Origin of the sequence: Allocatenococcus thiocycli (assembly GCF_921292965.1) — a bacterium.
Lineage (GTDB): Bacteria > Pseudomonadota > Gammaproteobacteria > Enterobacterales > Vibrionaceae > Vibrio > Vibrio natriegens.
In genome coordinates this window covers 1-57,671 of the sequence record NZ_CAKLCK010000023.1, presented here as the reverse complement: position 1 = coordinate 57,671, position 57,671 = coordinate 1, and the positions used below count along the sequence as shown (strand labels likewise).

Here is a 57,671-nt window from a genome sequence, read left to right as displayed (position 1 = left end):
GTTGTCGTAGACTACGACGTTGATAGGCAGGGTGTGTAAGCGTTGTGAGGCGTTGAGCTAACCTGTACTAATTGCCCGTGAGACTTAACCATACAACACCCAAGGGGTTTTGATGGACTCAATGAAAGAACATTGAATGTGTAACAACGAGAATTAACAACAGCTTTCCAAGTTTTCTCTAGAAATAGAGAGTAAGAATTTGCTTGGCGACCATAGCGTTTTGGACCCACCTGATTCCATTCCGAACTCAGAAGTGAAACGAAATAGCGCCGATGGTAGTGTGGGGTTTCCCCATGTGAGAGTAGGACATCGCCAGGCTTTAAATATCGTTACCTGTGGAAACATGTAACAACATCATCAGTGTACTAATCTGAAGATGACAATTTGTGGAGAGATGGCTGAGTGGTTGAAAGCACCGGTCTTGAAAACCGGCATACGTTAATAGCGTATCTAGGGTTCAAATCCCTATCTCTCCGCCATTTTTCTTACGCATTAAGCCCTTGATTTTCAAGGGCTTTTTCGTATCTACAGTACTGCAAATCACTTTCATGACAATGAGGTGAGACAATGTACTTACAAAAAGCGCCCAACGGCGTATATCAAACCCGCATTTGCATCCCTAAACTACTACGTGAGTTTGGTTATCCTTTCGATATCAAAGTTAGTCTTTTAACTAAAGAGCGCTCAGATGCAATAGAGCGCAATTTTAAAACAGCTTCTTGTATTAAAGGAACCCTGAGTCTGATCGACCATAATCAACCTCCTCTTTTTTCAGCGTTTAAAGCAACGCTTGATAAGAGAATTGAAGCTCTACGTTTCTCATTTACGTCGACTGCTGGTCAATCTTATTCAAAGATATTTGAAGCGCCGCCAGAGCTTATGGAGCACTTCCAAAATGACATATATACTAACTTACCAAGTGAAGTTGACTTAACAAATCTTGAAGAAACTGATCCTGCGATTAAAAGCGTTCCGACTAAAGTGATTCCTTTTTCGAAATTGCTTGAGCGATTTCTAGAAAGTAAAAAGAAGCGCAATGTGCGTCAACTAACAGTTCATCAGCTCAATCAACGTATTTCTCACTGTATCAACTTTCTTGAAACACAAAATGTGAATCGCAATACAGTCTGTATTTCTGACTTAGAAGACTATATTGATCTACTCTATTCGGAATCACGGTCATCAAAAACTAATAAAGATTACTTTTCGGCTGTAAAACAGTTTTTCAAATGGCTGAAATCAAAGAAGTATATTCTAGAAAACCCAACGGAAGATCTCAATCCGAAGTTCAAAAGCCAAAAACACGTTAGTGAACAGCGTGATCGTTGGACTGATGAAGAACTCTCTCAACTAATTCAAAGCCCTGAATTCGTTCAAGCATCATTAGATTTTCAATGGATAAGCAAGCTACAGCTCTTTCATGGACTGCGAACGGGAGAAGCATGCCAGCTCTATATACAAGATATCGTTCTTAACACAAAAATTCCGCACATTAAAATAACGGATCAGTCAAAAGATCAACACTTAAAAAACGAGCATGCTGTTCGTTCTGTTCCACTACATCCCGCTATCCATGAAGACTTCGTACTTTTCTATAAAAGTCGCCTTCATAAAGGTAATGTCCCTTTATTCAATTATCCTCCGCTTGGAAAGGATAAAGATTGGACAAAAACATATCGCACCCAGTTTGGAAAGCTTCAAACCAAGCTAGGTATGCCTGCGGGCAAGCGTCCAACAGCGTATGGATTGCGACACACATTTATCGATGAACTTAAAGAGCAAGATGTAGCAGAACATAGCGTTGCCGAGGTTGTTGGTCATACCAACCCGAATATGACCTTCGGTCGGTATGGGAAGAAACATAAATTAGAGAAATTGCTTGAAATCGTTAGCACGTTCCAAATGGAACTAGAGGGGTAATTATGCAAGAACTCAGTCAATCGCTACGAAAAACTATTGTTCTAGCACTCGAAGAGGGAGCTTCATACCGCGATCAACTCGATCTATCTCGCTTTCTAGCAATGGGGGTTGCGATGGAGCAGATTCACCTTATTGATACAGCGATATCTCTGCTACAGATCCATCCCTATTTGAACCAACACGACTTTGAATCAAAGTACGGTGTACAAAAGGTTCAGCTTACGATTGGCAGCGTGAGTAGCTTTAAGAACCTTCTCAGTCTAGAGGAATATACTTATCGCGACTGGTTAAAAATCAATAAGCTGACTGAAGATGAACCTCTTTGCTTACCATATTTGGTGTATCAATATTTCTCAGACGAAATTCGTCGCGATTTTATGAACGGTGCTTATCTTGTGGATAATCTACAAATCCAACTCGGCTCCAAGCAGTTAAATAGCTTCAAGTTTAAGTGTGGAACTACTGTTGGTATCCCGACAGATGTATTTGACATCATGATCTTTATTTTGATTTCGCGTTTTGGTAGGTACACAGGCTTTAAAATGAACTTAACTGACTCGGTACTGCATCTTTTCTCGCATACAGATAGCGTTGATATAGAAGTCCGTACCTATGCAACCGAGTTTTCGCATCGTACACAACATTCTGTATGCCTTATAGATGATCTCAACGAATCCAGTCCAATGCGCAAAGTGCGAAAGATTATCAAACTGGAGGAGTTTTCCATTTTTCACAAATGTAACTCAAATCGTGAGTTACTAGACTTGTTAGATTTTAGCTGAGTGACGAAATGATGACTAACCAAAACGACTCGCCAAAGGTCACATTAGATATAATGCAGCGAAGTTATTAACGCTCGTTTCTTCAGCGTTCTAATCCCACAACTTTGTATTTCTAAAACCCAGAAGGCGTAGTGTAATTATTTGCACCACGTCATTTTTCGTGACATGCATCACATTTATTGAATTTAATGGTAAACGTTGTATCTTGCAAGGGAAGAAACTTACGATAAGTTAGTTAGCACTCACACTTATAAATATCAATAAGTTACGCTATGAAAAATATTCCAGATATATATATTTTTCTTTATTATACATAGACTTACATCAAAGTTAATTGTGCGTAACTATTGTGTAAAAAGAAACGTTGTGGTTTGATAATAAGCAAATAAACCAGACCATTATACATAATAAGGCTCCGCCAGAAGAGCCGCCCTTAATGGCCTATCACTCTATAGGTCTAGAAATGAACCCTACGAAGAAAAATGAAAAATCCCCTCGCCTGAAGTCTCGAATTCAAAAAGCTCGGAAAGGCACCCGCAAGTCTAAAGTCTCCCTTGATAAAAATGATCACAAGCTCAATTCTGTTGCTCGTGCTGTTTGCCATGCGTTAGAAATCAACGAGCCAGTGGTAGCAGAATCTACCTTTAATGGAATGAAAACACATGGCAGACATATCATCAGAAACTTGGGGGAAAAGCTCCTTTCTGAACTCACTATTGAAGATATTGATAATCTAACAACTACCCTCCTTAAACAGGGAAAAAAGGGTAAGGTTATTAACGGTTGTTACACTATCTTGCGAGCTGTTTGCTCTAAAGCCTGCTTGTCTGAACATCAGAAAAACGACTTAATGGAAGGTATCAAAAACCTGAAAGTTGTTAACGATGATCCTTTTCCCTTAACCGAAGACGAAGTTCGTCAATTATTGTTGACTGATACCGACAATGAGATGGCAAAAGACATGGCTTCTTTTGCCATTCTAACGGCATTACGTATCAGCGAACTCATTTGTACTTGCTGGGAAAATATCGAGTTTTATACAGAACAAGGAATTGAAAAATGTCGACTATACGTTGACTTAGCAAAACCTCTAAACAAGTACAAAGTAACTAAAACAGAAGAGTCTGAACGAACAATTGAGCTATCAGCAGAAGCCGCTCAAATACTCCGCAAACTAGAGAGCTTAACTGGTGACAAAGATCCAATCGCTATTGACGTTGTGCAACGAGATAACATCACAGTTAAACGAGAAAAACGCAGGTTTGTTTTTTTTAATGAGCAAACGGGTCATCCATGGCTGAACCCTAAACAGTTTGCGAAGCAGTTCTTTACTGGTTTCTTGAAAGAGGCAGGTGTTCCTCATAGAGGCCCAAACCAATTGCGACATACGGGAGCGTCGATACCTTTTAATCGTGGAGTCAGTGTAGCTTGGATCGCGGAATTACTCGGGCATCGAGACGTCAGCATTGTAGAAAAGCATTATGCGAAACGTAATAAGGTAAGTTTGAAGAAAGAGCAAGTCAAAGCAGATAGGACAATAGCAGAACTATTTAAAACGGGTGATTCAAACAGCATTTTCGTACCCAATGACATTGTTGAAACTAAGCAAGCAGCGCAGTCCATCGCCAGTGATGATAAAGCATTTATACAAAACTTACTCGAACTAGCACGGGTTGCAAAGAGTGATAAACACAGAGAGCAAATCTACAAAATTATCGATGATACGCTTAAAGTTGGACAGTAATTATGAATACTACTTTGTCTTCCTCTCTTCCTGCCTTCCTCGGTCAGGAAGAAAGTCTTGTATTGCTCCGTGAAAGATTTTCCGCTGAACTGGAAAAACAAGGCTATTCAACAGAAAAAGGTAAAACCATTGACGAGTATGCCTCAGCATTTAGCGATTTAAACACAGCACCCACTTCAGCAAAAGCGCTTCAAAAGCGTGTTGGTGGTGATTTTAGGCGAGTAGCGATCGCTTTCAAAATACTTAGGAAAGCTACAAAACCAACTACTGTCGTTCGTAATAAAGCGCTGTGGTTTGTTGACTCTGAGCAGCGACTGACTTCTGCGCTTCAAGCCGAAATGTCTATCGTTTGGAAGGCTTTCGATGGTGAGGTTCAACAGCTCGTTAGCGCCCATACCCAAGAATCTCTTAAGCAAATTGATGAATTAGAAAAAGAAAACAAAGAGCTTGTTGAGTTCATTGACGAATTGCAAAAGCAGATACGGCAAACTGATTCACAGAGTCAAAAGTACAATGAGCTAGAAAACAAACTTGCTCAATCAGAGCAAGTTGTTTCGGACTACCGCGCTAGAGTTGACCAACAACAGCAAAAGCTCGATACGTTACTTTTGGTAAGTCAGGAGCTTTTTGTTGAACGCGCTCGTGCGAAAATGTTAGACGAGCATATCGCTTCATTAACTCGCGATAAAGAACGCCTACAAGAACACAACACAAAACTCATTGAAAGTCTCACGAGCGCTCATCCAGATTGGTATTTCGGCGATTTGAGTGATGCAGATTCCAGCTTATCCGAAGAACTCCATGTCGACGACAGTGTGGAAAATTGATGTAAAAGCCAAAGAGCAAGGTTACCCCAACCCCGTATGAAGCTTCATCGGGTTGGGAATCTAAGCGGCTGCTTAGGAACGCTTGGGCTGCGCCCAAACCCCTGAAAAAACTGGCCAACAAACAGAATTAGACCTATCAAAGTAGGCGCATCTATGATTAAAAAATACAAGAAAAAACAGATAGAAGAGCACTATCTTAACAACCCGAAGCTCACCAAAATATTTGAAGAAAAGCTTGAGTACTGTGTCGAGCACAACATCAAAATTACCAAAACCCGCATGACGAAAGAGACGAAACTGAAGTCAGCGGAAGTGGATGCTCTTTATCATCATTATTGTGAAGCAAAGAGTACTCGTATAGAAATGAACTGTACGCTCTTAGATAAAAAGATCTGGAAATACAAAGCTGAGCAAGCAGGAAAAACGGTGTCTCAGATTGCTTCTGAATCCCTACATAAAACTCAAATCATAGTGCCTTTTGCAGAACAGACTAGAAAAGAGATGTTAGGCGTAATCCATGAACGTGTACGTTTCAATTCTCTGCTTAATCAGACCGTCAAGTGGTGTAACACTCATAAATCTGGAGCGGAAGCAGTTCAAATCTTGCTAGAGCTTAACCAGCTCAACAAAGCATTTGAGCAGCACGATCTTCGAGTAATGAATATTCTAGCCAATCCACAGGTTGACTATAAATACCGAGTCGCAAAAGTAGATCCATTATCGGTGGAATTATGGCAGTAATATCATTTTTCCAAACTAGTGGAAAAGACCAGACTAACCCACAAGCTGCAACAAACTATCTCTATGGTCCTCTGTGCAGCCTCAGTGACGAGCAAAAAAGAATTTACAGCGATGCTTATCAAATGCGTAAATCTGCCAGAGAAACGAACGACATACAGACAGAGTGGGAATGCGACTACATTCTCCAGCAGCAAAAAGGAAAACGTAGAGAACCGCCACCAGAAGCAATTAATGGTAATCGCAAAGCGGTCGAATATGCGATTGCACATACGCCTCACCAACATAAATATGTTTCTGGTGTGATTGCTCACGCGTTGGAAGATACAGATAAGTTGCAAGCTAATCCAGAAATTGAAGCGGAATGGCGAGAGTTATTCGAAGACTTATGTTTTGCGGGGTTCCCCACCAATGAACGTCTAATTGATTGGGTGCGTCACACGCACCAAGGCAATATTGAAAATCATTTTTTGATACCAAGGATTCACCTGGCAACAGGATTGTCATTCAACCCTGCTCCACCAGGGCATGAACAAGACTTCAATCTACTGCGGGATTACTTAAATCTTAAGCATGATTTAGTGAGTCCTCTCGATTCTCTTCATAAACGACTTACTCAAGACGGTAGCGGCTTTGACAAGCGGCACAAGCTAAAGAAAGCAATCAATGTCTGGATTAAAGACATGATTGCTAATAATCGAGTAAATAACCGCAATGACATTATACAAGCACTAAGTAGCAATAAGTTTAAAGAAATGGTCGGGGTTACCCATGTTAGTGAATCGAGCAACTTCGTCCGTTTGCACTTTAAAGACAAAAAGAACGTGCGTCTTCATGGTTTTGTGTTTACTGATCAGTTTCGTTCTAGAAACTCCTTAACCCAGTCCAGTGAGCCATTACAAAGCAAACAAAGTCGACTAGAGGAGTTAAAAGACCAACTCAATAAAGCGATTATTAAACGAGCTAACTACAACAACAGACGTTATGGATTACACAAAAGTAAGCCCGAGTTCAATGTGAGCAAAGTGCATTACTTACCTTTGAACTCCCGTTGGACAGCTACGCCATCTTTTTACATACCGCAACCTCACGTTAATTTTGCACAAATACCCGAGTTCAACCCATCCCTAAAAGGTTTTGAGATGGTTAAGCAAATTGAAGAAAGAAAGGCACTAACTGAACGAAACGCAAGGTTAGCGTTAGAACAGTATCACGAACAACAACAAAAGTTTATCCAAGAATGGATGAGTTTTTTGCTAGAAGGGAAAATAGAATATGAGCGACATCGAGAAGCAATTAGCTTCACAAATTATGTCATTGACGAAGAATCAGCAGATTTCAAACGAGCATTTACTCGCTATGATCGAGACACAGAACGAGTTTTACTTGAACACGATAAAAGAAATCCAAGAACAGTATCAACGCGAACGCAAAACAATCCTGAACGAAATTATTCAGACACATCAGAACATTCAGCAGGAATACCAAGCCTCAGTCGAAGCGTTACAGGGGCTATCGAAAGCCTCAAACGAAGTATCCGTATCCACGAGACAGCAAATCGAGCAATTGAAACACCGCTTGAACATGCTGGAAAGCTCGCAGAAAGACAGCGGGATAGCTATCTCGAACTTAGTCGAGCTTTTGACGTTATAGCTTCCGAACCGACATTGAAAGATGAGCTGAAATCGCGCTTGGTTAGAAATGAAGCACATAAAACATCACTTGTGAAAAAAGACGGTTTGAGGCGGGTTCTTAAAAAACTAACGAAGCCACAACCGCATGAGCAAGAGAGATTGGAGCGTTAAGTTGAATTGAAATTATGACAACAAAATCTCTTCTAGTAGCCTAGTGCAGATACCACACCCAATAATGTGTTAGTAAGGAGGAGATGTCATCAGCGTCAATTGAAGATCATAGCTTGCTGTGTTTTACCCCCGATAGGGGGTAAACTTCTTTTTACCCCCTATCAGGGGTAAATCTACCCTTAATCGAAGGTAACATGAGAAATTGTTATGTTGATAACATCGTCCAAGCAGTTAATCAAGTGGCACACATGGATACTCGCTCAATGATATTGCAGCGCGACTAGGGGTATCTGGAAAGACGCTTTATAAATGGGTGTCAAAGTTCTCAAAGCCTTCAGCAAAGCGTAAACAAGACGACGATCTCCCAGCGGAGGTAGCACGCTTTAAACGTCAATTAAAACGAGCAGAGCAAGAAAGAAATATATTAAAGGAAGCCGCTCGGTTCTTTGCACATCGAGCCACAATCGTATGAGCAAGAGGGATTAGAGTTATAACTTGAATTGAAATTATGACAACTGAATCTCTTCTAGCAATCTTGTGCAGGTACCACACTCAATTAATGTGTTAGTAAAGAGGAGATGCCATCTTACTTCCTACCGCGAAACTAGATCCATATATAATTCACAGCGTACGCTTCGTGTTTTCTACACCGAAAAACTTTTGCCTCAACGTCAGTTAGATCAGATGGGCAGTTTACTTTTAGCCTTACTCTTGCAAGTTACGTCTGGTTGGTCTATCTGAATGTATAGTAAATAATCACTTCTGTGATAGCATTGTCAGATACATGAAGCTTTGGTGACGTGAAGGCGGTAGCTTGCTGATTTTCCTTAAATTAATCGAGCATCCAGTTCTTTGTAAAACCAACGCTCAACTATCCGTTGTGTTGAGGCTTTGTTGACACCAAAAGGTCGACCTTTTCGCCAACCCAAAAGCCTATGGAGATAGAGTATAGACGAGACCACATGAGTAAGCTGAAGGGAATGTTCACTAACTGGAAATAATACAATAATGCGATCGTTAACCGAGGCACGATGCTATCGTTGATTGGTGCTCTAACACCCCGTAGGAACGCAGAGATAGACAAATTTAACTTAGCCATGATTTAAGAGTCAGGAATGAATAAAGATAATGTAGAAGCAGCTTCGGCTGTGCAATCAGTTGTTGAAGAAAAAATTAGAGGTATGAAAGATAAGGCTAATCACAACAAATTTGAAGCATTGTGGAGTTTTAAAGCTGTAATGTTATCGACACTTCTAAGCCCTTTATTCGTAGCTTTTGGCGATGGATTAGTCTACGGAAAAATCATACCTGCCATTCTTTCTCTTATCGCTGCCGCTTTTACTGCATGGATTCAATTAAGAAAGCCTCAATCTCTTTGGACAAATTACAGAACAGCCCAAAGAAGAATGGAAGTTGAGTTAGATTCCTATAAATTCAAGTTACATGGCTATGATGATGAAGGTTGTAACCCAGAAAAAATACTAATGACAAGAGTCAACGATATTTATTTGGAAACACACTACAAATGGAGCGACTTGGTTCCTACTGCACACGAACTAAACAAAATCAATAATGCTGGAGATGAAAGTGCCAAGAAACAGTAGAAGTAGAAAAGGAAAAAAACAGTCTAATTTGTCAAAGGTTTTAGGTCGAGATCGCAGTAGATACAATGTTGTGGCTTGTTTTCATTTAGAGTTAAGTGCGAGTGAAATTGAAAACGCAGTAAGCTTAATCTCCAAGCGTGGTGATTTTTCCAAGCAAATTAATCTAAGTTTGAATAGTGATTTTAAAGATTATTATGACGTAAACCTTCCATTTTGCGATCTTTCAAAAAATGTTTCCTGGTGTTTAGGTGTATTAATATATCATAAAAACATAGTCAAAATATTCACTATGCTAGAAAGAAAATTACAATATATGATTCTTAACGAGGATTATGTGGAAGCTTTACGTAATCTCGATGAAATAGATCAGTGTTGTGGTATGTCTACTTGGTCGCTTGGAATACGTTCATCAATATTGAAACTAATGGATGATGATAATAATCATACAGAATTAGTCAAAAGCATATTAGAAAACCCTAAATATAATGGTTTTTTTAAAACGATATGTAAATATACCTTTGACCGTTATGACGAAAGCTATATTAACATTAGTACTGCAGAGTCGTTTAGAAAGCAACTAATTAGGACGCTTGATTCAGAAGTTAGTGATTTTTTGATCTATAAGATAACACCTAAAAACTATTTATCTGACTATGATATTGATTTTAATAGCGTTTTAGATAATGAGAAAAGAAGCTCCATTATTGATATTTATAAAGCAATGACGGCTTATATTGAAAGTGAAGTTGCTAAGAACAAGCCACTCTCAAATCAATTGAAAAATACTATATTGAAATTGAGTTCGATTACAGATGAGGCAATAGTAAGGAACTCAAAAAAATTCTTTAATATAGGAAATTCTGATAATAAATTCTTTTTTGATCATAGCCTTATGGACTTGTATACGGAGGGGAAATATACCGATCTGGTATTTTCACATTCCCATGAAAATACTAACTACAACTTCACAACTTTTGAGATAATTGTCAAGGCAATGGCAAGAATTGAAGAAAACTCTTTTTCAGGCATAAAAAAAAGAATTGCTGAAAATATAATTTCAGTTATTCTTAAAAAAGATGACTACTACTCTTCATACTATTCTTTGCTGAACTTATGCTATGCATTTTCTAGTCTCGGATGGTTTCAAGAACTACAGTTGTTTATATCTAAAGAATTTAAATTCATTAATGAAGAGTTAAATAAAAAACTAGAAAGGTTGATTTCTCTAAATTCAGTTGAAGATACACCTCGAAAACTTAAATATTTTAAGGGTAAAAACGCAGATTATTTTAGTGATTTTTTGTCAAACGTTAGTGAAAGATCTATTACAGCAAAGCTATTTAGAGCTTTAAACAACGATAATATAGTCGAAAAGTATGATGAATTAATTCCACCAGACATAGACAATATCAGGGCAAAAAAATATAAAGCGATAACATATATTAATAACGGTAAAAAATCAGAAGCTATTGCTTTATTTGAAAGTGTTATAAACAATAGCCCATTACTAGACTCTTATGATGGCCTAAAATTTCTCGTAAATGCATACATAGATAACGGTGATAAGGATAAAGCAATTGGTATTTTTGTTGACCATGTCTTAGGCAATAAAAATAATATTCTAATCTTTGATGTAGACAAAATTGCAAACTCTGCAAGAGAACTGGTAAATGAAACAAAAAATATTGAAGTGCCAATATGTTTATCGCTTTACTCTAGGTATATAGGAGATAAGTTTGACTCTGCATTAAAAGTCAGTATTGACCAATTCTTAACGATGAATGCTTTAAATACACCATCAGACTTGTTTGATAGAGATATTGGAGTCACTGAAGATAAAGTAGATTACTTTTTAGAGCATGTATGCACAACTAATAATATGAAGTTGTCACTTTTGTTTGATAATAAAGAACAAATTGAACTATGTAGAATTAAAATATGTAATGGACTTATTGAGAAAGGCGTATCCAAAGATAAGCTCGATAAGCTTGTGGAAGAAACCAAGAGTATAACTAAAGAGCAGGTTTTTAAAAAGGCTGCGGCGCAAGTCGATCAAAGCCGAATCTATGTAGATACTAGTTCATTAAAAGACAATCGTTCTAAAAGCTTTAAAGATGTCTTCAACCGATTTTGCGAACTTAAAATGGCAGACTATTCGGGATTCGAAGATGAACAAACTCTTGCTAATATAAGTAAGATATTACCAGGCATTGAAGGTAATATCTTCGATGCAGCAAGCCAATTGCATATTATGAATGTGAACTTTAACGAAAAGAATAGAACTTTTCATAAGTTAATTAGTATGCTTAGAGATGAGTTTACATTTGGTGAAAAAGGGCTAAATAGCTACCTTAGTACTAGAATAAGACATGGAGTTTTACCTACGGCACTGAGGAAACCTGTTCAAAATGAAATGTTGTGGTCTGCAATTGATACTGAAACCCAAGAAGCAAAAAACAATACATATTGGCCAGGAAAATTCGTAAACTTAGATGACAAAGATCGAAAATATCTAATATTTAGCCTTGCAAAATTTACAAAGTCTTTTGAAAAATTTATCGATGAAATAAATGACAGTTGGTTACAGATTGTTTCGCTTGATCAGGATATTAGTAATATCAAGAAAGGTGTGAACAAAAGTAAAGCCTTATTCAATTATTCTATATCAGTAACTGAAACTTATATTCTTCAATCATTAATAAAAAATGATGAGTATGCAAATCTTGTTGAATTTGTTTTGTCTTGGTTATGGCACAGGACCGATACTAATCTTTTGGCGATTCGTCATGAGATAGAAAATAAAGCTTTAGAAAGATTTAAACTGATATTTGATGAGCTTGAGAAAGATATCAACACACTTAATCTAGAAAAAGAACAGGCAGAGCTTATATTAAGTTCCATTAGAAAGGCTAGAGAAGGACTGAGCGGTCAATTAACAGTGATTGCATCATGGTTCAAAAGATCTACAGCAGATAATATAGAAGAGTTTGAACTGAATACAGCAATTGATATCGCTTCACGCTCTACAAATGTAAATGTTGATATTGTTAATTGTCCATCAATATCAATAAAAGGTAGATATCTATCGAGCTTTGTAGATATATTCTATATTATCTTTGAAAATGCCGTAAGTAAAAGTAAGATTTCAGATAACTCGCTAATGGTTAAAGTGGACATTAGCATTAAGGATTCAGAACTTGTTTTAGCATTCGAAAATAATTGCGTTCAAGTTGATGTTGATGCCAAAAATAGCGATCTAGATGAATACCGCAACGTATATGGTGATAAAGAACTGATGGCAGCGGCTTCTCAACATGAAGGTGGAACTGGAATATTTAAAGTTTGTAATACTATAAATAAGGATTTCGGCATTGAGCACACGAATGAGTTTGGATATTCTAACGAATGTTTATTTGAAACTAAAATCGTCCTTAAAAACGCCCTTGAGGTAATTACTTATGAAGATTTTGTTAGTTGAAGATCAGTTGGATAAAAAAGAGAATATACTCAATTTCATTGAAAGTATATTCTCAGATTTTGAAGTTTCAGACTGCAGTTCTTTAAGAGGTGCATTAAGAGAAATTGTATCAAATAATAATTATGACCTAATTTTATTGGATATGAGTATGCCTGCATTTGATCCATCAGAATCGTATATGGATGACTCTCCTGAAAGTTATGCTGGTATGGAATTAATGGAACAGATGAAACTACGTTCAATTAAAATCCCAGTTATAGTCGTGACCCAATTTTCTTCATTTGAAGGTGGTTCTGTAGCTCTGGATGGTCTTTCAAGCAGTTTCGTTAGCAAGTTCCGTGATTTCTATTATGGACATGTTTACTACAACTCAGCAAATGAAAACTGGAAAAGCGAGTTAGAGGCGAGAATTAAAAGTCTTAATGAGAGTAAATAACGATGGCCAAAGCGAAGATATTAGTCGTAGATGATAATTATGAGAAGGTACAAGGAATCGCAGCGTCTCTTAAAGAGTTTAATTTTGAGATTAAGACAGTACTTTCTGCAAGATGCGCTCTTATGGAGCTGAAAAGTACAAAATATGAATTACTCGTATTAGACCTGCAAATACCAGAAGCTTTGGGAGAAGATATTGACCCCGATGGTGGAGTCAAGCTTTTAAGAAATATCGCAGACAATGTTATGATTAAAAAACCTAAGCATATATTGGGTTTCACTTCACATCAAGATTCTTTCCAATCATCAAAAAATGAGTTTGACTCTAGAGGATGGTTGCTGCACTTATTTAATGGTGATTTTGACGTAATTAAGAGCGCTATTTGTTCCCAGCTACAATACTCTGCAACAAACAGTGATTTCTGTGATGTTGTTATTGTTACTGCACTCGAGCATACTGAGTTAGAAACTGTTCTTAAACAACAAGTAGGTTGGGAAAAATTACCCGACAAAAGCGATCCTAGTTCTTACTATAAAGGAACTATTTCTAGCTGCCAAGGCAATGACTTATCGATTGTAGCTGTTTGTTGTCATGGAATGGGAATGGCTAATGCTGCTTCAATTACTATGAAGGCTTGCCTTAAATTTAGTCCACAATACGTTTTGATGACAGGCATAGCAGCAGGTATCGAAGGAAAGGTGAAGCTTGGTGATATACTTATTGCTGAAACATGTTGGGATTGGGGCAATGGTAAACAAACTTTAGTAGATGGTAAGCCTCAGTTTTTAGCCGCACCTAAGCAAGAGATTATTGATGAGTCATTGAGGATAAAGCTTCGAACATTAGCGACTAACAGAGATTACTTAGACGAAATTTACAATAATTGGCCTAGTTCCTTAAGACCTTCTTATGCTCTTTCTGCCCATTTAGGGCCTTTGGCCTCAGGTGCTGTAGTGTTGGAAGACCCCAATGTCGTTGCTGAAATTAAACGAAATAATCGAGAGACAGTCGGAGTTGAAATGGAAGCATACGGTGTAATGTTAGCTTCGAGACTGAGTAGTTCAACGCCTCCAAAGTCTTTGGTTATTAAGTCAGTTTGTGACTTTGCCGATCCATCAAAAGATGACTCGTATCAAGGTTATGCAGCTCATACCAGCACAAGTTTCGCCTTCAAGGTAATCGAAAATATTTTGGATGCGTAAACTACCCACCTTTAGAATAGAATATTATTTTTGCTTTCTATCAGGGCATCTCATTGATTCCCAAATCTTTTTAAAATTAGTTGCGTTTTAAGTCTTTCTTATCTTGTCTGGTAACCCAGAGATGAGTTGAACATCGCTACATTGACTTTTTGTAAACGACCTGTAATATTATGTCTAAGCCAATTGACTTAGACACTTGCAATCGATTTGCGTAACTAGATGTGGAAAACTCTTTTATATACAAGGGTTTGCGAAAGATTTTTAGCAAGCGATAGGGTTCAAATCCCTATCTCTCCGCCACATTTAGAAAGCCTGCAAAGAAATTTGCAGGCTTTCGTCGTTTTAGCCAATGGAAAAATTTAACGGGATTTCTAAATCCCTAGTTGAACGCAACCCCGGCACTCAGCCACATTTAGTAATACTAATGACATTAATTAAGTGGTCAGTTTCGTCCCGTATCTAAAGCAGAGCGAGATAACTCTGCTTTGTTCTCTGCAAAACGATTCCAAGCAGAGCAAATGATATCAACAATCTCTTCATAGCTATCAAAGCATCGGTTTGCTAATTCATTCTGCCGTAACCAACTCCATACTTGTTCGATAGGGTTTAGCTCTGGAGAATAGGGTGGAAGTTTGATGACACTGACATTCTTAAAGTCATTGGTAATGTCTTCTGTATGCCATCCTGCTCCATCCATAACAACGACGGCGTGACGCCCCTTCTCCGTGACTGCCGATATTTGTTTTAAGTGCTCTATCATGATGTCTTTACTAACCCAGGGGACAACGATAGCCTCACCAATTCCTTTGCTGGGACAAACGGAACCGAACAGATAGGCATACTCAAACTGTTGTTGCTTCTCGGCTCTTGGGCGAGTTCCTTTTTCAGCCCATAAACGTGTGGTCGCGTTTTGTTGCCCAAATCTGGCTTCGTCCTGAAACCAGGCATCGACACACTCTAAAGCTATATGTCCTGGGATCTTAAGGATCGTTTCTATTTTAAATTTTTTTAAAATCGTCTTGTATTTGTTGAGATTGTTTGGGGTGTTTTGAGCGGGAAGTTATCCATGAAAAGCCCATGTGGTCGAGCAGGTAATAGATAGAATCAGGGTGGTAGTGCTGGCCAAATTCTTTCACGATATAAGCGTGGATGTCGGCACCAGTCAGTCGTCCGCCTTGTGTATCATTGGCTTTATCTTTTATGTATTGGCTCAATTGCTCTTTTTGCTCGGAAGTTAAGAATGGTGGTCTTCCTGTTCTTGGCTTTTCTTGCAGTCCTTCCAGCCCTTCTTCAAGAAAGGTCTGAACCCACTTATTGACACTGGTTCGGCTTACCTTGAGAAACTTGGCGATTTGTGTGCGAGAGTGCCCATCTTTGAAATGAGCGAGGGCCAGCAGTCTCATTTTCATCTGGATGGATTTCTGCTGGCTTGCGAGCTTTTTAAAGTCGATATTATTGAGGCTATCCATAGCGAATCAGTTCTATTGTTGGATGGCTTCAATTAGATCATATTTTTAGTTAGATTGGTATAACGTCTTGCTTATCAAGTAAGTACTTCTTCTAAAATTTACCTTTCTCGAACCTCTTTCTGTACATTTGCTTTCAAGTTAAGTTCGCGTCGATTCTTTTCCGTGCAATAGTTTCTTCATTGGCTAGTAAGATTTCTGTGAAGCGGTGCTTTATAGGGTCCTTAATAGCATTTTGGTAAACTTAACAGAGAGATAAAGTGTGTTACTTATTTGGAGGATGAATGAAGTTACTGTACTGGTTAGATGAATGGCGAACGTATACCCGTATTGAACAGCGGTCTAAACTACCGATTTCCGGGTTTGATTTACTTGACGATGTGTATGTTAGGTATGAGTTAGTCGATCCGAATAAGCCTTTACTGTTTACCTTTTCTCCTTCTGGTACTGATGTTCAGGTACAGGTGTCAGCGCCGATGTAAAAATGACCCACTAACGCCGATTTAAAATTGACCCACCTGAGTCAAACTATCCGTTCGTAACATGGACAAAGCGGCGGATTATGATCAATCAGGAGCAACTAGTGGAAATACACGTTTTACATCAGCAAGGGTGCAGCATCCGCCGTATCGCAAAGGAGCTGGGGATCTCAAGGAATACCGTTCGTACTTATCTGCGAGATAGAAGCAAAGCACCCGTGTACCCCGAGCGTCAATCCCGACCAACTAAACTTCAGCCCTACCATGACTACTTGTGTACGCGGATTGAAGCCGCAAAGCCTTATTGGATACCCGCAACCGTCTTACTACGTGAGTTAAAATCACTTGGTTATGAAGGCGGTATAACGATGCTTAAGGAGTACATCAAACAGTACAAACCAAGTACGCCTGTCGACCCTGTCGTTCGGTTCGAGACATTGCCAGGTGAGCAGATGCAAGTGGACTTTACGACCATCACCCATTACGGAGTCCGTGTTAAAGCCTTCGTGGCAACGCTTGGTTATAGCAGAGCGACGTTCGTTCGCTTTAGTGAACGAGAGCGCCAAGAAGACTGGATAGAAGGTCTTGAAGAAGCGTTTGAATACTTCGGTGGCGTCCCCAAAGAAGTTCTGTTCGATAATGCGAAAGCCATCATGATAGAGCGTGATGCATACGGTGAAGGTGAGCACCGCTGGAACCCTGCACTGCTCACCGCAGCCAAGAAGTACAATTTTAAACCGAGAGCCTGTCGTCCATATCGCGCAAAGACCAAAGGAAAAGTGGAGCGATTTAACTCCTACTTGAAGAATAGTTTCGTCACTCCTCTTGCGGCGACACTCAAGCAACACGGACTTAAAATCACCGTCGATGTTCTTAATGGACATATCGGCGCATGGCTAGAAACCGTCGCTCACCAACGAACTCATGGTACGACAGGTGCAAAGCCTCAGGTTCTCTTAGATGAAGAGCGCTTTACACTTCAGTCGCTACCATCGCCGACACGCCCAGTCACACCACTAACAATAAGCGATAGTGTGATGCCACTTGAGAGCTTCCAGCACCCACTCTCGACGTATGATGCGTTGTTGGAGGTACGACCATGAACCTTCAAATGAGTCGTATCGAGGCTGCCTGTGCAACGCTGAAGTTACAAGCTATCGGTCAGGAGTGGCCGAGACTGGCAGAAGCAGCCAACAGTCGTGAACTGAGTCTAGCCGATTACTTAGAGTCACTTCTGAACGCTGAACTGGAAGCGCGAGCAGAACGCACAAGAGCCACACTGACTAAGTTCGCCAGCTTCCCAATGGAAAAAACGTTCGATGACTATGACTTCAAGTTCGCAACGGGTGCCCCAAGAAAACAGCTCAAGGAGTTAACAGGGTTAGCCTTCATTGAGCGAAAGGAAAACGTGGTATTACTCGGCCCAAGTGGCGTTGGTAAGAGCCACCTTGCAGTGAGCCTTGGCCAAATAGCGGTTCAAAAGGGCCTAAAGACACGGTTCATCACCGCAGCAGACTTGATGCTTCAGCTATCTACAGCAAAAGCTCAGGGTAAGCTTGAAAGCTACTTGAGACGAAGTGTACTCGCACCTAAGCTACTTATCGTCGATGAAATCGGCTACTTACCGTTCGGCAGAGAAGAGGCCAACTTGTTCTTTAACGTCATCGCCAAACGTTATGAGCAAGGCAGCATTATCGTGACCAGTAATTTGCCGTTCTCTCAATGGTCAAATGCGTTCGCCGATGATACAACGTTGACGGCGGCATTACTCGATAGACTTCTTCATCACTCGCACATTGTACAAATCAGCGGTGAAAGCTATCGATTAAGAGGAAAGAAAGCGGCTGGAACCATACCAGCGGTTCTAGAAAGTCTATCTGAAGGCAAAAGTTAATTGTATGGGTGGGTCAATTTTACTTCGGCGATAACGTCGATAAGTGGGTCAATTTTAAACTGGCGTTGACAACAGGATTTAAACCCGAATTTTAAACCCTGGGGTTATCAGCTCGCAGAACAGCAAGAAGTGAACATTATTGCTTTCCAGCATTTGGGTAAAAGTAATTGGTTCCGAAGTCGTAATTTGATTTTCTTTCTTGAGCAGTTATCCGAGCTATTAGCGCCCTTTAAGTGTCGTTTGGGTTATGGTCAGAGCCGAGGTGGCTTTGCTGTTGGTGCATTTTCAGAGTTGCTAAAGTTGGACCATGTCCTGCTGTTTTATCCTGTTAGTACGAAGAATAAGACTATTGTTCCATGGGATGACAGACCTAGCACTGATTTAGCTCAGCAGTTTGACTGGGAAAGTGGCTACCATGATCGAGATTTGGGTGATGCCAAAGGTTACGTTATTTATGACCCTACCAATTGCATCGATCGTCTGCATGCAGAACGTTACCCGGAACTCACGCACTTAAAAGTTGTTGGAATGGGGCACGGAACCCAATCCAACCAATTGGATAAATTAGAATTTTTTAATTCAGTGGCGGAGGAATTTATCCGCCATCAACAGATAGATATTGCCCAATTTAATGAGCAAACCAAGACTTTGTTTTTAAAAGAGGACTGATATCAGAGCCCCTGCGATAGGGGGAATGATCACGCACTAAAAATTAAATTTTTAATACAATTGCTAGGCGCAATTTAGATGGAGGATTAATGAAGTTACTGTACTGGTTGGACGAATGGCTGACTCTTTCTCGTAAAGAACAGGAAACCAGACTACCAATATCCGGGGAGGACTTGCTTGATGATGTCTTTGTTAAGTATGAGTTTGTTGATCTTAACAAACCACTATTGTTCACCTTTTCTCCTGCAGGTACTAACTTGCAAGTACAGGACTTACATCCCGATTTCGCGCCTTGGGGCTATCGTCTAGCCCAAAAACAAAAAGTAAATATTATTTCTTTCCAGCATCTAGGTAAAAGTAATTGGTTTCGCAGCCGTAACTTGATTTTCTTCCTTGAGCAACTGTCAACGCTGCTGGCGCCTTTCGAGTGCCGTTTAGGTTATGGACTGAGTCGGGGAGGTTTCGCGATAGGGGCATTCGCCAATTTGCTTAAGCTCGACCAAGTTCTGCTGTTTCATCCGGTTAGTACCAAAAACCAAGCACTGGTGCCTTGGGATAACAGATCCAGTACTGAAATAGCGCAACAGTTTGATTGGGATGGTGATTACCACGATCTGGATCTAGGAGATGCAAAAGGCTATATCATTTATGACCCGACGAATGATATTGACCGACTTCATGCTAAGCGATACCCAGAGCTGACGCATCTGAGGGTATTTGGCATGGGGCATGGAACTCATGCTACTTACATGAATAAATTTGGCTTTTATAAACAAGTTGCCGCGGATTTTATTCGTCATCAGAAGATAGATATTGCACAGTTTCGCCATCAAACCAAAACACTGCGCTTAAAAGAGGATTACTACCAGTGCCTCAACAAGGCGAACGAAAACTCCACACATCGTCTTGGATTATTGAGTAAAGCGCATAATGTGTTAATTGATGAGAAGAAAGAGCATGTGAAAGAGCATCAGGCGCAGATTGATATTCAGCCACTGGTAGACATTGCGCTCAAGCATGAGCATGACAATCCACAAGATACGGTGCAGCTTTTAGAGGTTGCTCAACAATTGGTTCCTGGTGATCCTTTAGTTGAACATAAGCTTCAGCAATTGACTTAATCTCTATTGCACAGCCTCGTTAGAAATAGCGAGGTTTTCCTTTCATGTGCTAATTACATTCTTATTAGCGAGCATTTTTCCTAAGTAAGAACTAGGCCACTAACCTATTCGATTGGTAGAAAATAAAAAGCCCGAGTTTTTTGGACTCAGGCTCAATATAAACGTTGTGCTAACGCGAATTAAAATTCTTTTGGTGCAAAGCCTGTCATTACATCCAAACGTAGCTCTTTACCGATTTTGGTCATAGGGTGAACGATCACAAGTCCGCGCACGCGTTTTTTAAGTTTGCCAATGTCTGCTTGCTCAGCTTTGGTGATTTCACGAGAAAATGGCATATCTAGCAAGCTCTTACGCTCTTTGTTCAGCTCATAACTCTGTTTGTGTTTAAGCTGATTTAGCTTTTTGGTTAATTGCTCAACTTCGTCGGTAAACTTAGAAATCATTTCGTGATCACCACGAGAACGCGCTGCATCGAGCTTACGTTGGCAGTTATCTACGCGGTTATGCAGCTTTTGAATATCAGTTTTAATGCTCATGGTAGTTAGACTCTAATTTTCAATGGCCGAGGAGTATAGCATAGCTAAAATTCTACGCTCTACTATCCTCCTCGATTCCTTATTTAGTTGATCAGTTCATTGCCTGAAACTTGCCCAGAGAAGAATACTTCTACGTTATTTAGTGTCACTGACGCGATGTTGTTGAGCGCTTCGTGAGTTAAGAAAGCTTGATGACCCGTGAACAGCACGTTATGACATGCTGACAGTCGGCGGAAAACATCGTCTACGATAATGTCGTTTGATTTATCCTGGAAGAACAACTCTTTCTCATTGTCGTACACATCCAAGCCTAGTGAGCCGATTCTACCTTGTTTTAGCGCTTCGATTGCTGCTACAGAATCCAATAACTCTCCACGACTCGTATTAATGATCATCACCCCATCTTTCATTTTCGAAAATGAGTCGGCATTGAGGAGGTGGTAGTTTTCTTTACTCATCGGGCAATGCAAAGTAATAATATCCGCATTGGCGTATATATCTTCAAGAGAGCAGTAACGTGCTCCCATCTCTATTGCCAGTGGGTTTTCGTAAGGATCATGGCAAAGAATTTCCATGCCTAATCCCTTAAAAATTCTCATCGCAGCAATGCCGATTTTCCCCGTACCTATTACCCCGACAGTCTTACCAAAAAAGTTGAAGCCAACTAAACCTTCCAGAGAGAAATTCGCATCCCGGGTTCGCTGATAGGCTTTGTGTAGTCGACGGTTTAGACACATCATCATACCAACCGTATGTTCGGCAACCGCTTCTGGTGAATAGGCGGGCACACGTACCACTTGCAAGCCTAGCTTTTTAGCCGCTTGTTGGTCGACCTTATCAAATCCCGCACAACGCATCGCTATAAGCTTAGTCCCGCCCTGAGATAGCTGTTTTAAAACGGGTTCTGACAGATCATCGTTAACAAATGCACAGACGACTTCGCAGCCGTGAGCCATTTTCGCCGTCTTCGTGGTCAACCGAAAATCGTGATAATGAAACTCTAAATCCCGTTGATTTTTTACTTTGTTAAAAGAAGCTTCGTCGTAGGATTTGGCGCTAAAAAAAGCAATGTTAATCATGGTTCTCTCTCGAAATCATTGTGTTCTCTAATACCGTAATGCAACTTAGGTACAATGAATAGATAAATCTGCAATACAGGCTCTGTCATACCAAAATGCCATTAACATAGGTTTTTTACGTCCCTGCGTTATAATCAGATTGCTTTGTCATCATCAACTGACTAGCATATCCCTTCTCTTCTTTCCTTGTTGGCTTCTTTATTTATTAGGCGTTCTGGCGATGTCAGTAAAATGGTGTTCTTTGCTTGTATGTTGTGCGTTCGTGTTCGAAGCGCAGGGCGCTGTCGATCTTGTTAAAGTCGACAAGTCGAAGCGTCGCATGTACTTGATGGAAGAAGGCGCAGTGGTAAAGGAGTATCGAATTGCGCTGGGTGCTAATCCCAAAGGTCATAAACAAGAAGAAGGAGACAATCGTACACCAGAAGGTGATTATACTCTGGATTACGTGATCTATGACTCTGCTTTTTACCGTTCCGTACATATCAGCTACCCCGATCCTATTGATACGCTTGAGGCCCAGCGTCGAGGTGTCTACCCGGGTGGCAACATTAAAATCCATGGCTTAAAAAATGGAGAAACCCAAGATCCAAGCTTTATACAAAGTTTTGATTGGACCAACGGGTGTATCGCGATTACTAATGACGAGATGGATGAGTTTATTCAATTGGTTAGAAGGGGCACACCTATTACCATTGAGTGGTAGCAGCAAATCCCCCTCATGATCTAAAACAGTCTTTTACCGAAGAAACCGTGTAGGGTAATCACTGAAGATGCCATCTAAAGGTGGCAGATGTTTGAGTTTATGTGGGTTGTTGACGGTATAGCACATCACTTTATAGCCCTGTTGTTGAAGTTTTTTAATCTGACGGGAGCGCACCCAATTGATGTTTAAGTTACAGCTGTAAGCGTTGACTTCTTCAAGCAGCAATCGGTCTTTTCTGGTAAGAAACTCACTCAATACACCTAAACGGTAGCCTCTGCAGTGCTCAAAGAGCGCTCGAATCACATCATGGCTAAAACTAGAAAGTAAAATACTCTCTGAGGGCAGAGGGCTACCAGAAAGCACTTTCGCTAATAATTTTGCAACTGGCTCTGCGGGGTGACGATCAACTTTAACTTCGATGTTTAAATTGAGGTTGTGCTCTGCGGCCAGTTCAAGAAGCTCTTCCAACGTCATGATGGTTTCACCCTTAAACTCATCACTAAACCAACCACCAAAGTCTAAGCTTTTGAGTTCATCCAAAGTCAGTTCATCTATTCGCCCATGTCCGTTACTACAGCGGTTGACCGTGTGGTCATGGCATACCACCAAAATGTTGTCTTTTGTCGGCTGAACATCGACTTCTACCCATTTCAAATCAAGGTTTATTGCAGCCAGAACGCTTATCTTTGTGTTTTCTGGGTAAGACCCCGCCACACCTCGGTGGCCAATTAACAATGTATCCATGTTGTCGTTCTTCTCGTTTGGGTTGAACCCGATAGTAATCGATTTTAAGTGGTTTGGTTTAGTGGGCATCAAGTGAGGTCGATGCAACACCTTCATTTACAGCGGTATTCACAGGAATACAAATATGTTGGACTTTTACTCTATCGCAGCTCATTTTTAAAGTAACGACTAATCTTGCAAGCGCAGAACAATACCCAGAAACGCACGGAGTTGAGCTGAGCATAAGCCTTTATGCATGTCGAAAAATTTGATGATTGGATGGACTTGAATCCTGTATTTTGCAGTGATTTTTTAGAATTATCAGGGAGAGAAAAATGAAGATCGGTGTCATTGGCGCTGGAGCGGTTGGTGTTGGTGTTTGTAACTACTTACTCACAATGGGTAGTTTCAGCGAGCTAGTTTTATTAGATCAAAATCTGGAAAGGGCCGAAGGAGAAGTGTTCGATTTTCGTCACACAACGGCGTTAACGTTTTCTAAAAACACTCGTATTATCCCTTCGAATGACTATCTGGATTTATTAGAAGCTGACATTGTCATCATCACTGCTGGCGCACAAATCAAACATGGGCAGACTCGTCTGGATATCGCAGAAATCAACGCCAAGATTGGGGTGGATATCGCACGTAATATAGAGCGTGTGGCACCAAATGCCATTCTTATTGTTGTCACTAACCCATGTGACATTGTTACCCATTTTATTGTCGCTAATACTGGGTTTGAAGCGAGTAAGGTGATCAGCAGTGGTTGTGTTATAGATACTGCCCGCTTGATGAGTATTGTCGCTAATCGTGTCGATCTCGACCCTAAGAATATCTTTGGTTACGTATTAGGCGAGCATGGTAGCCATTGTTTTACGCCGAAAAGCTTGATTTCTATCGCTGGTCAACCGGCGGATTACTACTGTGATACGCACAATATCAAACGAATTGATGCGGATGAGCTGTTGGAGGCGGTGAAACAAGCCGGCTATGAAATATTTCGCCGCAAGAACAATACGGTACACGGCATTGCAGCGAGCGTTTTTCGGATCGTGCAGGCAGTTATCATTAACGAGCGCTCGGTGTTGCCTGTCGGAACGATGATAAAAGGGCAATATGGCGTGAATAATGTCGTACTCAGTTTACCAACGGTTGTGGGTAAAAATGGCGCAGACTCGGTTCTTACTCATCCATTTAGTGGTGAAGAGCTAAAAACGTTAAGAGCCATCAGTGAGAACTTACGTTCAATCGTAAAGAACGTTGCATCGTCGACCAGTTTAGAGTGTTAGCGAGTTTAAAACGGAAACCCTCGCTTAATTTCACAGAGCCTGCTTTAAAGCAGGCTTTCGTATTTTTGGTACAGATAAGTCTCTATTGCTCAGTTGTTTAACTTACAGGTGAGGAATATAATGAGAACTATTTTTATTTGAATAATGGGTTAGGCATGTCTCGAGTTTTAATCGTTGATGACGACGTTCCTCTGTGTGAACTCTTAGCGGCAGTGTTACAAGACGAAGGGTATACAGTATCTTCTGTGCATTGTGGTGAGAGTGCTCTGCAATACATGGAAAAAACACCTGTCGATTTGGTTTTGCTCGATGTTATGTTGCCGAACTTAAATGGAATGCAAGTTGCGCGTCGTGTTTGTCAGAGATTCGCTACTCCCATTCTTATGCTCACGGCTTTGAATGATGAGAACTCAATGCTTGATGGCTATCAAGCCGGAGCTGACCAATATATTGGTAAGCCATTCAATGTCGCAGAGTTACTGATGCGCATTAAAGCTATCCTTCGTCGAGTGGGTTTGGAGCGCCAACGACAAACCATTTGTAATACCGTTCAGAATATTAGTGATCAACTAAATAGCTTGCCGCTGACCAGCACTGAGGCCGAACTTTTAAGCCATCTGGTTAAAAATCAGGGACTAGTGATCTCTAAAGCGGAGCTTCAAACAGAAGTTCTGCAAAAAGAACTCAGTCCGTTTGATCGTAATCTTGATATGCATATCAGTAACATCCGCCGGAAACTGGTTGAGGCGGGCCTTTCAAAGCAGCATATCAAAACGTTTCGTGGTAAAGGCTATAGCTATTTAGAAGCTGTGAGCATGTAATGAAGGTTGTCTGTCCATCTTACATAGTAAAACGTAAAGACAGCCTTGCGTTTAAGCTGTTTAGCTACATGACGGCAATAGTCATCAGCATATTGCTTGTTCAGGACTTAACCGAGCGAGCTTTGGTCAAAGCCATGCTAAAAGTCCCTGATAGTGTCAAATCAGAGATGCTAGAACTTGCCCACCAAGCAAATGAACTGATTGAATACGGTGATATGGATGAATTGGCAGATTGGGCCAATGCACAGCAATTTTACCTGTTTGTATTGAATGAGCAGCTTCAACCCATTACACATCGTTTGATGCATCCACACTTTGAATTTAAGCTTCAGTTTAAACGCAGTCTTGACTCTCAATTGGAAGACAAAGTCAATCAACCCCTTATCAATATTCCTCTGGTTAATGAACACAATTTAGTGATTGAACTCCCGCATCGTCTGCACCCTGCGAATGACTTTATCCTTTATTTTTCTATCATCAAGGTCGTGATTGCCGCGGTAATTTTGTCTTTATTCTCACTTTTAATGGCGCGCAAATTACAGCAGCCACTCGCTCGTCTCAGAGAGGCGAGTAAGAAGCTTTCTAACGGGGATTTCGACGTCAGTGTTGTGCAGGAATTAAAGTCGACCACCCGAGAGTTTAATGAGCTCGCGGAGGACTTTGATCACATGACCAGAGAGATCCATTCACTAGCGGAAAAACAACGTCTTTTGATTCGTGATGTTTCTCATGAGCTCAGAACGCCACTAGCCAGGCAAAATCTCGTGCTACACCTCTTGCGCAAGCGCGTGGGAGAAGATGAACAGGATCTGGTTACTAGGCTAGAAGAGGAAACTAAAGAGCTAAACCACCTGATCAGCGGCATCTTAGAATTTAGCCGCCTTGAGAATGCCCGTTACGATAAAGCGACTAAACGTAATGATTTAGAAGTGCTTTTGGCACCACAAGTAGAGCGCTGCAAAATCGATCTTAAACAAGAACAAAGCTTGTCATTTGTTTCTCTTGCGACTGAGCCGAGCGCATATTGTGAAGAAACATTGGTGGTGCGTTGTCTTAATAATCTTGTTGGCAATGCAATCAAATACGCAGGCGAACGTGCCCAGATAGAAGTGGCTCTGAGCCACAAAGAAGTCAATGGCCAGCGTTATCTCGTTATGTCGGTATCTGATGATGGGCCCAGAATTGCAGAGAACAAGTTGTCCGAAATCTTTAATCCTTTTACACGCCTGGATGCATCGAGAGATAAAAACGTCGGAGGGTATGGTCTCGGGCTGGCGATTGTCAAAGAATCGATGCGAATAATGGGAGGAAGCGTTAAAGCAGAAAGCCGTCCGCAAGGTGGTTTAAACGTAAGTTTGATGTTCAGACAATAATACGCCATGATGCGGCCAAGATTTTTTGTGATCTAGATCTCGTATGAATAATTCGTCATCCAATAGTTCTTTACAAAATTCTGCAAATGCAAAGAATGTAAATTTAATGCAAATGGTAATACTTATCACTTATATTCACTCGCGATATAAATAAGAGGGAATCACATTCATTGTATGTGCGACCCGAAACACAATCGGAGTGAAAGTATATGTTTACTAAGAGCCATTTGGCATTAGTGATCGGTGCGGTGTTAGCAGCACCAGCAGTGGCAGAAATTCAAACGGATGAGCATCTAGTTGTTGAAGGACGCGAGTTCGGCTACAAAGCGGATACCAACAGTACAGCGATGCGTATGGAAATGACGCAGCTAGAAACTCCGGGACAAGTTGCCGTCATTGACGAAACCGTGATTGATGAGCAACGAGCGAGTACGCTGGGTGAAGTACTGCGTAATGACGCGAGTGTAAGCGCTGGCGGCACTAGTCGTAACCGTGAACGTTTCTCGCTTCGTGGATTTGAACTAAGTAGTTCTGATGGTTTTCTAAAAGATGGTCGCCAACACTGGTCACATTACCGTCAGCCAATTGAGCTTTTAGAGCGTGTTGAAGTTTTAAAAGGTCCGTCTGGTCTGCTTTACGGTAAGTCTGAGCCGGGTGGTTTAGTAAACATGGTTTCCAAGAAGCCAACAGCCAAAACACAAGTAAGCCTGAGCCAGGACATCGGTTCAAACGAGCATTCACGTACAGTGCTTGATGTAAGTGGCTCTTTAAACGAAGCCGAGACGCTGCGTGCTCGTGCGATTTTGGCGAAGGAGAACTACAGTTCTTGGCGAACATACGGTGATGGTACAAAGCCTCAAACTGACCGTTTTGTTGGTGGTTTAGTTGCTGAGTATGACATTACCGAAAACGTTATGGTGTCAGCGCACTATGACCGTACAAAAGATGAAGGTAGCGTAGACTCAGGTGCTTACGTTGTGAATGGTAAGCCTGTGCGTGGTGACAAATACATTTGGGATGCGCAGTGGTCGAAGATCGATAACGACGTCGAAAACTATGGCATCGACATTAACGCTCAAGTAGTTGAGAACGTTAATGTCAAAGCGGGATACAACCGCCAGGACTTTGAGCGCTTTGACGTAGAGTCGTACCCGAAGTTCAATGAATACGATGCAGGTAACGTCATTGTTCACCGTGGCAACGATCGTTCAGATAACTGGGTATTCGATACCGCTTATTTGGACGTCACGACGGGCTTTGCTCTATTTGGTACGGAAAACACACTGTTGGTCGGCGCTAACTACTTAGATTACAGTTACGATCGCTTTATGGCGTTTCATAATGAAGCTCAGATTGCTCCGGGAGAAACGGTGCCAAAGCCTGACTATCGCAGTTCTAGAAAATGGCCAACGGATGAATACGATACTTGGGGAATCTACGCGCAAAATATGATGACCATTAACGATTACTGGCAGGTACTTGCGGGTGTTCGTTATGATGAAAAACGCAGTGATGAGTTAACAGAGAGTCAAATATCTCCGAAGTTTGGTGTGACTTTCCACCCAACATCGAATGGCTCTATTTATGTGCAATACTCTGAAAGTTTTATGCCACAAGGGCAGGTAAATGGTGAGGATTATACTAACGATGGTGAAGAACTAGACGCAGAACGCGGCATTTCTTACGAAGTTGGTACTAAGTGGGAGTTGTTTGATCAACGTCTTTACTTAACAGGCGCTCTATTTGATATCACCTTAGAGAACGTAAAGCTAACGGTGGATGCGCCAAATAATCCGGGCAAAGAGACGATTACGCAAGATGGTGAGCAAGTTCACCGTGGAGCAGAAATCCTAGCGCAGGGCTTTGTGACGGATAAGTTGTCGCTTACGGCTTCTGCAATGTATTTAGATGCAGAGATTACACAAAGTAAAAGTTACAAAGGTAATCGTCCAGCAGATGTACCTGAGTTTTCGGCGAGTGTTTGGTCTAGCTATAAAGTGCAAGACAACACTAACCTAAACCTAGGTTTGATTTATGAAGGTGATCGCTACGGAGATGCAGCGAATACCTTCGAAAAAGATGGGTATGCACGCATTGATATGGGTGTGTCATACAAGCATAAGTACGACGAAAACTTGGATATTATTGCTCGATTCAATGTAGAAAACCTATTTGATACTGAGTACTTAGCAGGTGGTGGTAGTACCGACCCTCTAGAGTATGAAGGAGCGAGCGGTGTAGTGGTTGGTGAAGGCCGAAACTACATGGCGACAATCCAGTTTAAGTACTGATAACAATCTGATTAATAAAGGGGAAGGGTCGTATTCCCCTTTAGTCGTTTTAGGAAATAGCATTTAAACTCGTATGAATCTAATTAAATCAAGTATCGCTCTGTTGATTTCATCGGTTTTGATTCCCGTTCACGCGGAAAATCTCAGCGGTGCACAAGCAGTGCAAAGTAAAACCAATCAAGCATCCGCGGCTAGTCAAAAACGCATTGATACCAGTGCGGAAAAGGCGTTGACCTTGGAGGCAGAAATCGAACAGTTGCAAGAAGAAGTCAGCAATTTAAAGATTTATCGCGATCACCTTACCAGTCTTGTGAATAGTCAGAATCAAGAAGTAAGTAACTTGAATGACCAAATTGAGCAAATTGCGCACACTCGCCAAGGTGTTGTGCCGTTGATGTATCACATGCTTGACGGGTTAAAAGAGATCGTGGAGAACGATAAGCCGATTCGTAAAGCACAACGCGAAGAGCGTATTGCGAAGCTTGATTCGATGATGACTCGTGCGGATGTTGCCGATGCAGAAAAGTTTCGCCGAATCCTGGAAGCGTACCAAATCGAAATGGATTACGGCACTCGACTTGGCGTTTACCAAGGCAAGATTGATTTATCTGCAAACGAAAAAGTCGAGGCCGACGTCCTTTATTTAGGTCGAATATCGTTGATCGCACGTAGCTTATCCGGAGAAACGTTCTGGAGTTGGTCGCAACAGCAAAAAGCCTGGCAGCCACTTGGTTCTGACCAAAAAACAGAATTGGACAAAGCGTTTGCCATGGCAAACAAGCAAATCGCACCGAGCATGTTAACGTTGCCAGTGTCGCTGACCGTTGCGGAGGGCAAATAAATGATCAAAAAATGGTTATCGGTTGCATTAATCTCAGGCACTGCGTTGATGCCTCACACCACATTTGCCAGCGACACTTTGTTGCAAAAAGCGCAGCAGGAAAATCGTCAACAGCAATCACACAACGTAACGCGTGAAGCCGGTTTTAAACAATCAGAACAAGAGTTACAGTTGCTTAAAAATCAACTGGCTGCAGAGCGTGCAGCTTTGCAAGCTGAAGCTGACGCTTTAAGCGCGACGTTCAGTGAAAATGAAGCTGAATTGGCACAACTTGAAGAGAAACTTCGCTTAGAGACGGGCAGCCTTGGCGAGCTATTCGGTGTTGTACGTCAGAATGCAAAAGAACTTGAATCTGAACTTAAACATTCCGTAACGGGAGTTGACCGTAACACTTACCAGAAAGACATCGAGGCTATTGTTGCTGCGACCTCTTTGCCTACTTTGTCACAGCTTCAGGCCATGTGGCGCAGCATGGAAGAGCAGGTGAAGGCAAGTGGTGAACTCGCGAATGTATCATTCACATTGCTGGATGGTGAAGGTCGTGAGCAGACGATTTCGGGCGCTCGCCTAGGCGCGATGGCGTTACTGGATGACAACGGTTATGTGAATTGGAATGGTCAGCGTGGCGATGCAGTTAACTACCTTCGTCAGCCTGAAAATGGTCCGACAGCAAGCTCACTCACCTCGGGCGACTTAGAGAGCATCGTTATTGATCCATCACGCGGTATCCTTTTGGAGCAACTTGCGAACTCGCCAACCCTGCAAGATCGCCTCAGCGCTGGTGGTATCGTGGGTAAGATCATTCTTGGCTTACTAGCTATCGGTTTAATTATTGCGCTTGTTCGTGGCGTATCGCTAATGATTGCACGTCAGAAGATCGCACAGCAACTGAAGAGCCCTGCTCAGCCACAAGATAATCCGTTAGGCCGTGTCCTTGCGGTGTATCAGAAAGACAAACATCGCAGTGTGGAAGCATTAGAATTGCGTCTTCTTGAAGCTGTGGTTGATGAACAGACGCATCTGGAAAAAGGCTTGTCGATGCTGAAACTACTGGCGGCACTGGCTCCTATGCTTGGTCTGCTTGGAACCGTAACTGGCATGATCGAAACCTTCCAGGTGATCACTCAGTTTGGTAACGGCGATCCAAAAGTCATGGCTGGTGGTATTTCAATGGCGCTGGTAACGACAGTACTTGGTCTGGTTGCTGCAATGCCTCTGCTTCTGGCTCACAATGTGTTGAGCTCACAAGCAGAAAATATTCGCAATATTCTTGAGAAGCAAGGCATCGGCTTAGTCGCAGAACAGGCTGAGCGCGATATGCCGAAAGGAATGAATAAAGTGAACACTGTTGCGGAGAATGCAGCGTAATGGAGCAGATCTTACTCAACACATTGGGTTTGATCAGCGAAGATTGGGCCACAACCTTGATGAGCTTTATGCAGCAAGGTGGCCAGATCTTATGGTGGCTGGCTGCCGTGGTTGCGGTGTGCTGGTTTTTGGTCATGGAGCGGGTCATTTACCTGACTTCGGTTTTTCCTAAAGTAAAAGCAGAGCTTCGTGACCAGTGGCTGGCAAGGTCAGAACATCACTCTTGGTACGCACATCAAATCCGTGAAGGATGGATTGCAAAGGCGCAGATTGAATTGCGTCAGAACTTATCAACGATCAAATTGCTTGTGGCTATTTGCCCAATGCTTGGCTTGTTAGGCACGGTGACGGGCATGATTACCGTGTTTGATGTGATGGCTTCACAGGGCAGCAGCAATCCAAAATTGATGGCTTCAGGCATCTCGCTTGCCACCTTACCGACTATGGCTGGAATGGTAGCGGCGCTGGCGGGGATGTTTATTCATGCACGATTAAGCAAAGTGTGTGAACGCAGAGCCATCCAATTAGAACAATCTTTAAGGAGTCAGAAGTGAGACTCGGACGCAGACCTAATCAACAAGACGAAGCTCAAGTCGATTTAACATCCATGCTTGATATCGTGTTCATCATGTTGATTTTCTTTATTGTTACTAGCTCATTTGTTCGTGAGTCAGGGGTAGAAGTCAATCGCCCGCAGGCTTCAAACGTGGTGAGCCAGAAAGATGCTGGTATTTTCATAGCGATAACGGCAGCAAACGATGTGTATATTGACAAGCGTTTGGTCGATATCGAGCGTGTAGAAGCCTCTATCGAGCATTTGCTGCTTGATCAGCCTGATGCATCGCTTGTCATCCAAGCGGATGAGCATGCTTATAATGGTACGGTTGTAAAAGTAATGGATGCAGCAAAAGGCGCAGGCGTTAAGAACATTGCATTGGCAGCGGAGACACCTTAATGGGTAGGCTGTTACTTGCATTACCTGTGTCTTTGTTGATTTCAGTCAGCTTGTTTAGCTTTATGGCGTGGATGGTAGACAATGGCAACCAGCGTGCGCCCAAAGCTTCTGAAGCGGTTCGCTTTGACATGGTCATGGTGGAAAACGATGCAGATATACAGCGTCGTCAACGCTCGGTTCCAGAGCAGCCTGAGCCACCGAAAGCACCAGAGCCGATGGATTTGTCTCAAGCGAACACGCAAGTTGAGCCGATGAGCCAAGTCACGCCGACCAGCGCTTTGGGGCTTAATACGGCGTTGGATGGTATTGCGATAAGTGCGCCAAATCTAAAAGGCACGATGGGTAACCAACAAGCGCTACCTCTTTATCGCGTGGAACCTCGCTACCCGAGCAAAGCTCAGAAACGTAAGGTAGAAGGTTACGTGGTGTTGCGCTTTACTATTGACGCGACTGGCCGTCCAAAAGATATTGAAGTGGTTGAAGCTGAGCCAAGCCGCATGTTTGAGCGTGAGTCGATACGTGCGCTTAGAAATTGGAAATATCAGCCAAAAGTTGAGAATGGTGTGTCAATCGAGCAGTTTGGGCAGACCGTAAGACTGGAGTTCAAGTTACCGAAATGATGAAGAAATTCCTAATTGGTGCCGTCTTATGCTTAAGCGCTTTTACGACTACCGCTAACGAGTTAAGTCAGTACACGGCTTCGCGTGTCCAGCGGGCACATGCTATGGCGCAGGAAGATAACCTCAAAGAGGCCATTTCTACACTTGAAGGATTAGATCTTTCTCGTGGTTATGATCAAGCTTTCGTCGCTCGTATGTTGGGTATTTTCTATTGGCAAAACCAGCAAATTAAGCCTGCAATTAAACAACTTGAGTATGCAGTGAACAGTGGTTTGTTGCAGGATGAACAGGCGTGGCAAACCCGTAAGATGCTGGCTGATATGCTGCTTAACGAACAACAGTTTTCCAAAGCGTTACCGCACTATTATGCGTTAAGTAAGACCGTGCCTAAAAATCACAAAGCCCATGATGTTTGGTTGCGTATAGCACAGTCGCATTACCAACTAAGAGAGTGGAATAAAGTGATTTCAGCCATGGGGCGTTATGAGCAGTTTGGGCAGCCAGACAAGACAGGCCCGCTTTCGATCAAGCTTTCTGCGGAGCTGGAACTCAAAAAGTGGAAGCCAGCGATTGGCACAATAAAACGTTTGATTCCGATTGAACCTGTGCGTGTGGAATGGTGGCGTCAACTGGTCGCTTTGCATCTCCGTATTAATGATAATAAGCGTGCTTTAGACTCTTTGGCTCTTGCTAAGCTTCAAGGTGTCGAACTCAGCCAGGATGATTTGAAGCTGTTAGCGCAACTGTATGCAAATCGAGGAATTCCAGAACGTGCTGCGTTGGTCTTGGATGAGCTCAATGAGATTAATTCAGACAGTAAATTGAAAGCTCAGCAAGCAACGTACTGGCAAATGGCCAAAGAGTGGGATAAGTCGATAGATAGCTGGCGTATAGCAGCGAAACTCGACTCACAGTACAACTGGAACTACTCTCAGCTACTCGTACAGGAAGGGCAGTACCAACAGGCATTGGCCGTTTTGGATGACGTTTCTGGCAGACCATCTGACGTCGCGCTTATCAAAGCTCGGGTTTATTACAAGTTGAAGCGAATTGATGATGCGCTCGCAAACGCGAAACGATCTTATGAAATGAAGCCATCCGATCAGGCAAAAAGTTGGGTGACTTATTTGTCTCAACTTCGTAAAGCAGAATCCAGTTTAAATTCTTAGATAGCTGTCAAGAACACTCAAAAAGCTCGAGGTAACACTCGGGCTTTTTTGCATTTTAACCCTCCATATTTCCAATAATCTACAGTATTTACGCAAGAGAGTTAGACTGAGTAGTCTGTACCCGATCAGTAAAAATCAGCGAATTTATCTAACAAACTAGGCTGATTTCGATACAAAGCTCTGCATTGGTTCGGCAAAGATCATTAATCTAAATTCACGGATTTTTCACTTAACAACACAGCATGCTGCAAAGTTATCAGCCAATATTTTTCTATTGATAGAATTAAAATTAATAGATATCGGTACATTGAGAGAAGTAGCACGCAAAAAGCACAAATTTTATGCATAAACGTGAAAAGTTCACTATTTTTATGTGACATTGTTCATATATTAATCAATGAGTGAATTGGTTGCATAATAAGTTGTTTGTTTTATTTAAATTTCATTACTACCTTGTTATCTGTTCGTTGCAAATGATGCAGGGTTATTCTGTTTTTGAACGAATCGGCACAAACAACTATATGGATGTTAACAATGAAAATGAAAGCTCTAGCCGTAGCAGTGGCGGCACTAGCATGTGGTACACAGGCATTCGCAGCAGAAATTTACAACAGCGATGGCACATCTTTATCGATCGGCGGTCACGTATCTGTGGGCGTGGGTGAGTACAACGACGAAGACGTTAAAGTTCACCAAGTATCTCCTCGTATCAACGTGGCTGGCAAAAAAGACATCGGCAATGGTGTGACTGTTGATGCTAAAGGTGAGTGGGCACTTAACTACCTAAACGGTGGCGATCAGTCTTTTTCAACTCGTCTTGGCTACATTGGCGCAACGCATGAGCAACTTGGTCGTCTGGTTGTAGGTACGCAGTGGACTCCATACTACGATGTAGGTGGCGTTGCTGATTTGCCAATCGCGTTTGCGAACGACTTCCTATATTCAAACTACTACGAGCTTGGTTCTGCTCGTGGTGAAAAAATGGTTAGCTACCGTAAAGGTTTCCAATTCGGTGAAGGCTTTGCGTTCAATCTAGGTCTAGGTTGGCAAGGTCAAAACGGTGATTACGATGACCGTGGCCAAGTTTCTATCAGCACTGAGTTAGCAGGCTTCGGTCTTGGCTACGCATACAGCGGTGGTGATGTTGAATTTGGTGGTCAAACTGGTAAAGAAAACGCAAGTTCACATATTTTGTCAGCTTACTACGGCTCTTACGGTTCAGGCCTTTATGCGGCAGTTGTATACGGTATGAACGAATACTTCTTTGAAGGTCTAGAAGACACTACTCAGCTAGAAGCACTTTTAGCGTACGGTGTTAACGATTGGACTTTCAGCGTGAACTACGAAGGCGTGGAAGACGATGATCTAGACACTCTTTACAGCCAAATGGCGCTCCAAGCAGAGTACGCTGTTACTCCTTCATTCTACACATTCGCAGGTTACCAAATTGATCTAGGTAACGACATTGATGAAGATGAGAACGACTTCTGGACTATCGGTGCTCGTTACTACTTCTAATCAATAGGACAGTATCTACTGCCTAAGCACAGTTATTGTGTTAACGCCTACTTCTTGTTTTGTAAATAAGCTTAAGGGAGTAGGCATTTTTTGTTTCGGCCGATTATTGTGTTGACGTTGATCGTAACAATGCCCGCAAGTGCGGGCATTGTTTTTCTGTTACTTTGTTTCTAGCAGGTCTAGGAAGAAAGCATATTCCAGTGCATCTTCTTTTAGGCGCTTAAATCGACCGGAAGCGCCACCATGTCCTGCCTCCATATCGGTCTTAAACACCAGCACGTTGTTATCAGTCTTCATTTCGCGCAACTTAGCTATCCACTTCATTGGCTCAAAGTACTGAACCTGAGAGTCATGCAAACCCGTGGTGACGAGCATGTTTGGGTAATCCTGCGCTTTAATATTGTCATAAGGCGAATAACTCAACATGTAGTCGTAATAGGTTTTGTTGTTCGGGTTACCCCACTCATCGTATTCATTCGTGGTTAATGGAATCGATTCATCCAACATCGTCGTCACAACATCGACAAAAGGTACATGCGCACCAATGCCGCGGTATAACTCAGGCGCTTGGTTAATAACAGCGCCCATTAACAGGCCTCCTGCCGAACCTCCCACCGCGAACACTTTATCTTTTGCACCATAGTTCTTCTCGACTAAGCCTTTCGTTACATCGACAAAATCGTTAAAGGTGTTTTGCTTTGTCAGCTTTTTACCATCTTCATACCAAGGGCGGCCGAGCATTTCAGAGCCGCGAATATGGGCAATGGCGAACACGAAACCACGATCCAGCAAACTTAAACGTGTTGAGCTGAAGGTTGGCTCTATTGTCGCGCCATAAGAACCGTAACCGTATTGATAAATAGGATTGGTACCGTCTTTGTTAAAGCGATCTTTGCGATAAACCAGCGAAACAGGCACTGACTTTCCATCACGAGCTTTGATCATGATTCGTTCAGACTGGTAATTATCTGCGTTAAAGTCACCCAGGACTGGGGTTTGTTTCATGACCTCAGATTCACCCGTTTTCAGATCGAAATCATAGTAAGTACCCGGCGTGGTTAAGCTACTGTAGTAAATGCGTACTTTATTGTTATCTAACTCGTAGTTTCCAGTTAGGTACGCCGCAAATGCGCTATCGTGAAATTGGAGGGGGAATTCGTTACCGCTGGATAGTTCACGCACAGTGACCGTTGATAAGCCATTTGCGCGTTGCTCATAAACCAGATGATCATCGAACAACTCAAAATCGACCAGCTGAGTATCATCGTCTGCCGGAATAACATCTTGCCAATGAGAACGGTCGTGCATGTTGTCTTTGTGCACTTTCATCAAACGGAAGTTAATTGCCTCATAGTTAGTGTAGATGTAGTACCAGTCGCCAAGTTTTGCGATGCTGTATTCGATACCAGTTTCGCGAGGAAAAAATGGCTCCGCTTGCGCATTTGGGTTGTTGGCATCAAGGACCGAAACACCACTGGTTTCTGTACTGGAGTGCCAAATGTAGACCTCTTCTCCATCTTTGCTCTTGCTAATGTAGGTGTAGTACTCACTATCTGTTTCTTCGTAAATCAGCTTGTCTGTACTTTGCGGGGTTCCCAGTACATGGCGAAAGACTTGGTAGCCTAACAGTGTTTGTGGGTCCTTTTTTATGTAATAGAACGCTTGGTTATCGTTTTGCCAGGCAATGGCACTAGAAGCGCCTTCGATTTCGTCTTCAAGGTATTTACCCGTCTCCAGATTCTTGATTTTGATGGTGTAAATACGGCGACTTAACGTGTCTTCGCCATAGGCCAAAAGCGTTTCATCAGGGCTGACATGTAATCCGCTAACATTAAAGAATTCATGACCTTTGGCCAGTTCGTTGACATCTAAAATCACCGATTTATCGGTGCCGGAAAAGTCTTTGGCGCGCAGATGAACTTCGTATTCGTTGTCTCCAGAAACTTCACTGGAATAAAAGTAACTGCCCTTACGAACCGGAACGGAGTTGTCGTCTTTGGCTATTCTGCCTTTGATTTCTTCAAACAGTGTTTGCTGAAGCGTTTCGGTATGCTTTAAAACAGTTTCGGTATATTTATTCTCTGCTTCAAGATGCTGCAATACCTCCGAATCTTTGCGCTCGTCGTCTCGCATCCAGTAGTAGTTATCGATACGGGTGTCGCCATGAATCGTCATGGTATGCGGCACTTTCTTTGCGACAGGCGCTTGTGTTTGCTGGGCAATGAGCTGTGACTGAGAATAATGGTTCATAGTTGAAGTTCCTTGATTACTGCATCCGGCCAAAATTGCGACTGATACGGCCAACGTCGTAAGAGTAAAACGCATCTGTTTATCCTTGTATTTTATACCCAAGTCATCGTTTTTAATGGAATCTAATTGTATATGGCTTGAGCGTGCTTTCAGGTTTGTTACCGATGTTTTTGATCTTCCAGTGATCGATATGAAACTTCATTGTGTAAGCAGTTGTTATACAAAGCAAACAGTCTTTTGGAATGTGAGTACAAAAAAGGGACATACTACATAGTATGTCCCTAAGAAAATGCATATTGAGTTTGGTTATATAACCTGTGGTACTTGGTTGGAATGATCCGGCGTGCGGTTAACCCAGCGTAGCCCGAGCATTGCGATAACTGACATCGCCATCATCAAAATACCCAGAGGCATTTGGTTCTGAGCGGGGAATAGTGACGCAAGTAAGGTTGCGATACCCGCGCCCAAGTTTTGCATACCGCCCAACGTCGCACCCGCAGTACCTGCATGGTATGGGAATGGAGAAATCGCCCCAGTTGTTGCTGCCGGAAAGAGTATGCCTGCACCCAAAAAGTAAATAGTAGCGCCGCCAATCAAGGTTAACGCGGTCGTTAAGCCAAACAGGCCTGGGATCAACACGACGGCTGAACCGATAAAAATGGCAACCAGACCAACATTCAGGGCTCGGCGCATTGAACGGCGCTGAGCGATGTAGCTCGATAAGCCTGAACCGATCAGATATCCCGGAATCGGAATAATAAACAGCAAGCTGACGGTTGTTGCTGGTAATCCTAACACGCCGCCTAGTAGCACACCTGCTGCTGCTTCAATGACGCCCACACCCGCGAAGGTTGCTACCAGGCAGATCAAAAAACCTTGAAAGCGTTTATCGGATAAAACGTATTGATAACTCTTAGCTACTGGCTCATGTTTGCGCTTTTCGGCAGGGAGTGTCTCCATCATGCTTGTCATCATGGTAATGACCACAGCAATACCAAATAGCGCCAGAAATAGGTAGCTAGAACGCCAGCTGAACGCTTCTGTTAAATAGCCACCCAATAATGGCGCCATTAAAGGTGAGAAGAGGATACACATGCTGATCAAGCTGTTCACGCGGTGTAATTCTGCACCTTCAAAACAGTCACGAGTTAAGATACGTGCCATCGCGCCACCACAGCCAATTCCCAAGCCCTGGATAAAGCTACCGACTAGGAACCATTCAAACTGGTGGGTAAATAGCGCGACTAACGTCCCCACGATGTAAATGAGCAAGCCAGCAATAATAATTGGTTTACGTCCAAGACGATCGGACAACGGACCATACACAAACTGTGACAAACCATATGGGATCAAGTAACAGGCCATAACGGCTTGAAGTGAAGACGCAGAAACCAAAAATTCACTCGCCATATGACCGATTGAAGGCACGTACATCGTTTGGGTCATCTGACCTACGGCAGTCAATATTGCGATTAAAAACGTAAGTTTCACGGCTCTTCTCCGCTTTCATGAGTCAAACAACATCAATGAACCTATCATAATCACATGATTTATAATGCTTATTTTTATTATAAGTTTGTAGTGTATTTTGTCGTCTTTGTATTCCTCGTTGTTTTGCTTTAAAGGTCAGTGTGTCGAATCTTGTTCAATAGAAGAAGTGTCCCAATCAGTTTTCGTTCGTTGCCGTCGAGACCGAAGATATAAGGTCAAAGATCCAATCACAGGTGCAACCTGCACCGTAGACCACTATGTCAAAAGACGACTTCAGGATCTGCCTGTTAGCGGACGGCCATGCACGATAGAAGTTGAACTGGCTAAAACCAGAGATAAAGACGGAAGACGGCTAATTGAAGATACTGACTATGTCTCTAAAGGAGGTCGCTATACCGCTCGCTTTTGCAAGTTTATCAGTGGATTATGCCGCCACATGAGCATACATGCCGTGTCTCAGCATTTAGGTATTCGGTGGGAAACAGTCAAAAACATCGATAGAGAATACTTGCGTTCAAGCCTGCCAGCTTTAGAACCCGAGAAACTAAAGAACTTACTCCACATTGGCGTTGATGAAGTAGCTAGAGCTAAACGACACGATTATATGACCGTCGTTTACGACCTTGTTTCTGGTCATTTAATTTGGGTAGAACATGGACGAAAAGCAGAAGTCCTTATCTCATTTTTCGAGCAACTATCAGAGGAAACAAAGGCTGGAATTAAAGCGGTATCAATGGATATGGGGCAAGCTTACCAATCAGCGGTAAGAAAAATGTTACCTCATGCAGACATCGTTTTTGACCGATTCCATGTGATGCAAAACTACTGCATTTTAATCAGAAAAGAGAGAGCGAAAGCTTTTAGGATTGGCTCGCACGATGAGAAAAGGATGCTTAAAGGCACACTCTTCCTCCTACTGAAAAATGCACAGAAATTGGATGACAAGCAGTCTGACAGACTCGACGATTTACTTGAGAGTAACAAGACGTTGTGCGTGATTTATATGCTAAAAGAGCAGCTACAAGCGATATGGGATGAGCCTTGTTACGAGACCATGACAGCCGCTCTTGAAGCTTGGTGCCGTCTAGCAAAGTCAACTCGGATAATGTCACTAAGCAGCTTTGCAGACTCAATATTAGAAAGAAAAGTAGGTATCTGTAACTACGCAAAATACAAGCTGACCAACGCTCGGGTTGAGGCTGGCAATGTATCTATAGGGTTACTCAGACGAAGAGCCAGAGGAGTAAGAGATACAGATTATTTTAAGTTGAAGATCAGACAAACATCGGTTCCTGATACCCACTCAACTTTTTACCCAAATATCAAGCTCACCTAAGCGGAGAAGAACCGTTTCACTAATGGAAACGAAGCCGGCATTTACGTGTATCTCCAATAAATTTAAGGTGTAAGAAGCCTTAGCTCTCCATAAAGAGTGCTAATGTAATTTGTTATATTAGGGGATGATTCGTGCGAGATATTAGTGCTTGAATCTGTGCTTGGCAATCTAAACTTTTGTCGTCAAGCAAGATTAAAATCTATGATTTGGATTAGAAAAAATAATCCGAAAGTTTGCTGTGCGAAAACACAAAAAAGGGAGCGAATGCTCCCTTTGAAAAATTTATGCTTGTTCTCGACCTGATGCGTAAGCGTACAGCAGTTCTAGAGCAATGGTCGCGCCTGCTAATGCGGTGACATCACTTTGGTCATAAGGTGGTGATACTTCTACCACGTCCATGCCTACGATATTCATGCCAGCCAAACCACGAATGATTTTAAGCACCTTGTCAGTATTTAAACCGCCGCAAACCGGCGTTCCCGTTCCCGGAGCAAATGCTGGATCTAAGCAGTCTATATCAAAGGTAACGTATACTGGCTTATCAGCAACGGTACGACGAATCTCGTCTAGAATCTCATTCACAGACATGTCATTGGCTTGCATCGCATTAATAACGTTGAAGCCGTGATCTTGCTGTTTGTATTCAGTACGAATACCAATTTGTACTGAGTTCTTCGCAGAAATTAGCCCTTCTTTCGGTGCATGGTAGAACATCGTACCGTGGTCGTATGAGCTGCCGTTCGCGTATGTGTCTGTATGAGCATCGAAATGAACTAGCGCCATTTCGCCATAATGTTTCGCATAAGCACGCAGAATCGGAAGGGTGATGAAATGATCCCCCCCCAGTGCAAGCATTGTTTTCTCGCTTTTTAAGATCTCGCTTGTCGCCGCTTCCAAACGGTAAGTGAAGTCTTCTGCGTCACCGCAATCGAAGACCAAGTCTCCGGAATCAATGACGGTTAACTTATCAAATACGTTGAAATCCCAAGGGAATTTTTTACCTTCCCAGGCTAAATTCACCGAAGCGCGACGGATAGCATCCGGACCCATGCGAGCCCCTGAACGACCAGATGTTGCCATGTCGAGAGGAACGCCGAGTACCACAACGTCTGCCTCTGCAGTCACCGGATTTTTAATGTACGGAAGACGCAGAAACGACATTGAGTTGGAGTAAAGCGAATAATCAGTTTTAGTAAACAAATCATTCATATCAGAAATCCTCTAAATAGGTGTATCCCACCAAACCTTGTTCCAGTTCAGCAAGGATTTGTGTTTGTTCACCGGCTTCAACTCGTTCTGAAACCAGTTGTTTGTAATTATCTCGAATCGCTTCAACGTCGATATGAACATAACGCATCATGTCTTCAACGCTATCACCTTCGTTGATGTAGCTAATTTCAAACTCACCGTTCTCTTCTACATTAACAACCACACTGTGGGTGTCGCCAAATAAGTTGTGCATATCACCCAGAATTTCCTGGTATGCGCCAACTAGGAAGAAGCCCAGCAGGTATGGCTTATCTTTGGTCCACGCTGGAACTGGTAACGTACTTTCTATACCTTGACCATCAACATAAAGATCAATCGCACCATCAGAGTCACAAGTGATGTCCAACATAACCGCTCGACGTTCTTCGGCGTCGCCTAAGCCAGAAAGCGGCAATACAGGGAATACCTGATCGATACCCCATGCGTCTGGTAGAGACTGAAAGAGCGAGAAGTTAACAAAGAACTTGTCTGCGAGACGTTCGCTCAACTCATCCAGAATTGGACGGTGGAAGCGGTTCTTCGTGCTCATCTTACGACTCAATTCGAAGTAAATGCGTAGCGACAGCTGTTCTGCCCAGGCGCGTTGCTCTAGGTTAATCACGCCAGTTGCAAAATTAGAATGTGCTTCTGCCAAGTCACTTTGCGTGTCGTTGTAAATCTCAATCAGTGCCCGAGCGTCAGTGCCGTTTTGCAAGTTTTCCCAATTACGCCACATGTTTTGCAGCAACAAAGGGGCATCATCGGCTGGAGCAAACACGTCTTCAGGTTGGTAAGCTTCTGTGCCAATTACATTGGATACCAACACGGCATGATGCGCCGTCAAAGAGCGACCGGACTCAGAAATAATCACCGGCATCGGCTGCTCATATTGCTGACATACATCGCCAACCGTGTTGACGATATTTCGTGCGTATTCAGCAAGACCATAGTTCATCGAGTTGGATGATTGGCTACGTGTTCCGTCGTAATCCACAGCTAAGCCGCCACCCACATCGAAGTAATCGATGCCGGCACCCATTGCACGCAGCTCGCAGTAAAAACGTGCAGACTCATTCACACCGTTGCGTACATCACGAATGTTCGCCATTTGTGACCCGAGATGGAAATGCACCAATTGCAAAGCATCGAGGTTACCGCTGCTTTTCAGGCGGTTAATCACACTCAGCACCTGTGACGCAGACAGACCAAACTTGGACTTTTCGCCACCACTTGATTGCCACTTACCGGCTCCCTGAGAAGCAAGGCGAATACGCAGACCCAAGCGAGGCTGTACGCCCAAGCTTTCTGCTTCTTGAAGTACCAGATCAAGCTCTGATAGCTTCTCTAAGACGATAAACACTTTATGTCCGAGCTTTTCGCCAATCAGCGCAAGGCGCACGTATTCACGATCTTTATAGCCATTACAGACAATCACGGAGCTAGCTTGTTGAGCCAGGGCCAGTACGGCTAATAGTTCCGGTTTACTGCCAGCTTCGAGGCCGAGTTGTTTTGTCTCGAGCTCTGCTTGGCTGGCGAGTATTTCATCAACCACTTCACGTTGCTGGTTTACCTTAATTGGGTATACCAACAAGTATTTATTCGGATACTGATAATCTTCAATCGCTTGGTTGAAAGCATCACAAAGACCATGCACACGTTGATGCACGATCTGTGGGAAGCGAACGAGAACAGGCAAGTTCAGCTGCTTCGCTTCTAGCTCTTTTACAATGGCACTGAAAGGGATTTGATGTGCACGGTCACTTCGAGGAGAGACGTATACCTCGCCTTGGTTATCGATACCGTAGAAGCCTTGGCTCCAGTAGTGAACGTTGTAGTCCGCGCGAATGCGGTCTAATTTCGTTGCTTTTTCCAACTCAATTCTCACAAAAATGTACTTAACCCTTTAATTTATTAGAAGGAAAAGTACCAAAAAGCAATTCATGAGGCATTAATACCAATCACAATGAGTAAGTGATCAGAAATAGCGCAGGAAAAATGCATGATAACAAGGCACAATTTTTTGATAAGTAGTTACTCTACAGACAAAAATTGTAACGCAGTTATCGAACATTTTAACCAGCTAGAATGACCAGTTATTTGCTACGATTGGTATCACCTCATACCCTGACACGAACTCCGTGTGCGCGCATTAACGGACAAAATTTGTTTAGAGTCTAATGATTAAAATCTATCTTATCGATTAGGCTTTGTTGTCGAAGATTGGTGTAAATATTTATACCCAGGTTTACTTCTTTAGGGGGGATTCAGAGTGTTGTTACTGGTGTCAAATTAACTTGGGCAACATATATTTAACAATTTAATGTTTCTACTGTTATAGTTGGTCTGACCAGCAAGGATGCGGTCTTAAAACAGTATAAGGATAGATTTTGCAGCTACATAGAATTCAGGGGTACATACAGACCATGTACCTGGCCGAGTACGCCGATAAACTCATGTTGCTTGATGGTGCAAGCCGAGCTGATATCCCTCATCTTAAAGATTTTATTGAGTATCAACTTAAGCGACCATTTACCGATCTCAAGCTGGTGGTCGTAACCCACATGCACCCGGATCATGCGGGCGCTGCGCATAAACTTAGAGCTCTGACAGGCTGCAAAGTGTTGGCGGCCAAACGTGACGTTCAGTGGTATAGCGGTATTGATGGCTGGTTGATGCATTTGACGGATTTGGCGTTGGCTAGGTGGATGGCAAATCGAATGCGCAAACCCAAGCGTAACCTGTGGTATTCAAGGAAACTGAATCCAGATATTGAGCTGGTGGACGGTGAAACTATTCCTGGTTTTGAAGATTGGCAGGTATTGGAAACGCTGGGGCATACCGACAGAGATTTATCGGTCTATCATTCAGAACAGAGCGTGTTGTACGTAGCGGATCTGATAGTAAAAGTGAAAAAGCACTTGATTGCACCATTTCCTATTTTTCACCCCAATCAATATCGTCTTTCCGTTAAACGGGTTTTTGAATTGCAACCAAGCTGTTTGTTGCTTGCGCATGGAGGGGAAGTGGTCTTGGATGAAAAAGCCTATCGGCATATTCTGGATACAGCGCCGACCAAGCCGCATACCCATTGGCGGGCGACGAAAATAAAAGCGAAAGGGTTGTTGAGTGTGTTGCTTTGGAGAAACAAGAGATAAGTGACATTTTGTAAAAGGGTCACTCATCTATACGATAGCGTTATGGCGCTAACAAGTGTGACTGGCTTGGATCAACTAACACTTTATCTGCCATTGCCTGACGGCCTAGCAGCATCATGTACGTCATGTTTTCGCGGTTAGTCAACGTAATGTCTATTGGCCACTGTTGATCGTTCATGCGTAGCATTGTGGTGATCACACAGCGGTGCTCGAACGTCCCGTTTGAGGATTTCACTTTACGGTTCGCTTTTAATGGCGCTGTACAACGAACGACCTGTTCTAAGTGATAAACATCCGGGTGAAGATCGAACTCTACGTACGAACGGCCGTTTTTCTCAAAGCACTCGATATTATCGACGTGAAGAGAAGAAGTTTGCGCCCCAGTATCAATACGAGCTTCAAGATGGGGAATTCCTAACTCTGGTAAGCAGATTGCTTCGGCATTCCCAATGACAATTTTCTGATTCATAGTGTCATCCTAGCGACGGGTCGCATAAAGAGGCGAAGTCACCTCTTTATACTGTTTGGATAGTGATCAACCTTTACCGCGAGTACGGTTTGAATTTGGTTTTGCGTTTTTTTCGATAAAGTCGAAAATCATCCCTGCAATGTCTTTATTTGTTGCTAACTCGATGCCTTCAAGACCTGGCGAGGAGTTCACTTCCATCACTACAGGACCATTTTTCGATTGCAGGATGTCTACGCCACATAGGTTTAAGCCCATTACTCTTGCTGCATTAACCGCCGTTGCACGTTCTTCTTTACTCAATCTGACAAGTTGAGCAGAACCTCCGCGGTGAAGGTTCGAGCGGAACTCACCTTCTTTTGCCTGACGCTTCATTGCTGCAATCACCTTGTTGCCCACAACGAAACAGCGAATGTCAGCGCCTTTAGCTTCTTCGATGAACTCTTGAACCATGATGTTCGCTTTTAAGCCCATAAAGGCTTCAATCACACTTTCTGCTGCTTTATTGGTTTCAGCAAGAACAACACCAATACCTTGAGTACCTTCAAGTAGTTTAATGACCAGAGGAGCACCGCCAACGTTTTTGATCACGTCCTGAATGTTGTCAGGGTGGTGAGCAAAACCAGTACGTGGTAAGCCGATGCCTTTGCGAGATAAAAGCTGCAAAGAACGTAGCTTGTCACGTGAACGGCTGATCGCTACCGATTCATTGACACAAAATGTACCCATCATTTCGAATTGGCGAACCACAGCTGTGCCGTAGAAAGTGATTGAAGCGCCGATACGTGGAATAACCGCGTCGTATTGTGGCAATTCTTCACCCATATAACGAATCTTAGGGTTGTTACTCGTAATGTCCATGTAGCAGTGCAGAGTGTCGATAACATCAATTTGATGTCCACGCTCTTCGCCTGCTTGCTTTAGGCGCATGGTTGAATATAAATTCTCATTACGAGAGAGAATAGCAATACGCATGGCTGTTCCTTTGTAAGTCAGTACCAGGTTAAAAATATAAGTATAGAGTATAGAGTGCAGCAGGCTGATGATATTGATATGACATAACCTACATACTTCAACGAGTTAGAATGGTGGTTGGACAACCACGTCGTTGAGGGTGTGCACATTAGATTTTTTCGCTGGCAGATGAAAACGAAAAAAACTCGTCGTGACGACAAATATTTTTTATCGAACCGGAGCGAATTACGATGGGTAATCTCTAGCAAAGAGCAACGATGATGGGTGGTAAAAATGATAAAACCCCGCCTGGTTTCCCAGACGGGGCTTATTCTTTTTCGCAGCAATCCGGCTACTAAATAGGTGCTCCCTGCATCTATCCTTGATAATGGCTAAGTCCTTTAACCGAGTTCCCTGTTCATCGCCTTCCTAGCGGTGTCCATTCTAGCCTGTCATCCTGACGGGCGAACTCTATCCTAGAGCTTAACTACATCCTTGCTGACAACTCATCCTAAGCTATCAAATCTTCATCCTGAAGATACCTAATCCTTTAGGCTTTTTCCTGTTCCTGCCAACATCCTGTCGACACATTCAGTATTCATGGTTTGTGGTTTTGACTCAATCCTCTATTTGCAATTATTTTTGAAATCGATTGCATGAATTAAATTATTTTTATTTATAAACAATCATTTAATGTTATTTTCTGGCTTTAATCTTAGTGTGCTTTAATCCATTTGCTTACACGCTGTGTAAGAGATCTCGCACAAGTTGTTGGGCTAATGTCGTAAGTATGAGGATTTTGGATGAGCTGCTCGATTTGCTCTCGATCACAAACCGGTCTATTTATCCTGGGAGATCAATATTCTCTGCTGAGCAAAGTTTTCATTGTTCTAAGAGAAGTAATAAGTGAGTTCGATGGAAGACTTTGTTGTATCGCAGGTTTTTATCTCTGAGTGCTAGACTTTTGCGTTAAGAGTGTGGTAATTGATTATATTCCACCTCGGAAATTCTTATTAAGATTTGGTGACAGTAAAAAGAAGGAACTTGATTGCCATTTTTCTGTCATATCAGGTGAGTAGGTTGACCGTGTAAGGAAGATAATATTTGGTTCGCTCAAATATTATCGATAGTAAAAAGACCATTATTGTCATTATGTTGTGAATTTGGTCACGGTTAATTGGTTGATTCCTATATAGATTTAATGGAATTGCAAACCTTAGACAATAAGCTCAACGTGAGCGTTACTTATATAAATAAGGGAGATTACTATGAAAAAGATGAGAAGAGCTCAGTTACATCGTGTTCGTATTCAGTATTGGAAAGATACGAAAGATGAGACAGCTAAAAAATCATAGTTAACTACTTTTGACGTCAATGGGCTGGCAGTGGAATACAATATTCCCAGTAATTGCCAGCTCTAAAATACCCTCCTAGCGTTACTTTCCTTCAGACAAAAAATAAAAAAGCCGATCCGAAGATCAGCCTTTGTATAATTTCCTAGCTCAGTTTCCCTGTCTGGAATTACAAGTAGTTGGCATCTACCAATTCGCCAGCTTTTGCAGTTTTTACTTCAGGGCGTGCTTCCATCCAAGCCAGAACTTGTGCTTTTTGCTCTTCAGTTGCATTGCCGTAGCGCTCAGTTGAGCACAGGAAGCCTTCAAACAGTTCCAGACCACCACCGCCAAAGCACAGACCCAAACCGTCAATGTAGTCAACAAAGTCATCAACGAATACATCGTAGCGGTCGAAGTCATTGATGTCTGTTTCACAGCTGATTTCGAACCCTAGGATTGCGAATTCGCCTAAGAACAGTTTTTTACGGATACGACGGCTTTTGTTATCGATTTTTTCTAATTTCATAACTATCTCTCGTAGATGATCTTATTACGCACACGTTATACCTTCTATAGAACCATATCCCAAGTAAAATTCTATTAATACGACATGTTTGGTTGTTCTTTGTGCAAGCGATGTCTCGTATTCTTCCGTATTGATAGAGTGTTTAACCGCGCTAGAGTCGATTTGGTGAAGAAATAATTCAGCAACATAACCTTCATTTATCTTAATTATTATTGTCACAATGTTTCTCCAAACTTCCCCTCGTTCAACTACTTATAAAATCTAATTTAAAATTAAATCAAATATCGGGAAAGTGAGATCATGAGTAAGGAAACGTTCAACGCAACGCGCTTTAACCACAGCAACAACAAACCTTTTGAAGAAGTATTAGAAGCGAGTCTATCTCGTCGTAGCATTTTGAAAGGCGGCTTGGGCATCAGTGCGATGACTGCGTTTGGTGCTTTTGGCTTGGCTGGGTGTAATTCATCTAGCTCAGGTACTTCGACAAGTGCTGCGTCTGGAGTATCAAAAGCAGTACTCAACTTTGAATCGATTCCTGGTTCGTTAACGGACGCAGTTTCTATTCCATCAGGTTACACCGCACAGGTATTGGTTCCGTGGGGGACACCTCTAAATGCTCAGGGTAACGCATGGAAAAATGACGGTTCAAACACCAGTTCTGACCAGCTTAACGCATTAGGCATGCATCACGACGGTATGCATTTCTTCCCATTGAATGACAGCACGACTGATGGCTTGCTATGTATCAACCATGAATACATTGATACAACAGCGCTGCATCCGAATGGTCCAACGGTTGAGAACAATGTTCGCACCATCGTTGACGAAGTTCGTAAAGAAATCAATGCTCACGGCGTATCTGTGGTTCGTATCCAACTTGAAGACAACATGTGGAAACTGGTTGATGCTGATCCACTTAACCGCCGTTACACGGGTGCGACAGTGATGGATCTATCTGGTCCAGTTGCGCACACTGAATTGACGGTAACACGCTTTTCTCCAGACGGCAGCCAAGCTCGCGGTACGCTGAATAACTGTGGTAACGGCTACACACCTTGGGGAACTTACCTAACTTGTGAAGAGAACTGGCCTGGCTATTTCGTTAACGCGGGTACTCGTACAGAAGAGCAAGATCGTATTGGCATCGAGTCAGGAAGCACTCGCTACTTATGGGAAACTCTAGCTGGTAACGCTGAGGAGCGATTGGATGAGTTCACTCGTTTTAACTTAGCACCGACAGGCGCAAGCTCAAGTGACGATTACCGCAACGAAGCTAATGGCCATGGCTATATTGTTGAAATTGACCCATACACGCAAAACTCTCGTGCGAAAAAACGTACTGCACTAGGTCGTTTCCGTCACGAAGGCTGTGCATTCGGTAAGCTGGAAGAAGGTAAGCCGGTTGTATTCTACTCAGGTCACGACTCTCGCTTTGAATACCTGTACAAATTTGAATCAGCTGCTGCCTGGGACCCTGCTGATGCAAACCCAGCGAATCGCCTGTCAACAGGTGATAAGTACATGGACGAAGGCACGCTTTATGTTGCGCGATTCAATGAAGACAGTACAGGTACGTGGTTGCCATTGACGCTAGATAGCATCACAACCTCTGGTGGCACACTGGCGGATAATTTTGACTCTTTAGCAGAAATCATTCTCAACACTGCAGGCGCTGCTGACTTAGTGGGTGCAACGCCGATGGACCGTCCTGAGTGGTGTACAGTTGACCCATTCACTGGCACGGTTTATCTGACACTGACTAACAATACTCGTCGTACAGAAGATACCAATGCGGCAAACCCACGCTTAAACAATAAATTTGGTCACGTGATTCGCTGGGATGAAGGCGATTCTGCTACCGAGTTTAGCTGGGATATCTTTGTGTTTGGTTCACCAGCAAATGTTGATGCTGACACTAACCGCTCAAGCCTAACGGAGTTAAACCAGTTCGCAAGCCCGGATGGTTTGTCTTTCGATGGCCGTGGCATCCTTTGGATTCAAACGGATAACGGTGCAGACGAAGTGACCTCTTACACCAACGACCAAATGTTGGCAGTCGTACCATCGAAACTGACTGATGAAAATGGCGACCAAGCGACGATTGGTGCGGATAACCAAGCCGAACTGAAACGTTTCTTTGTTGGTCCAAACGGTTGTGAAGTGACTGGCTTTACCATTAGCCCGGATTACAAATCATTGTTTGTAAATATCCAGCACCCGGGTAACTGGCCATACAGTGATGATGCTGCAGAAGAAACACCTGCTGGTACAACGGTTCGTCCTCGTGCATCGACAGTTGTGATTCGCCGTGAAGACGGTGGTGAAATCGCAGTATAACTGCCGCCAGTAAACGGTTTTAAAAAGCCCTGCTTGTGCAGGGCTTTTTGTTTTGTAATCAATGCAGAAATCTACTTAGAAAGAGAAAGTGTGCTGGTGAGCGTGTGCATAGGAGCCTCTGGGAGGTCATGATATTGACCAAAAAGCGTAACTTGATTACGGCCAGAATGCTTAGAGTGGTATAGCGCGACATCAGCTTGAGTCAGTGCCCTGTCCATCGTACTGCTTTGTACGAGTTCACTGACCCCAAAACTCATCGTAATTTTGAACTCAAATGACTGAAGGGATGATTCATTTTCTATCGCCGTTCTAATCTGCTCTGAAAAATTTTTTGCTTGATCCAATTTGTCTAAAATAATCATCAAGAACTCATCACCGCCCACACGAACGACACATGCGGATTCAGGCAGTTGTTTTTTAAGTACGTTGGCTATCTTTTCCATCACCTGATCGCCAGCAGTATGTCCAAATTGGTCGTTAATTGCTTTAAATCGATCAATATCGGCCATCACGACACTAACAGGAAGGTTATGTTTACTCGCGTCTTTGAGCAGGCACGGAACGATATCTTCCAATGCTCTGCGATTATAAAGACCGGTTAACGCATCGCGTAGAGATAAGTCATTAATCGATGCAACAAGGCGAGCATTAATTAACCACAAAATGTTAAAACTTAAAGCAACGATCAGACAGATACTAAATAAGAAAGTAAGTTGATGGATAACGCCTGCATTCATAAAGCTAGCCATCTCTGGTGCGAATATACTCCAAAGGGCTCTTGCTCCCATAAAAGCGCTATAACAAAAGAAAGAATAGGCCATGGTTTTTACAGGAAGGTTTAGATCATTTTCTTTACCTTTGAGCATCGCAATGCCACTGCATAATGTCACCAAACACAGATAAACACTCAGGTAGATAACGCGACTTTTGACCGAAGGTTCGTAAAAAGTGAAGTAATAAAATGAGGCGCTAATCAAGGGGATAAAACACGCCATAATGTGGGCGAGTTTAAGTGGAAAAGAACGGAAAATGCTCACACTATAAAGCGTGAGTAAGAAGCCTATTAAAATAAGAGTATTGGCCACGATAATGGTGACCCAGTCGGGAGCGGAATCTCTGAGTCCAAGCAAAAATGGTCCGAGACCAATAAACAACAAAGAGACAGAAAAAGTGCTCAATCCTTTTATTTTATTCTGTGTGTATTGGTAACATAGGAGGCTAATAGAACAGATGCAAGAAAACAAAATAACAATAAAGTTAAGTGTTCTTACATCTAAATAGTGATTGTCCATAGGCGCTCCGTAATGAGTTATCACTCAGGTAACTCCTTTACCTGAGTTTAACAAATAAGCCCCTAATATATTAACTTAATTATATAGTTGTCTTATGTGTAACCGCTATTCTTTGACCAACGCCAGAGTCTCCCCTTTGTTTTCGTTTGGCTTAAACAACAGGCCGAGCCCAGCAATGACGACGCTCGGTACAATCCAACTGGCAAAATCATTGTAGAGAGGCAGGTGAGCGCTCATCCATTGATCAATGGATTCAGGCATATTACCCAGAATATGCATTGCATCGACACAACCAAATAGTAGTGCGGTGAACGCTGTGAACACCACCATTAGTTGGGACATTTTATTACGCAGTGGAGCCATCATCATTAAGGCAATCGCGACTGGATGCAGGGCAACCACTACAGGTAAGGTAATTGCCAGAAGTTGTTCTAGTCCAACATTGGCAATCAATCCTGCCAATACCATTGTTGTGATGACACTGCCTTTGTAGCTTACTTTATTAAAGGTCTTGTCATAGAACTCACTTCCCGCCGTGGTGACACCAATAGCCGTTGTCAAACAGGCTAATACCATGACTGCACCTAATAAAAGCGAGCCAAAAGCGCCAAAATGACTGAAAGTAAACGCTGTTAGAATCTCACCACCGTTACTGAATTCATTGCCCAGGTAAGTGCTCGTCGAGCCAATGTAAGCCAAAGAAATATACACAAACGCCATGGCAACGGCATACATAAGAGCGGCGATTAAAGTGTATTTTGCCGTTGCTTTTCGGCAGTTTATTCCCATGCTTCTAATTGCGCGGAAGATGATCCAACCAAAGCCAATTGATCCCAGTGCATCCATCGTCATGTATCCCTGAGTCAGGCCTTCTGCAAAAGCACCTCCTACGTATGGTCCCGTTGCGTGAGTGGACTCACCCGCAGGATAGACCAGAGCCGTCACTGACAAGACAATTAAGATTGCCATTAAAGAGGGTGTCAGAACTTTTCCGAGATTGTCTATCAACTTACCGGGATATAGGGCAAACAAAATGGTAACTACGCAGAACACGGCGGTGAAGGGGATTAATGCTGCATCACCAAGCATCGGCGCAAAGCTAAATTGATAAGCCACGGTAATAGCGCGTGGAATTACGAATGCCGGGCCAATGACGATGAAGACCATTACCCAAAAGCTGGTGGCTAATGGTTTGGGTAAAGCAGCGGTTAATTTATCTGAGCCATTAACAATCGCGACGATCACCAATGCCATTGCAGGTAATCCCACTCCGGTCAAAAGAAAGCCTGCCATACCGCTGAGAAAGTTTTCGCCAGCCTGATACCCCAAGAATGGAGGGAAGATAAGATTACCCGCGCCTAAATACATGGCGAAAGTCATAAAGCCTAAAGCAGCGATATTGCGTGCGCTTAACATTGTTATTCCTCTTGTGTTTCGCTTGAAAGAAACTGAAAGGAATGGGGAGTGTGTAGTGACCCGTCAGCTTCTTATCAAGCTGACAGAAAGTGTGGTATTGCCTGTCAGCCCTGAATCAGTTTCAGAGAGAGCAGGAGGATCGCAGCAGCAACACCTGAAGGGCGTTTTAATGCAAATGTTGATTGCATGGTCGCTGACATGAGAGATCCTTATATAGTGAAAAATGCCAAGGGACACGTTTGCCTTGGCTTATCGCTACACTAACGAACATTACGACCTTGGCACAACCCTGCAGAGGAAAATAAGTGGATACGGTTAAGGTTTGTTTTTAGGTTGGGATTATAAACTGGTTTTTTAGAATTAAACTGGAATATATAACTGCTAGGTTTTGGCTTGGCATTTTAGGTTATGGCTTTCTGCTCTTCATTTGGATTTTTTCGCTACAACAAATTGTTCAAAAGGTAAGCAGATTACCATTGCCCGAATCTGTGCTTTACGATGAAGACATTTTTTCAGCACAATTTTAATGAAAGTGTAGTTTGGGGTGTATTTTTCATAGTGACCCTGGAGAGCCGTGATAATTTCTTATGTCGGATAAACCAATGTTGTTTCGTGTGGCAGGCTACGCGGTATTCTCTGTCAATTTTGTTTACAGTGGCGGTAATTTAAGTTGCAGCAGTCTTAACTCTGGGTTTTTATTTGAGGTCGTATGAAATCAGTTTATGACTACATTGTCGTCGGCGGTGGTATCGTTGGCGTGTCTACCGCTTGGCAATTACAGCAGCGTCATCCTGATCGTTCCATTTTGCTGGTGGAGAAAGAGTCTGGTTTCGCAATGCATCAGACCGGACATAATAGTGGCGTGATTCACGCTGGTGTTTACTATGCTCCGGGCAGCCTGAAAGCCGAATTTTGTAAACGAGGCGTTGAGGCTACCATCGCATTCTGTACCGAGCACGGCATTCCGGTTGAGAACTGTGGCAAGCTTTTAGTGGCGACCAGTGAGCAGGAAGTTGAGCGAATGAATGCGCTCTATGAACGTTGCCACATCAATGGCATAGAAGTTGAGCTACTTGATCAAGCGCAGTTAAAGCTGGCGGAGCCAAACATCACTGGGTTAGGCGCGATTTATGTCAAAGACACAAGTATTGTTGACTATCGATTAGTGACGAAACACATGGCGAAAGCTTTCCAAAAGCTCGGTGGGCAAGTTAGCTTGCGTACTCAAGTGGTTGCGATTGAAGAAAAAGATCAAGAGGTACAGCTTACTTGTGTTTCTGACGGCCAGTCGATGCAACTGAACTGCAAGATGTTGATGACTTGCAGCGGGCTGATGGCTGATCGCATGACTAAAATGATGAAAATTAAGACCGATTTTCAAATCATCCCGTATCGTGGTGAATATTATCGTCTGGACAGCAAACACAATCATGTTGTGAATCATCTTATCTACCCCATTCCCGATCCTGACTTACCGTTCTTAGGTGTTCATCTGACTCGCATGATAGATGGCTCTGTTACTGTGGGACCGAATGCGGTTCAAGGCTGGAAGCGGGAAGGATACGCTAAATTGAACTTCAGTTTTCGAGATACATGGAGAATGCTGCGCTTTGCCGGCTTTTGGAAAGTGACGCGAAAACATCTGAAAACGGGTTTAGAAGAGTTGAAAAACTCTTGGTGGAAGTCTGGCTACTTACAGCTGGTCAACAAATACTGCCCCATTATCCAAGTTGAAGATCTTAAACCTCACCCAGCAGGTATTCGGGCTCAGGCTGTGTTATCCGATGGCACATTAGTGCATGACTTCCTGTTTGCAGAGACTGCTCGTAGCCTGCATGTGTGTAATGCGCCGTCACCAGCCGCAACGTCAGCAATACCTATCGGAGAATACATTTGCGATAAAATCGATGCGAAGATAAAAGCGAAAGTCGATATAGGCGAAGAGCGCTATTGATGAGATGTTTGTGAGAGGCTCTCGGGCTACGCAAGCTCGAGAGCAATACGTACGAACTGCTCATCTTGATATTGAACAGCGTAATTAAACGTGTTGTTGGCGTAAATACTACCAAGGAATAGTGAACGCTGACTCATAGGGCCACGGAAAAGCATCGAAATAGGTGCGATCAGGGCGTTATTGTCGTCGAAATGCTGATTTAAGTTCTCAGAGAGGACGCATAGCAGACAGCCATGTTGATCATGCGACAGATCGACATCCTCCGGACGAGAGAGCAATACAGTAGTGCCTAATTTCTTTTCGATTTCGTTAATAAGTAGCAGGTAGCTATCTAAATGCGGCTGCGGGTTACTTGGCTTGTCTGCTCCCACACAGCGTTCCAGCAATACTTCTAGATTGCCGTTTTCCCCTTTAGCTTGCTGAGTCAGCGACTTTAATGGCTTTTTAATCAGCTTGTAGCGATTGCTTTTCAGCTTTGGTTTAAGCCATTTTTGCAGCAGATCATTACGTTCTTTTAAAGCGATAGGGCGAGAAGATGCTTGAATTTTAAAGTGTAGATGCAGTAAAGCATGCACAGCAAGTTCGCTCAGAAGTTGGTTTGCATCTGCGGATGGTCTTGCCTGCTTAGAACTTTGCATTACTCTCAAACGAAATCAAAAGAAGAAGGATAATGGTGCCGAGAGAGGGACTCGAACCCTCACACCAAAGGCACTAGCACCTCATGCTAGCGTGTCTACCAATTTCACCATCTCGGCATCATGATGCTCTGTAGTTACAGAGGCTTCGGAAAGAAGCGATTCAAATTGTATAACCAAATTCCATCTCTTGGCGAGTGTAAAGTTAAGCATTTTTGGCCATTCTAGTTTGATTGCGCATTTATTGGCCGTTTTCCGCTTTTTTAGCCAAAGGAATTTTACTTATAGCCCTGATTTAGATATGGACATTAACGAAAAATGTCTGGATTGCATGAAATATGAACGCTTGAACGTTTGCTTTTATAAATGTGATGAATATCTCTTTTTATTGACTATACTGTCGTCCCGTTTAATCGGGATTTAGGGTTTCGTTGTTCAAGGCCCTTACCCATACAAGCCGTCACATGGAGCAGGCAGAGTAATCAACTCGCCAGCAGTGAATGACCCCACGGACCGGACCAGCTCCCTTTAATTGCTTGTATAAGGTAAAAATAAGATGTCGAACTATTCGCTCTGTCTATATTCACATTCGCTGAGTGTGCCATCACTTAATACGTTGAGTCATTCTTTCACCAAGCTCTTTGGTGCTTCTCTTTTCGTTCACGTAGTGTAGGCCGAGTCATGAGTATCCTATTTAGTTTATTTGGTATCGCTGCACTCATTGGTTGTGCTGTTCTTCTTTCCGAGAGTCGTTCATCTATTAACTGGAAAACGGTACGCCGTGCATTACTGTTACAAATGGGTTTTGCGGCGTTAGTGCTTTACTTCCCGATGGGGCAGGCGGCACTTGCGAGTTTGAGTAGCGGTGTTGCCGGTCTGTTGAGCTTTGCAGACGAGGGCATTAAGTTCCTGTTTGGTGACTTAGCTTCTACTGGCTTTATCTTCGCCATCCGTGTCCTGCCTATCATCATCTTCTTCAGTGCGCTTATCTCCGCCCTTTACTATTTGGGCATTATGCAAAAGGTTATTCAGTTTATTGGCGGTGCTATCCAAAAGTTTCTTGGTACTAGCAAAGCTGAGTCTTTGGTTGCAACGGGTAATATCTTTTTGTCTCAAGGTGAATCACCGCTTTTGATTCGTCCATTCTTATCCAGAATGACACGATCTGAGCTGTTTGCGGTTATGGCCGGTGGTATGGCATCTGTCGCGGGTAGCGTCTTAGGTGGTTACGCAGGATTAGGCGTCGAGCTGAAGTATCTGATCGCAGCGAGCTTCATGGCTGCACCAGGCAGTTTGATGATGGCTAAAATCATCGTACCTGAGCGCGAACAGCCTAGCGATTACAGCAATATAGAATTGGATAAAGCGGACGAAAGCAATGTCATTGATGCGCTAGCAAGTGGCGCAATGGGCGGTATGAAAGTTGCGGTTGCAGTAGGCACCATGCTGATTGCATTCGTCAGTGTCATTGCTATGGTGAATACCGGCCTTGAAAACTTAGGTAGCGCGTTTGGCTTCTCGGGCGTGACGTTGCAAGCTATTTTTGGCTATATGTTCTCGCCTTTGGCTTGGTTAATTGGCGTCCCAACTCATGAAATTCTTGCGGCTGGTTCGTATATTGGCCAAAAAGTTGTGATGAACGAGTTCGTTGCATTTATTGATTTTGTACAGCACAAAGAGGCGTTGTCTGAGCATACTCAAGTTATCATTACCTTCGCTTTGTGTGGCTTTGCAAATATTGGCTCGATAGCGATTCAGCTGGGTTCCATCGGAGTTATGGCTCCTGAACGTCGTAAAGATGTTGCGAATATGGGACTCAGAGCGGT

General features: G+C 42.8%; 45 protein-coding genes, 2 tRNA genes, 2 rRNA genes and 3 pseudogenes (1 of these 52 running past the window's edge). 37 read left to right on the top strand and 15 right to left on the bottom strand.

What is annotated here, in order from left to right; genetic code table 11:
- The 14 genes and pseudogenes from L9Q40_RS08080 to L9Q40_RS08015 form a co-directional block, all read left to right on the top strand.
- Positions 1-92: ribosomal RNA gene (locus tag L9Q40_RS08080) — 23S ribosomal RNA — on the top strand (it extends 2,799 nt beyond the left edge of the window).
- A 110-nt stretch (positions 93-202) separates the two neighbouring features.
- Positions 203-318: ribosomal RNA gene (gene rrf, locus L9Q40_RS08075) — 5S ribosomal RNA — on the top strand.
- A 70-nt stretch (positions 319-388) separates the two neighbouring features.
- Positions 389-479, top strand: a tRNA-Ser gene (locus tag L9Q40_RS08070).
- Positions 480-567: 88 nt separating this feature from the next.
- Positions 568-1,920, top strand: a complete 1,353-nt coding sequence (locus tag L9Q40_RS08065; protein WP_498793004.1) for a tyrosine-type recombinase/integrase — start codon at positions 568-570, stop codon at positions 1,918-1,920.
- A gap of 2 nt (positions 1,921-1,922) precedes the next feature.
- The gene (locus tag L9Q40_RS08060) at positions 1,923-2,702 is read left to right on the top strand and encodes a hypothetical protein (RefSeq protein WP_498793003.1); all 780 of its coding nucleotides are present in this window, start codon (positions 1,923-1,925) and stop codon (positions 2,700-2,702) included.
- 436 nt (positions 2,703-3,138) lie between these two features.
- Positions 3,139-4,446 carry a tyrosine-type recombinase/integrase gene (locus L9Q40_RS08055; protein WP_062865924.1) on the top strand — a complete coding sequence of 436 codons (1,308 nt, stop codon included), beginning with the start codon at positions 3,139-3,141 and terminating at the stop codon, positions 4,444-4,446.
- Between the two features lie 2 nt (positions 4,447-4,448).
- Positions 4,449-5,273, top strand: a complete 825-nt coding sequence (locus L9Q40_RS08050) for a hypothetical protein (protein ID WP_498793002.1) — start codon at positions 4,449-4,451, stop codon at positions 5,271-5,273.
- 153 nt (positions 5,274-5,426) lie between these two features.
- Positions 5,427-6,014 carry a hypothetical protein gene (locus L9Q40_RS08045; protein WP_498793001.1) on the top strand — a complete coding sequence of 196 codons (588 nt, stop codon included), beginning with the start codon at positions 5,427-5,429 and terminating at the stop codon, positions 6,012-6,014.
- Positions 6,005-7,816 (top strand): relaxase family protein, encoded by a 1,812-nt coding sequence (locus L9Q40_RS08040; RefSeq protein ID WP_498793000.1) that lies wholly within the window; start codon positions 6,005-6,007, stop codon positions 7,814-7,816. The genes L9Q40_RS08045 and L9Q40_RS08040 overlap by 10 nt, the downstream gene beginning before the upstream one ends.
- 259 nt (positions 7,817-8,075) lie before the next feature.
- A pseudogene (locus L9Q40_RS08035) lies at positions 8,076-8,288 on the top strand (transposase); the annotation flags it as partial.
- A 643-nt stretch (positions 8,289-8,931) separates the two neighbouring features.
- The gene (locus L9Q40_RS08030) at positions 8,932-9,420 is read left to right on the top strand and encodes a DUF4231 domain-containing protein (RefSeq protein WP_318112300.1); all 489 of its coding nucleotides are present in this window, start codon (positions 8,932-8,934) and stop codon (positions 9,418-9,420) included.
- A complete protein-coding gene (locus L9Q40_RS08025) occupies positions 9,404-12,898 on the top strand; it encodes a tetratricopeptide repeat protein (RefSeq protein ID WP_498792999.1) in 3,495 nt (1,164 codons plus the stop codon). Before L9Q40_RS08030 ends, L9Q40_RS08025 begins: the two co-directional genes overlap by 17 nt.
- A complete protein-coding gene (locus L9Q40_RS08020) occupies positions 12,879-13,334 on the top strand; it encodes a response regulator (RefSeq protein WP_318112296.1) in 456 nt (151 codons plus the stop codon). Before L9Q40_RS08025 ends, L9Q40_RS08020 begins: the two co-directional genes overlap by 20 nt.
- 2 nt (positions 13,335-13,336) lie before the next feature.
- The gene (locus L9Q40_RS08015; protein WP_161441650.1) at positions 13,337-14,536 is read left to right on the top strand and encodes a phosphorylase family protein; all 1,200 of its coding nucleotides are present in this window, start codon (positions 13,337-13,339) and stop codon (positions 14,534-14,536) included.
- A gap of 434 nt (positions 14,537-14,970) precedes the next feature.
- On the opposite strand, the pseudogene L9Q40_RS08010 reads toward L9Q40_RS08015, so the two are convergent.
- Positions 14,971-16,005 (bottom strand): annotated as a pseudogene (locus L9Q40_RS08010) (IS630 family transposase).
- A gap of 281 nt (positions 16,006-16,286) precedes the next feature.
- On the opposite strand from L9Q40_RS08010, the pseudogene L9Q40_RS08005 reads away from it, so the two are divergent.
- The 5 genes and pseudogenes from L9Q40_RS08005 to L9Q40_RS07985 form a co-directional block, all read left to right on the top strand.
- Positions 16,287-16,466 (top strand): annotated as a pseudogene (locus L9Q40_RS08005) (cytosolic protein); the annotation flags it as partial.
- A 98-nt stretch (positions 16,467-16,564) separates the two neighbouring features.
- Complete coding sequence (istA, locus tag L9Q40_RS08000) at positions 16,565-17,584, top strand: IS21 family transposase (RefSeq protein WP_050935650.1); 1,020 nt, start codon at positions 16,565-16,567, stop codon at positions 17,582-17,584.
- On the top strand, positions 17,581-18,375 hold the full coding sequence (gene istB, locus L9Q40_RS07995; RefSeq protein WP_050935648.1) for an IS21-like element helper ATPase IstB: 795 nt from the start codon (positions 17,581-17,583) through the stop codon (positions 18,373-18,375). Before istA ends, istB begins: the two co-directional genes overlap by 4 nt.
- A 129-nt stretch (positions 18,376-18,504) precedes the next feature.
- On the top strand, positions 18,505-19,044 hold the full coding sequence (locus L9Q40_RS07990; RefSeq protein WP_498792998.1) for a hypothetical protein: 540 nt from the start codon (positions 18,505-18,507) through the stop codon (positions 19,042-19,044).
- Between the two features lie 89 nt (positions 19,045-19,133).
- Positions 19,134-20,165 carry a cytosolic protein gene (locus L9Q40_RS07985; RefSeq protein WP_498792997.1) on the top strand — a complete coding sequence of 344 codons (1,032 nt, stop codon included), beginning with the start codon at positions 19,134-19,136 and terminating at the stop codon, positions 20,163-20,165.
- A gap of 179 nt (positions 20,166-20,344) precedes the next feature.
- Here L9Q40_RS07985 and L9Q40_RS07980 read toward each other — a convergent pair whose 3' ends face one another.
- The gene (locus tag L9Q40_RS07980; RefSeq protein WP_014233515.1) at positions 20,345-20,701 is read right to left on the bottom strand and encodes a YibL family ribosome-associated protein; all 357 of its coding nucleotides are present in this window, start codon (positions 20,699-20,701) and stop codon (positions 20,345-20,347) included.
- A gap of 83 nt (positions 20,702-20,784) precedes the next feature.
- Entirely contained in the window at positions 20,785-21,780 is a 996-nt protein-coding gene (locus L9Q40_RS07975) for a 2-hydroxyacid dehydrogenase (RefSeq protein ID WP_014233516.1), read from the bottom strand.
- A 220-nt stretch (positions 21,781-22,000) separates the two neighbouring features.
- Between L9Q40_RS07975 and L9Q40_RS07970 the strand changes: the two genes are divergently transcribed.
- Positions 22,001-22,483 carry a L,D-transpeptidase family protein gene (locus tag L9Q40_RS07970; protein ID WP_422833546.1) on the top strand — a complete coding sequence of 161 codons (483 nt, stop codon included), beginning with the start codon at positions 22,001-22,003 and terminating at the stop codon, positions 22,481-22,483.
- Positions 22,484-22,516: 33 nt separating this feature from the next.
- Here the strand turns inward: L9Q40_RS07970 and L9Q40_RS07965 are convergent, their stop codons facing one another.
- Entirely contained in the window at positions 22,517-23,227 is a 711-nt protein-coding gene (locus L9Q40_RS07965; protein WP_498792996.1) for a glycerophosphodiester phosphodiesterase family protein, read from the bottom strand.
- Between the two features lie 314 nt (positions 23,228-23,541).
- Between L9Q40_RS07965 and L9Q40_RS07960 the strand changes: the two genes are divergently transcribed.
- The 11 genes from L9Q40_RS07960 to L9Q40_RS07910 all read left to right on the top strand — a co-directional run bounded on the left by L9Q40_RS07960 (position 23,542) and on the right by L9Q40_RS07910 (position 35,451).
- Positions 23,542-24,495 (top strand): lactate/malate family dehydrogenase, encoded by a 954-nt coding sequence (locus tag L9Q40_RS07960; RefSeq protein WP_498792995.1) that lies wholly within the window; start codon positions 23,542-23,544, stop codon positions 24,493-24,495.
- A 155-nt stretch (positions 24,496-24,650) separates the two neighbouring features.
- Complete coding sequence (locus tag L9Q40_RS07955) at positions 24,651-25,316, top strand: response regulator transcription factor (protein ID WP_498792994.1); 666 nt, start codon at positions 24,651-24,653, stop codon at positions 25,314-25,316.
- A complete protein-coding gene (locus L9Q40_RS07950) occupies positions 25,316-26,689 on the top strand; it encodes a sensor histidine kinase (protein WP_498792993.1) in 1,374 nt (457 codons plus the stop codon). The genes L9Q40_RS07955 and L9Q40_RS07950 overlap by 1 nt, the downstream gene beginning before the upstream one ends.
- Before the next feature lie 209 nt (positions 26,690-26,898).
- Positions 26,899-28,980, top strand: a complete 2,082-nt coding sequence (locus L9Q40_RS07945) for a TonB-dependent siderophore receptor (RefSeq protein ID WP_498792992.1) — start codon at positions 26,899-26,901, stop codon at positions 28,978-28,980.
- Between the two features lie 73 nt (positions 28,981-29,053).
- The gene (locus L9Q40_RS07940) at positions 29,054-29,821 is read left to right on the top strand and encodes a DUF3450 domain-containing protein (protein ID WP_498792991.1); all 768 of its coding nucleotides are present in this window, start codon (positions 29,054-29,056) and stop codon (positions 29,819-29,821) included.
- Complete coding sequence (locus tag L9Q40_RS07935) at positions 29,822-31,189, top strand: MotA/TolQ/ExbB proton channel family protein (protein ID WP_498792990.1); 1,368 nt, start codon at positions 29,822-29,824, stop codon at positions 31,187-31,189.
- Positions 31,189-31,743, top strand: a complete 555-nt coding sequence (locus L9Q40_RS07930) for a MotA/TolQ/ExbB proton channel family protein (protein ID WP_498792989.1) — start codon at positions 31,189-31,191, stop codon at positions 31,741-31,743. The genes L9Q40_RS07935 and L9Q40_RS07930 overlap by 1 nt, the downstream gene beginning before the upstream one ends.
- Positions 31,740-32,144: an ExbD/TolR family protein gene (locus L9Q40_RS07925; RefSeq protein WP_498792988.1), complete on the top strand. Its 405-nt coding sequence runs from the start codon at positions 31,740-31,742 to the stop codon at positions 32,142-32,144. Before L9Q40_RS07930 ends, L9Q40_RS07925 begins: the two co-directional genes overlap by 4 nt.
- Positions 32,144-32,764, top strand: a complete 621-nt coding sequence (locus tag L9Q40_RS07920; protein WP_014233527.1) for an energy transducer TonB — start codon at positions 32,144-32,146, stop codon at positions 32,762-32,764. The genes L9Q40_RS07925 and L9Q40_RS07920 overlap by 1 nt, the downstream gene beginning before the upstream one ends.
- Complete coding sequence (locus tag L9Q40_RS07915; protein ID WP_498792987.1) at positions 32,761-33,933, top strand: tetratricopeptide repeat protein; 1,173 nt, start codon at positions 32,761-32,763, stop codon at positions 33,931-33,933. Before L9Q40_RS07920 ends, L9Q40_RS07915 begins: the two co-directional genes overlap by 4 nt.
- A 534-nt stretch (positions 33,934-34,467) precedes the next feature.
- Positions 34,468-35,451, top strand: coding sequence for a porin (locus tag L9Q40_RS07910; RefSeq protein WP_498792986.1), 984 nt, complete (start codon positions 34,468-34,470; stop codon positions 35,449-35,451).
- A gap of 159 nt (positions 35,452-35,610) precedes the next feature.
- On the opposite strand, the gene L9Q40_RS07905 is transcribed toward L9Q40_RS07910, so the two are convergent.
- A complete protein-coding gene (locus tag L9Q40_RS07905) occupies positions 35,611-37,776 on the bottom strand; it encodes a S9 family peptidase (protein ID WP_498792985.1) in 2,166 nt (721 codons plus the stop codon).
- 231 nt (positions 37,777-38,007) lie between these two features.
- Positions 38,008-39,192: a multidrug efflux MFS transporter EmrD gene (emrD, locus tag L9Q40_RS07900; RefSeq protein ID WP_498792984.1), complete on the bottom strand. Its 1,185-nt coding sequence runs from the start codon at positions 39,190-39,192 to the stop codon at positions 38,008-38,010.
- Positions 39,193-39,289: 97 nt separating this feature from the next.
- Between emrD and L9Q40_RS07895 the strand changes: the two genes are divergently transcribed.
- A complete protein-coding gene (locus L9Q40_RS07895; RefSeq protein ID WP_498791601.1) occupies positions 39,290-40,528 on the top strand; it encodes an ISL3 family transposase in 1,239 nt (412 codons plus the stop codon).
- Between the two features lie 282 nt (positions 40,529-40,810).
- Here L9Q40_RS07895 and speB read toward each other — a convergent pair whose 3' ends face one another.
- Both speB and speA read right to left on the bottom strand, forming a co-directional pair.
- The gene (speB, locus tag L9Q40_RS07890) at positions 40,811-41,737 is read right to left on the bottom strand and encodes an agmatinase (RefSeq protein WP_014233532.1); all 927 of its coding nucleotides are present in this window, start codon (positions 41,735-41,737) and stop codon (positions 40,811-40,813) included.
- A gap of 1 nt (position 41,738) precedes the next feature.
- Positions 41,739-43,649 carry an arginine decarboxylase gene (gene speA, locus L9Q40_RS07885; RefSeq protein WP_498793037.1) on the bottom strand — a complete coding sequence of 637 codons (1,911 nt, stop codon included), beginning with the start codon at positions 43,647-43,649 and terminating at the stop codon, positions 41,739-41,741.
- A 550-nt stretch (positions 43,650-44,199) separates the two neighbouring features.
- Here speA and L9Q40_RS07880 point away from each other — a divergent pair.
- Positions 44,200-44,931 (top strand): MBL fold metallo-hydrolase, encoded by a 732-nt coding sequence (locus tag L9Q40_RS07880; RefSeq protein WP_498793036.1) that lies wholly within the window; start codon positions 44,200-44,202, stop codon positions 44,929-44,931.
- A 40-nt stretch (positions 44,932-44,971) separates the two neighbouring features.
- On the opposite strand, the gene L9Q40_RS07875 is transcribed toward L9Q40_RS07880, so the two are convergent.
- The 3 genes from L9Q40_RS07875 to L9Q40_RS07865 all read right to left on the bottom strand — a co-directional run bounded on the left by L9Q40_RS07875 (position 44,972) and on the right by L9Q40_RS07865 (position 48,211).
- Positions 44,972-45,400, bottom strand: a complete 429-nt coding sequence (locus tag L9Q40_RS07875; protein WP_014233535.1) for an ATP-dependent zinc protease family protein — start codon at positions 45,398-45,400, stop codon at positions 44,972-44,974.
- Between the two features lie 66 nt (positions 45,401-45,466).
- The gene (gene rimK, locus L9Q40_RS07870) at positions 45,467-46,372 is read right to left on the bottom strand and encodes a 30S ribosomal protein S6--L-glutamate ligase (RefSeq protein WP_014233536.1); all 906 of its coding nucleotides are present in this window, start codon (positions 46,370-46,372) and stop codon (positions 45,467-45,469) included.
- Between the two features lie 1,500 nt (positions 46,373-47,872).
- Complete coding sequence (locus L9Q40_RS07865) at positions 47,873-48,211, bottom strand: 50S ribosome-binding protein YggL (RefSeq protein ID WP_498792983.1); 339 nt, start codon at positions 48,209-48,211, stop codon at positions 47,873-47,875.
- 300 nt (positions 48,212-48,511) lie between these two features.
- Here L9Q40_RS07865 and L9Q40_RS07860 point away from each other — a divergent pair, with 300 nt between their 5' ends.
- Positions 48,512-50,548, top strand: a complete 2,037-nt coding sequence (locus L9Q40_RS07860; RefSeq protein ID WP_014233540.1) for a PhoX family protein — start codon at positions 48,512-48,514, stop codon at positions 50,546-50,548.
- Between the two features lie 71 nt (positions 50,549-50,619).
- Here the strand turns inward: L9Q40_RS07860 and L9Q40_RS07855 are convergent, their stop codons facing one another.
- Both L9Q40_RS07855 and brnQ read right to left on the bottom strand, forming a co-directional pair.
- A complete protein-coding gene (locus L9Q40_RS07855; protein WP_498792982.1) occupies positions 50,620-51,840 on the bottom strand; it encodes a GGDEF domain-containing protein in 1,221 nt (406 codons plus the stop codon).
- Positions 51,841-51,945: 105 nt separating this feature from the next.
- Positions 51,946-53,256 carry a branched-chain amino acid transport system II carrier protein gene (brnQ, locus tag L9Q40_RS07850; RefSeq protein ID WP_498792981.1) on the bottom strand — a complete coding sequence of 437 codons (1,311 nt, stop codon included), beginning with the start codon at positions 53,254-53,256 and terminating at the stop codon, positions 51,946-51,948.
- 55 nt (positions 53,257-53,311) lie between these two features.
- Here brnQ and L9Q40_RS07845 point away from each other — a divergent pair, with 55 nt between their 5' ends.
- Both L9Q40_RS07845 and lhgO read left to right on the top strand, forming a co-directional pair.
- Positions 53,312-53,458, top strand: coding sequence for a hypothetical protein (locus L9Q40_RS07845; protein ID WP_155521828.1), 147 nt, complete (start codon positions 53,312-53,314; stop codon positions 53,456-53,458).
- A 507-nt stretch (positions 53,459-53,965) separates the two neighbouring features.
- Positions 53,966-55,210 (top strand): L-2-hydroxyglutarate dehydrogenase, encoded by a 1,245-nt coding sequence (lhgO, locus tag L9Q40_RS07840; protein WP_329354621.1) that lies wholly within the window; start codon positions 53,966-53,968, stop codon positions 55,208-55,210.
- A 26-nt stretch (positions 55,211-55,236) separates the two neighbouring features.
- Here the strand turns inward: lhgO and L9Q40_RS07835 are convergent, their stop codons facing one another.
- A complete protein-coding gene (locus L9Q40_RS07835; protein WP_065297932.1) occupies positions 55,237-55,848 on the bottom strand; it encodes a DUF2913 family protein in 612 nt (203 codons plus the stop codon).
- Between the two features lie 33 nt (positions 55,849-55,881).
- Positions 55,882-55,965 (bottom strand) — tRNA-Leu (locus tag L9Q40_RS07830).
- Between the two features lie 561 nt (positions 55,966-56,526).
- Here L9Q40_RS07830 and L9Q40_RS07825 point away from each other — a divergent pair.
- Positions 56,527-57,671: NupC/NupG family nucleoside CNT transporter (locus tag L9Q40_RS07825; protein ID WP_498792980.1), on the top strand; the 1,145-nt coding region annotated here is incomplete at its 3' end.

Bases quoted from the DNA above. Each gene is read 5' to 3' on its own strand.
- L9Q40_RS08020 (WP_318112296.1), top strand. From the start codon at position 12,879: ATGAAGATTTTGTTAGTTGAAGATCAGTTGGATAAAAAAGAGAATATA.
- L9Q40_RS08030 (WP_318112300.1), top strand. From the start codon at position 8,932: ATGAATAAAGATAATGTAGAAGCAGCTTCGGCTGTGCAATCAGTTGTT.
- L9Q40_RS07975 (WP_014233516.1), bottom strand. From the start codon at position 21,780: ATGATTAACATTGCTTTTTTTAGCGCCAAATCCTACGACGAAGCTTCT.
- L9Q40_RS07835 (WP_065297932.1), bottom strand. From the start codon at position 55,848: ATGCAAAGTTCTAAGCAGGCAAGACCATCCGCAGATGCAAACCAACTT.
- L9Q40_RS07985 (WP_498792997.1), top strand. From the start codon at position 19,134: ATGAAGTTACTGTACTGGTTGGACGAATGGCTGACTCTTTCTCGTAAA.
- lhgO (WP_329354621.1), top strand. From the start codon at position 53,966: ATGAAATCAGTTTATGACTACATTGTCGTCGGCGGTGGTATCGTTGGC.
- L9Q40_RS07950 (WP_498792993.1), top strand. From the start codon at position 25,316: ATGAAGGTTGTCTGTCCATCTTACATAGTAAAACGTAAAGACAGCCTT.
- istA (WP_050935650.1), top strand. From the start codon at position 16,565: ATGATCAATCAGGAGCAACTAGTGGAAATACACGTTTTACATCAGCAA.
- L9Q40_RS07880 (WP_498793036.1), top strand. From the start codon at position 44,200: ATGTACCTGGCCGAGTACGCCGATAAACTCATGTTGCTTGATGGTGCA.
- istB (WP_050935648.1), top strand. From the start codon at position 17,581: ATGAACCTTCAAATGAGTCGTATCGAGGCTGCCTGTGCAACGCTGAAG.
- L9Q40_RS07915 (WP_498792987.1), top strand. From the start codon at position 32,761: ATGATGAAGAAATTCCTAATTGGTGCCGTCTTATGCTTAAGCGCTTTT.
- L9Q40_RS07960 (WP_498792995.1), top strand. From the start codon at position 23,542: ATGAAGATCGGTGTCATTGGCGCTGGAGCGGTTGGTGTTGGTGTTTGT.
- L9Q40_RS07875 (WP_014233535.1), bottom strand. From the start codon at position 45,400: ATGAATCAGAAAATTGTCATTGGGAATGCCGAAGCAATCTGCTTACCA.
- L9Q40_RS07860 (WP_014233540.1), top strand. From the start codon at position 48,512: ATGAGTAAGGAAACGTTCAACGCAACGCGCTTTAACCACAGCAACAAC.
- L9Q40_RS07965 (WP_498792996.1), bottom strand. From the start codon at position 23,227: ATGGATACATTGTTAATTGGCCACCGAGGTGTGGCGGGGTCTTACCCA.
- L9Q40_RS07940 (WP_498792991.1), top strand. From the start codon at position 29,054: ATGAATCTAATTAAATCAAGTATCGCTCTGTTGATTTCATCGGTTTTG.
- L9Q40_RS08065 (WP_498793004.1), top strand. From the start codon at position 568: ATGTACTTACAAAAAGCGCCCAACGGCGTATATCAAACCCGCATTTGC.
- L9Q40_RS07905 (WP_498792985.1), bottom strand. From the start codon at position 37,776: ATGCGTTTTACTCTTACGACGTTGGCCGTATCAGTCGCAATTTTGGCC.
- L9Q40_RS08040 (WP_498793000.1), top strand. From the start codon at position 6,005: ATGGCAGTAATATCATTTTTCCAAACTAGTGGAAAAGACCAGACTAAC.
- L9Q40_RS08050 (WP_498793002.1), top strand. From the start codon at position 4,449: ATGAATACTACTTTGTCTTCCTCTCTTCCTGCCTTCCTCGGTCAGGAA.
- L9Q40_RS08045 (WP_498793001.1), top strand. From the start codon at position 5,427: ATGATTAAAAAATACAAGAAAAAACAGATAGAAGAGCACTATCTTAAC.
- L9Q40_RS07970 (WP_422833546.1), top strand. From the start codon at position 22,001: ATGTCAGTAAAATGGTGTTCTTTGCTTGTATGTTGTGCGTTCGTGTTC.
- L9Q40_RS07945 (WP_498792992.1), top strand. From the start codon at position 26,899: ATGTTTACTAAGAGCCATTTGGCATTAGTGATCGGTGCGGTGTTAGCA.
- L9Q40_RS07865 (WP_498792983.1), bottom strand. From the start codon at position 48,211: ATGAAATTAGAAAAAATCGATAACAAAAGCCGTCGTATCCGTAAAAAA.
- rimK (WP_014233536.1), bottom strand. From the start codon at position 46,372: ATGCGTATTGCTATTCTCTCTCGTAATGAGAATTTATATTCAACCATG.
- L9Q40_RS07920 (WP_014233527.1), top strand. From the start codon at position 32,144: ATGGGTAGGCTGTTACTTGCATTACCTGTGTCTTTGTTGATTTCAGTC.
- speB (WP_014233532.1), bottom strand. From the start codon at position 41,737: ATGAATGATTTGTTTACTAAAACTGATTATTCGCTTTACTCCAACTCA.
- L9Q40_RS07930 (WP_498792989.1), top strand. From the start codon at position 31,189: ATGGAGCAGATCTTACTCAACACATTGGGTTTGATCAGCGAAGATTGG.
- L9Q40_RS07935 (WP_498792990.1), top strand. From the start codon at position 29,822: ATGATCAAAAAATGGTTATCGGTTGCATTAATCTCAGGCACTGCGTTG.
- L9Q40_RS08055 (WP_062865924.1), top strand. From the start codon at position 3,139: ATGGCCTATCACTCTATAGGTCTAGAAATGAACCCTACGAAGAAAAAT.
- L9Q40_RS07855 (WP_498792982.1), bottom strand. From the start codon at position 51,840: ATGGACAATCACTATTTAGATGTAAGAACACTTAACTTTATTGTTATT.
- L9Q40_RS08015 (WP_161441650.1), top strand. From the start codon at position 13,337: ATGGCCAAAGCGAAGATATTAGTCGTAGATGATAATTATGAGAAGGTA.
- L9Q40_RS07980 (WP_014233515.1), bottom strand. From the start codon at position 20,701: ATGAGCATTAAAACTGATATTCAAAAGCTGCATAACCGCGTAGATAAC.
- L9Q40_RS07910 (WP_498792986.1), top strand. From the start codon at position 34,468: ATGAAAATGAAAGCTCTAGCCGTAGCAGTGGCGGCACTAGCATGTGGT.
- L9Q40_RS07955 (WP_498792994.1), top strand. From the start codon at position 24,651: ATGTCTCGAGTTTTAATCGTTGATGACGACGTTCCTCTGTGTGAACTC.
- L9Q40_RS08060 (WP_498793003.1), top strand. From the start codon at position 1,923: ATGCAAGAACTCAGTCAATCGCTACGAAAAACTATTGTTCTAGCACTC.
- brnQ (WP_498792981.1), bottom strand. From the start codon at position 53,256: ATGTTAAGCGCACGCAATATCGCTGCTTTAGGCTTTATGACTTTCGCC.